We start from the raw sequence: 57671 nt of genomic DNA on the forward strand, positions 1-57671 counted from the left end.
GTTTCGCGGGAGTAGCTCAGCTGGTAGAGCACTACCTTGCCAAGGTAGATGTCGCGAGTTCGAATCTCGTCTCCCGCTCCATATATGCCCCCTCCAATCGGAGGGGGCTTTTTGATTGCTCTGATGTAGGACTGGGTCCAGATGGAACGCGTGTTTGTCTTTGCCTGGACGTCAACAGCTAAGCCAGCAGGATGCAAACTCTTGGGCAGACTGATGCGCCACAATAGAGGGATGTTCGAGTTCGAAGTTCAGCACCAGGACGGACGCGCACGGGTGGGGCGTTTTACAACTCCACACGGTACCGTCACCACGCCAATGTTCATGCCGGTGGGCACCCAGGGTACGGTCAAAGGCATCAGCCCGCAGGAACTGCTGGAGATCGGATCTCAGATGATCCTTGGTAATACCTACCACCTGATGTTGCGCCCTGGCGAGGCACTCGTGGCGGCGCATGGCGGCTTGCCGGGCTTTACCGCCTATCCTGGCCCCTTCCTGACCGACTCAGGCGGCTTTCAGGTGATGAGTCTGGGACACCTTCGCAAGATCACTGAGGAAGGCGTGGTCTTCAAGAGCCATCTGGACGGCAGCATGGTAGAGCTGACCCCTGAACGCAGCATTGAGGTTCAGCAGGCCCTAGGCGCCGACGTGATAATGGCCTTCGATGAATGTCCGCCCTTTCCGGCGGAGCGCGAGTACATCACCCAGAGCCTGGAGCGAACCGTGCGCTGGCTGGAACGCTGCCTGACCTTCAAGTCACGGGAGGATCAGGCGCTCTTCGCCATCGTGCAGGGTGGCATCCATACGGACCTGCGCCAGCGGAGCCTGGACCTGACCCTGCCTTTCAACACCCTTGGCTTTGCAATTGGCGGGCTGGCCGTAGGGGAGAGCAAGGCTGAGATGTACCCAGCAGTGGACTTCACCACCGCCCGGTTACCCCTTGACAAGCCACGGTATCTGATGGGCGTCGGTCATCCGGAAGACCTGGTCGCAGGTATCGCCCTGGGGGTAGACATGTTCGACTGTGTGTATCCAACCCGCACCGGCCGCTTCGGCTACGCGCTGACCGACGATGGAAGGTTGAACCTGAATTCCAGTGCACCACGCCGTGACATGCGGCCCATAGACGAGGAGTGCGACTGCTACGCCTGCCGCCATTACACTCGCGCTTACCTAGCCCATCTGGTCCGAGCGGAGGAACTGCTGGCGCCGCGCATGCTCTCCCTCCACAACCTGCGCTATCTGCACCGTCTGGTCGAGCGGATCAGGATGGCTATTACTGAGGGAACCTTTGAGAGCTGGGCGAGGGCATGGGGACGGCGGTATTTCGGCGGAGAACTGCCCGAGTGGTTCGCGGCTAGCTTGGACGCTTCGAGATCTGAAACGGGCGCTATCCAGGTGGAAGTGCCCCTGACGCAGTGAAGCCAGATGAGCCACATGAGTTGTTCATCTCTTCACGACTTGATCAGAAACGGCGAGTGAGGGGCAAAATATCGAATTTATCGGGTTCTCAGGGTTGACCCTTCTATCTTCATGCTTGTATCATCCGTTCTGATCTGACGCCTACACACCCATCTCGGGGGAGGCACTCAGATTGCACCACACAGTTGCGTAGGCGGGAGAGAACGACGCGGTGAACTACTCCGGGAGAGGAAACTCGGTAACTCGCCCCATCGTCACCTTCAGAAGCCGTTTTTCGTTGCTTCCGACGCGCGACAACCTTTGGGGGTTCGTATGAAGAAAAGCCTGCTCGTTCTCACCGCCGCTCTGGCATTCGGCATGGCCGCTGCCCAGACGGAGGCACCCGCCAGCGCACCTCAGGTGCCTGCGCTGACCGACGTTCCGGCCGGTCACTGGGCCAAGGACGCCATTGACCGTCTGGTTGGTCAGGGCATCATCCTGGGTTACCCCGACGGCACCTACCGTGGCACGCAGAACCTGACGCGCTACGAGGCCGCCGTGATCATCGCGCGCCTGCTCGACCAGGTCCGCACCGGTGAAGTGCCCGCCAGCACCATCGACGCTGACACCCTGACTGCGCTGCAGAATGCGATTCAGGAACTGGCTGCCGACTTGGCTGCCCTGGGCGTGCGCGTCAGCGACCTGGAAGAAAACGCGGTCAGCCGCGACGACTTCACCCGTCTGGAGAGCCGCATCGAGGAACTGGCTGCTGCCGGGACCAATACCGCACCCGCCGGCGACGCCGAGGCGATTGCCAACATCCAGGCCCAGATCGATGACCTGACGGCCCGCGCCGACGACTACGACACCCTGCGTGCCGATGTCGACGACAACGCCAGCAGCATCGCCGCTCTGAACGACCTGACCGTGCTGCTGAACCAGGACATCCTGAACCTGCAGGACCGCACCAGCGCCATCGAAGCCGCCCAGGCCGATCTGGTGCAGAAGGCCGACTTCGACACCCTGTCGGGCCGTGTGGGCGCCGTCGAGGGCCGCGTCACCAAGGTGGAGACCTCGGTGGGCGACCTGGACAACCGTGTCAAGCAGCTCGAGAAGTACGCCTTCAACTTGCGCCCCAGCCTGAGCATCACCTACAACGTGGCCCGTGGCACGCGCAATATGGACTTTGACCGCCTGATCCCCGGCACCATCTTCAGCACCGGTGACGATGGCGACGGCGCTACCGCCGATACTGCAGTCGACTGGGCCGATCTGACTGGTGGGCGCGAGCCGATTGCGGCATCCGTAGCAGTCCCTGCGGTTCCCAACCGCGGCGAAACCCAGGCCGATTTTGACCTTCGCGTTGCGGCCGCAAGGCAGGCCAATGCGACAAGCTACTACGGCTTCAGCACCGCCACCGCTGCCCCTGTCTACAGGGAGGGCAACACCACCCTGTCGTTTGGCATCAGCTTCGACAATGCTGGTAAGATCGACACCGCGACGAGCGCTACCACGGGTGCATTTACCCCAAGCGCCGGCAAGCTGAACATCAACAAGGTTGATGTGACCTTCGGTGTTCGCGCCGGTCTGCCCACTGCTGATAGCCGCTATCCCGATGTCACCCAGGACGGCGTGACGTACCGCCCCCTGTTCTTCTTCTTCAAGCAGGGCACGGCGGCCTTCACCGTGGGCAATGCCCCCGTGACGGTCACTTTCGGCAAGGCTCTGAAATTCAAGTTTGGGGACTACCTGTTCGACAACGATGCTACCGGGCGCGGCGACGGCTTCGTCGTTAACGTGGACGGCAGCACGGTTCCTGTGATCGGTGCGTACAAGCCCAACATCACCGTGGTCTACGGGAGCCGTGGCGGTGGGGACGCAGCTGTTGTTTACAACGACGTCTACAACACCGCTACCCCTCCTGTGCTGATCAGCCGTACGGCCACTGGCCTGTCTGACGGTGCTTACAAGTACTACCGCGGTGTGCGCGCAGAAATCACCCCCATTGGCACGCTGAAGGCAGGACTCAACTACGCCCAGGAAACCTTGGACGCCGCAGGGCTTCAGGCGGCTCAGAACGCCGCAGTTGTCGGCGTGCCGAACGCAAATCCGGTTGTCCTGCCCGCAGGACGATTCACGATCGCCGGCGACGTTACAGCCTTCGGTGCAGACTTGCACGGTGCGGTCGGCGGCTGGCAGATTGACAGTGAATATGCACAGAGTCGCGTGACCACCAACTCCTTCGGCGCTACGCCTGTCGCCAACTCCACTGTGACTGAGCGCGCGTTCTACGGCAAGGTCGCGGGCACCCTGGGTCCAGTCAAGGTTTACGACCTGAACTACCGCAGCATCACTGCGGGTTACAACGCGACGGCTGGCATCATGGAAGCTGATCCGACCGACGATGACAGCACGGCGCCCTATCACCTCGACCAGACCGGTTTCGGCATCAAGGTCGGCGGCGCGCTCGGCCCCGTGGCCGTGGGTGCGTACTATGACCGCGAGACCAACAACGCCAACGCGGCAGACACGCTGATCACCGATCTGGGTGTGGCGGCCAAGGCCAACCTGTTTAATCTGGTGACGGTGCGTGGCGGTTACTACCAGTTCAACAAGGCAGCCAACGCTGACACGGACTTCAGCGTGAACGCGGTGACGGGCAACGGTACCCGCTACAGCGTGCGTGCCGACGTTACCCCTGGCTTCGGTCTGGCAATCGGTGCTTATTACAACTACCTCACCATCAACAATGTCCGTGCCCAAAATGACGCTCTGCTGTTCCGCAACAGCAAGTACAACAGCTACTTCGGTCTGGCAGACAACGAGTTCCTGAATTCTGACGGTTGCGGGGTCAACCACCCCGGTATCGCCAGGTCCGACACCGACGGTGTGGGCGGCGCGCTGAGCTTCTCGCTGGCGAACTTCACCGACAAGGCCTGCTACACCGAGTACGGCGCGGAACTGACGCATAATGGCAAGGACGCCAGCGCCTTGGTCAAGGACCTCACCTTCCGTGTGGGCTACGCTTCGCGCTTCCGCACCGCCACCAACAGCTACAGCAACGGCTTCACCTACGGCGATGTGCTGTACGGCAAGAAGATTGGTATCGCGCAGGTGGACGTCAAGGCGGCCTTCGGGATTGACCGTTACGCGAACGCCGATCTCAACGCTGTTGCCGTCGGAAGCTTGGCCAACGTTGCTTACAACAGCAATGCCGCGGCTGTCGGCGTCAAAGTGGTCACCGATCCGCTGGGCGTGATCTTCAAACCCAGCTTCGAGGGTCAGGTCGGCTACTACACCCGTAGCCATACTTACGGAACCGGCACTTACGTTGCTATTCCTGGAAACACCACCGACGCCGACACTACCAACGACGCCGATGTGCTTGCGCCCAACCCTGGCAATTACACCTCCAATGCCATCAAGTACTCAGCGGGCGTGAAGCTCAACGAGTTCCTGCTGCCCAACACCAAGCTGGCCGTGTACTACGCCGGTTACCAGGGCACCAACCGCGCTTACATTCCCTTCAGCGGCAGCACGGCAGGCCGGTTCGTCGATCAGAACAACGGCGGCGCGACTGTCCGGCAGGACCTGGTGTACGTGGAAGGCAACTACTACGATCTGTCCTTCGGTTACGGCGTGGGCAACCTGCGTCTGCGTAACGGCACCGCTGCGCCCTCCGACGCTCGCGGCCAGGTATTCAAGATCAGCTACAAGGTCAACTTCTAAACCCCAACGGGTTCAAGCTGCACCTTCCCTTCCGCCCTGTTTCCTGAAAGCCCCCGCACTTGGCGGGGGCTTTTCGTATCTCTGGCCAGGATCCCTCCGTGTACGTCCGGCCCAGCCGCTAGACTGCCGCCATGCTTCCTGTGTTCGGACACCTCAACCCAGATACCGACGCCATCGCTTCTGCCCTGGTTTATGCCCGTTTGCTGTCGCGGCAGGGGATTGAGGCACGGGCGTACCGCCTTGGGACCCTCAACTTCGAGACGCCCTTCGTACTGGAGCGCGCCGAGATGGAGGCGCCACCTCTGTTGCCTGCGCTGGAGCCAGGGACCGCGGTGGCGCTGGTGGACCACAACGAACGTGCACAGTCTGCGCCTAACCTGGAGTACTTGAAGGTCACCAGGGTGGTCGATCACCACAAGCTGGGCGATCTGACCACCATGCAGCCTGCCTTCCTGCGCTTCGAGCCCGTGGGCTGCACCGCTACGCTGCTGCTGAAGCTACACCGCGAGGCCCGGCTGAGTGTGGAGAAGGCCGACGCCTGGCTGATGCTCAGCGCCGTGCTGAGCGATACCCTACATTTCCGCAGCCCCACCACCACTCCGGATGACCGCGAGGCAGTGGCGTTCCTGGCTCCAATTGCTGGCGTGCGCGACGTGACAGCCTACGCACTGGAGATGTTCGCGGCCAAAAGTGATCTGGGCGATACGCCCGCCGCCGAGCTGCTCAAGATGGATTACAAGGTCTTTCCTTTCGGAGATCCGATTCGTCCGCAGCGCTGGGGTCTGGGGGTGATCGAGACCACCAATCCTGGCTACGTATTCGGGCGTCAGGCAGAGTTGCTGGCCGCCATGCAAGATGCGCGGGCAGCGGACGGTCTGGATGGCGTTCTGCTGGGCGTGGTGGACATTCTGAACGAGACCAACCGAATGCTGGTGCCGGGCGAGGCCGAGGCGGCAGTGGTCCAGGCCGCCTTCGGTACCCCCACGGCGAACAGCGTGGCCGATCTGGGAGACCGCATCAGCCGCAAAAAGCAGATTGTGCCTGCGCTGGAAAAGCACTTCGAGACCCACTCCTGAGCTGCCCGTGATTGACGCTCCAGGAGGAGACAGGCATCTGGACTGGCTGTTCGCCCGTCAACGTTTCGGCGTGCGTCCGGGACTGGACCGGGTACGTGCCCTGCTGTCCCGTGTGGGGAACCCGCAAGACGCCTTCGAGACCGTGTTGGTGGGTGGCACCAACGGAAAGGGCAGCACCGCCGCCGTGCTGGCGTCCATATTGAACGCGGGCGGTCGGTGTACGAGCCTCTTTACCAGCCCGCATCTGACCCGCTTTGCCGAGCGCTTTCAGGTGAGTGGTCAGGAACTCCCCCCGGAAACCGTCGCTATTGCGCTCGATCGTCTGCGCCCCCACGCCGAAGAAGTTGAGGCGACGTTCTTCGAGATCGTCACCGCTCTGGGTGCGCTGATGTTCGCGGAGGCCGGGGTTCAGCTTGCGGTGATGGAGGTCGGCCTGGGCGGACGTCTGGACTCCACCAACGCGCTTGACCCTGTGCTGAGCGTGATCAGCAATGTGGCGCTGGACCACACCGAAATCCTGGGCCATACCCTGGAGGCCATTGCCATCGAGAAGGCCGGAATTCTGCGGGCGGGTCGCCCAGCCGTGACGGGCGTGGCGGCGGGCCTGCTCCCCTTGCTGCGGGCCACAGGAGCGGACCTGTGGGCAGTGGGCCGGGAAGTACAGGTGCGCGCCCATTCCCTGGGCTGGCAGGGCGCGGAGGTTGCTGTGAAGTTTCCGGACGCCTCCGTGGAGTTCCAGACCCCATTCCTGGGAGCGCATGGGGCACGGAACGCGGCACTTGCGGCGGCGGCGGCGTGGCGGCTGGGCATGGGTGAGGAGGCCATCCGTGTGGGCGCGGCCACGGCACACTGGCCAGGACGCCTGGAACTGTTGCCGTGGCGTGGCGGGCACATGCTGCTAGACGGTGCCCACAATCCCGATGGCGCGCGCGCGCTGGCCGCGACACTGCGGGAACTGGTAGTTGCGCCGTTGCCCCTGATCTTCGGGGCAGCGGCGGACAAGGACAGGAACGGTGTGGTGGAAGCTCTGCGCCCCCATGTCTCGCACGCCATCCTGACTCAGGCCACGTTCAGTCCACGCGCGGCGACGGCAGCGGATCTCGCTGTCCTCTTCCCAGGCCTGCCGGTTACCCTGACCGCCTCGCCACAGCAAGCGCTGGACGCTCTGTCTACCTTCAATGCTCCCCTGGCGCTGGCGTGCGGCAGCCTGTACCTGATTGGCGAATTGCGGCCCTTGTTGCTGGGCACGACAAGCGAGGACCGGGAGCGCTGGCAGTAGCCCGATAGCGTATATCAACCGTCGCCTTACTCGCTTCCGGTTTCCGCGCGGTAAGCCGCCTGAACCTGTGCCAAGCCAGGCGCGAGCGCCAGGGCACGCAGGGGTGCCCCGTTGAGCTTCAGCTTTCCGGCAGTGATGGCTGCAACTGGGTTCAATTTGCCGCTCCAGAAGGCGTGCGCCGTCTCGCCGCTCATGGCAAAGGTCAGATCGCTGCTGGCGTCGCGGGCGGCCTCGCCCCGGGTGAAGGTAGCGCTCTGCCCGTCGCGCCCATTCACCCGCAGGCAGGCGCGCGGCTCGTGGATGTCGAAGGTCAGCGCCAGCCGCCCCTGAACCGGGCCAGGATCGGCAGCCTTCAGGAACACCCGCATCAGGAGGTCTTCCAATTCTTCGCCAGTCTGAAAAGGGGGAGGATTCACGGGTTCAGCCCAGACCAAACGCTCGCCGACCACCGTACGATTTCCGGCAATCTTGTGTCCAGCACAGTCTTTAACCGCCTCTCAAAGGGAATGCTGGCATACACACTGCAAGGGCCAACAGGCGTTACATAGACGGGCAAGATCAATTCAAGGAGGTACGAAGCATGAACCAGCAACTTCAGCAGACCATCCAAGCCCTTTCGGGCGGCGTTCAGGGCGTGGACGCCCAGACGGCAGTCAGCAACGTGTCCAGCTGGCACAGCACGCTCGACGGCGTGCCCGGCGCGGAAAGCGTGACCAGCATGCTGGCGCAGCTCAAGAGCGCCCTGGAAAGCGGCGATCTGCAGGGCGCAGCCGGAATGTTGCCTGCCCTGGGCAGCGAAACCGGCAAGCTCGCCTCCGCCGCACCCGCCGAGGATCAGGAAGGTCTGCGTCAGCTCGCCTCCACTCTGGGAGGCTAAACCTTCTCTCCGAGTTCGTTCCCCCATCCCTGCCTGCGGGCGGGGATTTTTTTGTTTTCCCCAGGCCCTGCCCCCTATTCTGACCCTGATGCCTCTGCTCTCCTTTACCCTGGAACCGCTGTCCGCGATCCTGCCTGCCGTGCGCGCGGCACTGGCGGATGGGGGAGAGGTCACGCTCGAAGCGCCTGATCCCGACCTGGGGGTGGGCCTGTACGCCGGAGAGTTGGGCGTGGCAGGTCTGCACCGTCCCTGGAGCGTCTGGACCGACCTGGCCGATGCGCTGGGCGCGCATCTGCTGACGCCAGAGCGGGTGGGGGCGGGCCGGGTGCGCTTTGGCCTGCGCGCATTCGCCCCCACACCTGCCCCGGACGCGAGCGGATACGGCGCACGGAGTGAGTGGGCTCGGGTGGACAAGCTGGAGGATCCGGTGCTGCTGCTGACGTTGGTCGAGGCACTGCGCCGAATCGGTCTCCCTCCGGCTGGGCGCGTGCTGGCGCTGGGCGTGAACACCGGGCGCGAACTGGATGCCCTGGCGCTGGCCTTCCCTGAACGGTCCTACCCGGACCAGTCCCTCGAGATTCTGGGCGTGGATACTGACGCCTCGGCGCTCCGGCGGGCAAGGGATCGCTTTCCGGGCGCAGCATTTCTGCAACTGGACGTGACCGGATTGCCGCACCCGGACCTGGGCCGCTTTGACCTGATTATTGCTCTGAGTCTGCTCCAGAGCCCAGGGGTACGGGGCGACGTGTTGCTCAAAGGGCTGTGCCGTCACCATCTGACGGAAACGGGCGGACTGGTGCTGGGTTTTCCAAATGCCCGCTACCGCGATGGCGTCCTGAGCTACGGCGCACGCATGAGGAATTTCGAACGCCCGGACCTGAGCCTGTTGTGCGCCGATGTGACCGACACCCGCCGTAACCTGCAAAAGCGCGGTTTTCAGGTTTTTGTAACGGGTAAATACGAGGTGCTGGTGACTGCATTGCCTGTCGCGCAGCGGGTAGGGCGTGAGCTGGAACTGTAGCTGTCCATATTTAAGACACTTCTGCGTTCACTGCCTAACATCTCTCCCCTGACCCCCCCATCGGGGGCGTTTTTTTGCTTCCAGATGTTCGCCTGATTCTGACGTTGTGAAGAAACTCGTCTGGAAGGGGTTCCGCGAAAGATTTAGATACTCATTAATCTCATCATGATGATAACGCCTCCATTGCTAGCTGAGGCGTGAGATCCATGTAAGTAACGTGTAAGAGAGAGATTTTTAACCTCAATGCAGGAAAAAAGCACTGCTGAACTTCCGCCCGCAATCTTAACCTTGTATTTATTTTTAGAGGAGATTCCATGAAGCGCCCCACGCCCCCATTGCTTGTCGCTCTGCTGCTCTGCGGAGCAGTCCAGGCGGCAGCCCAGGTGGGTGAAGCCCTGAGCCTGAAGCTCAACATGTTGCTCATCAAGACCGTCAAGGTGGATGGCAAGGCCACCGAACAGCTGTTACCCAGCCCCAGTAGCGTCAACCCTGGCGACGTATTGAGCCAGGTGGTCAGCGTTCAGAACACCAGCGCCAAAACCATGCGCGATCTGCCGGTGCAACTGCCCGTGCCGAAAAATACTTTTTATCTGGCCCCTGAGAAGGGTCTGGACAGCGCCAGGACCCTGTACTCCATTGATGGTGGGAAGACCTACGCCCCCGCGCCTCTGAAAAAGACCATCACCGTGACTGAGAACGGCAAGTCCGTGCAGAAGGAGGTGGAGGTCAAGCCCAGTGAGTACACCACCGTGCGCTGGATCGTGTCTGAAGTCAGCCCAGGCGCAACGCTCAAACTTGGCTACCGCATTCAGGTCAAGTAGTTCACTGCCCCACCTGTCTCCACATTCTGATTCGAACATTCACTGGCCACTGATGGCCAAAGCAAACGAGGAGAATACCTGTGAAAGTCAACCCTAAATTCCTGACCCTGATGGTGGCCCTGGCTGCCGGAACCGCCGCTGCTGCTGGAACGCCTTCTGGTACGGTCATCACCAACACCGCGACGGCCACCTTCACCGATCCCACCACCAATGCGGCGGCTACGCCGGTCAAGTCGAATACGGTCAATACCACCGTTCTTCCCAAGCCGGATTTTGACATCGTATACGTCGCCGGGGCCGATGGAACCACGGCTACTGGCACGCTGCCTGCCGGTTACGAGGGCCAGATCCTGCCCGGCGGACTGCTCGAGACAGCGTATAGAGTGGTCAACCTCGGCAACGTCGACAACTACGTTGTTCAGTTAACCGCCAACACCAACGGCAGCCCTATGACGCCGACCAGCGTCAAGTACTACCGCGATACCAACAACGACGGCATTCTGGACTCGGCCGAGCGCGCGGCTGGGGCAGTGACGCAGGTCACTGTTCCCGTCGATAAGCTGGAAACCTCGGCCGACGAGGGCATGGTCAGCATCATTCAGGTCATAGAAGTGCCTGCGAATGCCGCCGCCGGTGGCAAATACGCGGCCAGCCCTCAAGGTACTGCTGACGTCTTTACTGCGGGCGTGATTGCTCCGAAGACTGAGGCGAGCACCGATCTCCAGTACAGCCGCGCGGTCATCTACTCGCCCAACCTCACCAACAATGTGATTGACAGTGACCCAGCGGCGCCGGGCCAGCAACTGCCCACCACCACGGTTACTCTGCCAGGGGGCACCACCACCGCTCCCGGTTACAACGATCCCACCCGACCCAACACGAATATCGTGGCCGTCAGTGCTGACAGCCAGATCGCCTACCCCAAGGCAGACAATGACGCCACCGCTGATACCGTGGTTTTTATCAACAGTCTGACCAACGGCGGAACAATGACGGATATTGTTCGCCTGTTCCCGACGGACAAGGTTGGTCCGGGTGGAGCTCCTCTGGCCACGCCCAGCGCTACCGGGGTCTTTACTCTGCCGAACGGCGTCACAGTTCGCTTCACGGACGCTGCAGGGAATACTTTGCCAGTTGACGGTACCGGCTACCCCCTATTGACGGTGACTGCTGGCCAGACCCTGGGCTACCGCACGGTGGTTACGTATCCTGATTTCGACAGTGATGCGGCCAGCACGCCTAGCCCCATTGCCATCATTGTGGGCGCGGATTCCGGTAATGACGGCGACGCACTGAGCGACGACACCTCGACCGATACGGTTTACCCCCCGCAGCTTCAGTTCGGCGACGCAACTGCTGCGTTGGGCACGGCCCCCACCCCCGCGCCTGTCCAGAGCGTCGTGCCTGGTGCAGTCACTGGCACTGCGACCGCCACAAGCACCGACAGCAGCGCCGTGTTCCCCATGGATCTGTCCAATGTGGGTACCTATAGCGATGCCTACACCCTGATCGGCACTGTCGTGGTGCCCGTTATCGCCGCAGACAGCACCGTTTCCAATCAGACGGTCAACGTCCGCTACTTCAGCGATAACGGTGGTCAGCCCGGTACGGAGTTGCCATTCACGACCAATGCGAACGGCACCCGCACCTACACCACTGGCACAGTGCTTGCCAACACAGAACTCAAGATCTTCGCAGTGGTTGATGTCCCGGCGAATGCCCAGGCCACCACGGTCAACGGCGTCACCAGTACGCTCAAGGTCAATCAGCGTGCTGAAGCGGTTTACAGCACCATCGTGCGTGAAGACAACAACGATGAAATCGCTGTGGATCAGCCTGGCAACAAGGGTGTGACGCTGACGAAGTCCGAACCCGCCGCAGCACTGCCCGGCGCAACATTGGATTACACCATTACCGCCAAGAACAATTACAACGCGGTCCTGAAGAACTTCTACGTGACCGAGTCGAACACCAATCCCAGCACCAATGTGTTCACCTGGACAACATTCAGCGCCGTTGCGGCCACCAAGACCTTCACGGCGGGCTCAGTGCTGTACCGCTTCAACGGGGGCAACTGGCAGACCAGCGCCACCCCAACGGTAGCGTTGAGCGCGGTCACCAGCGTTGACGTTGGCGTAGACACCAATGCCAACGGCACTGTGGATGCCAATGATCTGTTCCCGGCTCAGGGCGGTCTGACCATTACCTTCCAGGTCATCGTCAAGTAAGCCCTGTTCCAGCGCGCCCTGCCTTCTGTGTAGGGCGCGTTTTTTCGCAATACGGTGACAGAAGAGAACCGCTTGGCACAAGCCACAACAATAGAAATCCATTTGCTTCATCCCCAGTTTTGAATCCACGCATATTTTCGTGCGCCGTGCCCACCTTTCCCCGTCCCTCAAGGAGAACCCCCGTGACCCGCTCCCGCCTCATTTTTCCCGCGCTGCTGCTGGGCCTGCTCCTGCCTGGCGCATACGCTGGCGCGCAGAACATGACGCCCGCCGGCACGGTAATCACCAATCAGGCGCAGGCTGAGTTCCTGTCACCTGTGACCAATCAGCCCACTGTGTCAATGTCCAATGTCGTACAGACCACCGTTTCTGCCGTATGCGCGGTCAGCGTGACCCCGGACGGTACGGTGGCTCAGCCTGGGCAGAACGCAGCGTTGCTGCCCGGCGAACAGGCGACGTTCGTGTACCGGGTCGTCAATGCCGGGAACGCCACCTCCACCTTTGCCCTGGCCTCCCGTACCGAGGCGGGCGGCACGTCAAGTCCAGACTTGCGGATGGTCCGTGACCTGAACGGCAACGGGAAGGCCGATGCAAATGAGCCGGAAATCAGCAGCGTGACCCTGGACGCTGATCAGAGCACAGATGTTTTGCTGTTGGTGGATGCTATTGCCGCCGGAGACGCCTTCGTGAATCTGGTGGCCGGGTGCGCGGGCGGGCAGACCGACAGCAACAACGTCAGCGTGGTGCGCATCAGCCCGCCCCCCGAACTGGCCGTGAGCAAGAGCTTCTCGCCCGCGCTGCTGCGCCCGGGCTCGGAAACCACCGTGACCGTGAAGACCGTCAACGGCGGCAGGGGGCAGAGCCGCGAAGTGGTCCTGACAGACCTGCTGACCGATCAACTGGCACAGGGGCTCAGTTTCGTGTCAGGCAGCGCCGTCAGCACCGTCGGCACGCTGGAATACACGGCAGACGGTAACGGCTGGACCACCATGGAAGGGCCCATCGTGCGCGGCGTGCGCGTGCGCGTGCCCAGCCTGGCCCCCGGCGCGGACGTGACGCTGACCTTCCGGATGCGGGCCGACGCCAGCGCGGAAAACAGAACCATTCCAAACACCGCCACCGCCCTGACCGGCAAGGCCACGGTGAGCGACACTGCGAGGGTCGACGTGCGCTACCAGCCTGCCGTGGCGATTGGCCCGGAGGGCAACCCCGAGGCCCCCGAGGGCGGCGTTGCAGACCGCCAGAGCAGGGTGCTGGCCGTGGTGGGGCAGCCGGTGTGCTTTGACCACACTGCGAAGAACACCGGCGACGTGAAGGACGCCTTCCGCCTGAGTGTGGGTTACCCCACGGGCGGCGCGACGGCCACCTTTCTGGGTCAGGACGGACAGCCGCTCGCGCAGCCCCTGCTGCTGGACGCAGGCCAGAGCGCGTTCGTGCGGGTGTGCTACGCCGCCTCGCAGTCAGGTCCACTGGAGGCGCTGGTGACCATCAAGGGTGACCGCGGCACCAGCAACACCACGGCAGATGCGGTGGAGAGCGTCGAGGCTGGTCTGCCCGAACTGATCAAGTCCTACGTGGCCACCGCCCAGGACGGCAAGATCACCGTGACCCTGCCCGCAGGCGCGACGGTGGCGGCGGGCGACACCATTACGTACCAGCTGAGCGTCCGCAATCCTTACACCCGCCCGCTGACCGCCGTGGTGGTCACCGATGCCCTGACCACCCACCTGGACTTTGTGAGTGCTTCCGGTGGCGGCGTCAGCATGGGCGCGCCCGGCACCCAGACCGTGAAGTGGGAGCTGGGCACGCTGGCCCCCGGCGAAACCCGCGTCCTGACGGTGGTCACATCGGTCAGCACCCGCGCGGTGGACGGCGAGGCGCTCAGGAATGTCTTCCAGATGGTCAGCACCCAGACCCCCGCCCCGCTGGGCAGCAACGAGGTGATAACCCCGGTGTGGACGGCCAAGCTGGCCGTCAACAAGGACGTGAGTGCTCCCGAAGTGACCGTGGGAGACCGGTTGACCTACACCCTGACGGTCCTGAACAAGTCGGCCACCACGTCAATCCTCAACGCGCAGGTCACCGACGTGCCCGCCAGAGGCCTGAGTTACATCCCCGGCAGCAGCCGCCTGGGCGGCAGACCGATCTCTGATCCTCAGATCGTGGGCGGCGTGCTGACCTGGGCCGTGGCGGAATTGCCCGCCGGCGTACCAATCACGCTGACCTACGACACCCGGATCACCCCGGAAGCCGTGGGTGAACTGGTCAACACCGTGACCGTGAGCGGCGTTGGGGCAGGGGGTGTAGCTCGCGCCATTGCCAGCAACCAGGCGGTGGCCACCGTCAAACTCAAGCTGACGACCTTCGCGCCGCTGTCAGACATCCTGGGACTGGTGTATGTGGACCGCAACCGCGACGGGCGCTACCAGGAAGGGCTGGATACCCCGCTGCCCCGCGCCCGTGTGCTGCTCGCTGGGGGCCGCCAGACCCTGACCGACGTGGCGGGCCGCTACAGCTTTGCCAATGTTGCCAATGGCACGCAGGCGCTGCGCCTGGATCCCATGACCACCCCGTATCCGCCGCTGCCTGTGCCGCGTGACGGCGGTCTGAGCGGCACCCAGACGGTGTTCGTGAACGGACTGACCAGCGTGGACTTCCCGCTCGCCCCGCTGGGCGGCGAAATCCTGGCCTTGCGCCGCACCACGCTGACTGTGGGTCGGGGCGAGATCACCGTCACGCTGGAAAAAGCCGTCTACGCCGTGGACGGCGGCTATGTGGTCACGTTGAAGTTGAACACGCCACGCGCGCTGAGTGGCGTCGAGCTCAGCGATCCGCTGCCCGCCGGGGCAACTTTGAAAGAAGGCCGCAATACCCTGACCGCTAGCCTTCCTGCGGGTGAAACGAACCTCACCTACCGCTTTGCCTGGACCGGCGAGCCGCGTGCGGCCACCACCGATCCCACGCTGAGCTGGAGGGACTGAAAACCGTGAAGAGCCATCGCCACAATCTGCAACGCCTCGCCCTGACCCTGACGGCCCTGCTGGCCGTGGGCACGGGTGCGGACGCGCTGGAAATCGGTACCGCGATCAACACCAGCCTGCCCCTGACCAGCGTGGGCGACCGCCTGGCCTGGACCGTGGGCGACCAGAACCTGACGCTGGACGTGCCAGTGGCGGGGGTAGTGCGCCTAGAACTGTACAGCCCTAGGGTGGACCAGTCGGATTACCGCAGCAGCGCGTTTTACGGCGATGAGCAGTACGACGCCAACGCCTCGGCGGTGACCACCACCTTCAGCGTGCTGAACAGTGCCGGCCAGGTGGTGGTGAGCCGCGCGTTCACGCCGGGCACGCACGCCTGGGAAACGCTGTTCGACCAGAATCTGCCCGCCGGGAAATACACGCTGCGCGCCGCCACACAGGGCAACGGCAAGAACACCTTCGCCATTCGCCTGGCCGGGGTCAGTGCCGCCGTCAGCGCGGATCGCCTCACCGTCAACGTGCATTCCCGCAGCTGGCTTCCGGCCATCAATGTGACCACCGACGGCGGTGCGTATGTCCTGAAGATGTACGACGGCGACGGTCCGCAGGAACTGGAGGCGCGTGTGATCGACACGGCCACCGGTTACATCACGCCACTGCCGATCAGCCGCGACCTGGGCGACGTGGAATTGCCGCTGCCCGCGCGTGCTGGAAAGTACGTGATCGAACTGCGCCAGCCCGACACGGCGAAGCAGTACAGCAACGCGGTGGGGTTCAGCCTGGTGCGCGCGGGCGTGCCGACGCCGATCACGGTCAGTGTGGTGGACCAGACCGGCCTGCTGCACATAACCGCCGAGCTGGTGCTGCCCGGCAGCACCCGGCCCATCACCACCGACGTGCAGGTGGGCGAGCAGCCCCTGACGGTCAATGGCCGCTTCGAGACGCGGGTGGCCGCCGGAACCTACCCGCTGAGCGTCGGTGCGGTGGCCGGCGCGCAGGTCAGCGTGACCCCCAGTGTGACCGTGCCGCGCGGCGGTGTAGGGGAGGCGAAGGTGGAAATCAGGCCGCAGGTGGCCCTGACCCTGACCAGCGATAAGCCCGAAGTCTGCGTAGGCGACACCGTGACCCTGACTGCCCGCGCCAGTACCGCTTTTGCCGGGGAGCTGCCGCTGGAACTGCAACTGGACACAGGTGGCCTGACCGTGGATGGCCTGGGCACCCTGAGCGGCACCTTCGATTCAAGCAAGCCCGGCGAACTGCAGGTCAGGGGCACGGCCACGCGCCCCGGACCGCTCACCTTCAGCGCTACTCTGGCCCCCTGGAACCAGACTGGGCGGGTGCAGGTCAACGTTCTGCCAGACGCCACCACGCTGCAACTGTCCCGCGCGCCCCTGAACGACACCCTGATTGGTGAGGAAACCACGGTCATACTGACCCTGAAGAACACTGCAGAGTTCACGGTCCCCTACACCCTGACCGACATTGTCGGAGCGGGCCTGCAAGCGTTGGACGCCACCACCTTCAGCGGAGACTTGAAGGGCGGCGAGACGAAGATCCTGAGCTACCGTGTGCGCGTGACGAGGGCAGGGACATCCAGCCTGAACGCCACGCTGGATACCCCCGCCTGCTCCCGCCCGCAGACCGTGATGGGTCAGTTGGTGGCCGTGGAACCCGCACCCGTGCCCCTGTTGGTGCCCGCCCCGGTAGTCACGTCGCCCGCGCCTCAGTCGGTGGAACCTTCTGTGTCGCGCAGCAGCGTCGTCAGTCTGCCCTTCGACGCTCCTGCCCAGGCCCGTGAAGTGGTCATTGCGCACGTCCTCCCGGAGGGCGCGACGTTCGTCCCCGGCAGCAGTCGTCTGGACGCCCAGCCCATTCCCGATCCGCGCCGTGGTCCCAGCGGCACGCTGTACTGGACGCTGCCAGGCCACACCGACAGCACGGTCATGCGTGGGACCGTGACCTACACCCTGGCCCACACCGGGGCACTGCCCGAACTGCCCGCGCCCGCACTGCTGGCCCGCTACGGCGGCGGACGGGACGAGGTCCTTCAGGGCGGAGTGAATGCTGCGGATCTGGCCGCCACCGCCCTGAGTGTTCCCGTCCAGATCAGCGAGAACGACGGCGCCATCAGGCTGCCGCTGGCTGACAGCGATGTGCGTATCCGCGACCGCATCAGCGTCGTCGTGGAACTTCCGAACGGTACCGACAGCGATCTGACGGTCAACGGTCAGCCCGTGAGCCGTGACCGCATCGGCCAGACCACTGAGGACGGCCCGCGCGGGGTGACCCGCCTGGTCTACGTGGGCGTGCCCCTGACGCCCGGTCCCAACGTCCTGAGTTTCGCCGGACAGAGCGTCACGGTCAACCGGGTGGGACCCACGGCGAAGGTGGAAATCCTGCCCGACAACCTGGTGGCCGACGGCAGCACGCCTTTGCGGGTCAGGGTACGGGCGCTGGATGCTTTTGGCCGCCTGTCCTCGCAGTCGGCGGTGACGCTGCGCTCCAATCTGGAGCCGCGCACACCCGACGCCAACCCCACCGAAGCCGACTTCCAGTTGCGCCTGGAAGGAGGCGAGGGTGTGCTGGAGTTGCAACCTCAGGCTTCGCCTACCACGCTGAAACTGGACCTTCTGCAAGGGGCGAACGTGACCCGTCAGACCTTTGCCGTGACTCCGGGTGAAGGTCGTGTGGGCGTGGGCATGGTCAGCGCCACGCTGGGCCTGGACGGAACTTTGAACCTGAGTGAGGACCTGAAAGTGCAGGCCCGCGCCAGCTACGAGGGCCCGCTGGCCGGGGGTAAGGTCTACGTGGCCGCCGACAAGGACGGCCTGCCCACCGAGCGCGATACCCTCAGGCGTTACAGCCTGTTCGGAGACAGCAGCGTGGAGAGCGTGCCCCTGCAGGGCAGCGACCCGGTGGCGGTGGAATACGATCACCCCGCCTTCCACGCGCAGTACCGCCGCTCACCGCTGCCCATTGATGTGCTGCCGGTAGGTGAGGGGTTCACCGCTCTGAGCGCGAACACCAAAGGCAACGCGCAGGTGTCCGGTTTCGTGGCGCTGGTGCCAGAGGCCCGCGTCAAGGACGAGCGCGTGGTGCCCGAAGGCACCCGCATCCTGCGCCTAGGTCGCGGTGACATCGTTCTGGGCAGCGAGACCCTGGAAGTGGTGACGCTGGAACAGGACACCGGCAAGGAACTGGGCCGCGTGCGCCTGTTGCCCAATGTGGATTATCAACTGGACCGTCAGAGAGGCATCGTGACCCTGACCCGTGCGCTGGACCGGGTGGACGCCGGGCTGAACGAAGTGGTGGTGCTGGCCTCCTACCGACTGGAAAACGAGAACTCCCAGCGCAAGCTGGCCTACGGCGCGCAGGTGGGCTACTCCATGCAGAACTACAGCGTGGGCGTGGCCGCCATCAGTCTGGACGACCGCGTGACTTTCGGTGCGCGTGCCCGTTATGCCGACGGCACCACCCGGGTCGATGGCCTGCTCGCCTACTCCGGCGGATTGCAGTCCAGCCTGGACGCCAGCACCAAACTGGGCGGCAGCGGCCCGACCGGGGGCAACCTCGGTTTCAAGGTACGCTACCAGGATGTGGGCTACGCCGGACTGGCCGCCTTTGCACCGGGCCTGACGGTGAGCGGCAGCTACGATGCCAGGGTGACGCAGAATGTCCGTGCACTGGTGGATGGCGAGTACCACCGCACACCCACGGCCACGGACACCACCCAGGGCGGCAGCGTGTCCGCCCGCGCAGAGGTTGCCCTGTCGCCCTTCAGCGTGGGCGGCGGACTGAAAGTGGGCTTCGGCGACCGGCAGGGCCTCAGCGCCATTGCCAGCGCCGGGTATCACCACAATCCGCTGGACGTGGATGTGGTGCATACGCAGCCCTTCAGTGCTTCTCAGAAGGCAGAAACCAGTGTGGGCGTGCGCTACCGCCTGGGCAGGGTCACGCTGGGCCTGACCGATAAGGTCACCTGGGGCGTGGGTCAGACCGCTGCTCTGATGCTGGACAGCACCCTGGGCCGCACCAACTACGCGGTGGCCTACGATCTGCCTACTGCAGGGGGCCAGGGCAACCGTGCCCGTTTCGGCGTGACCACCACCCTGCCGATCAACGCCCGCACGGGTCTGGGTCTGCGCGGCAGCGCCGCCTACGACATCGCGGCCAGCAAAACCGAACTGGGCGCGGGCGCGGACCTGAATTACAAAACCGACACTGTCAGCGCCACTGCCGGAACCGATCTGGTCCTGAATGACAAGGGGTTCGGCGTAGTCATCCGCGCCGGTGTTGCAGGACAGATTACGCCTCATCTGAGCCTGACCGCCGACAGCTTGGCCGAGTTCGGTGCAGGCAAGGGTGGCCTGCGTGCCGCTGTGGGCTATGCCTACCGCAACAGCGCTTTCAACAGCCTGGGGACCGTGCGCTACGTGAGCGGATCGCTGGCTGGTAATAAACCCGAACTGAGCGGCAACCTGAGCGCCGAGTACCGCCAGCCCGCCTGGGCCGTGCGCGGCGGCGTGGACACCCGCACCCTGCTGAATGATCCTGGCAGTTTTACCGCGCAGGCGGCTTTGGGAGGCACGGCCTACCTGACGGACTGCTTCAGCGTGGGGGCGTGGGGCCGCGTGTTGACCCAGCCCAGTACCGGGACCACCCAGACGGGCTACGGCCTGGAAGCCAGCGTGCGCGCCCTGCCTGGCACCTGGCTGACGGCGGGCTACAACCTGGCAGGCTTTGACGGGATCGGGAATCAGTACACCAGGAAGGGAGCCTACGTGCGGCTGGACTTGACTGTGGATGAAACGCTGGGGGACGGGAGGAAATGACGCGAAAGTTGACGCGGTTGAAGAACTGGGCGGGTGTGATTCTGGGAACTGCCGCTTGCTTGCTGGGGACTGCGCGTGCGGAAGGTTCGGTGCAAGTCAGTCTGGGAAGCACCGATGCTGCGCAGCCCTTTAACCAATTTCTCTTCGATTACGATGAAGTTAACACATTCGTGAAGACAGCCACCAAGCCTGTGTATGTAGATATACGTACGCCAGGTGAGGTTATCAACGTCGCATTGTGCGGTTCTGTTGACGCTGACACCGTACGAATTGAAGTGTACAACCCGTCTGGTACGTTGGCGGCGACATACGTTCCAGCCAACGCAACAGCGGCAGGCAAAATCGCATGCAATTCACCCCTGAACGCACCAATTACTACTGCCTATAAATACACCACGTCGGCCAGTGGTACCTATCAGCTTCGCTTGTACAACACATCTACCAACGAGAATCATTTCAAGCGTTTTGACATCACCGTCACGCCCAATACCGCTACCGCACCTGATCCCAGGGTCAACGGCGGGCGGGTCTGGGCCTATGCCTGGGCTTTCAACGGGAACAACAGTTTCGGCACGGTAGGGGCGACGGATGCAGACTATTTTGTGCGAGTCCCTGGGGGCCGCAGTGGTACTGAGTACATCTGGAAACTCGACCTCAACCGTTTTGCTGGCCAGCGCTATGAAATCATCGCGAACTCAATCGGCCTGGATGCACCCAACTCTGGCTACAGCGCCGACGGTTCCGCTTCGGCCAAGCCCGTGCATCCCATTTATCTGAGTTATCCTACCCAGGTTTTATCACCGCCCACAGCCGTTCCTGTGATCTCAAATTTCCGTTTTGAAGGTGCCAACGGACGTAAGTTCATTTCGCCGGGAACGACGTTGGGTGTCAATGATAGTGGCAATTTTAAATTCACGAGCGATGTTGATGGCACCTACGCTATTACTATCGATACCAATAAAGATGGAATCTTTAGTTCAGGTGACCGTTTGTTGCTCGGCACTGCCTCAGCTGCTTCTGAAACGTCTGTTGTCTGGGATGGAAAGGATGTCTCAGGTAATGTTCTGGCGGTTGGAACGTATAATGCAGAGCTTAAGCTGCGTCTGGGTGAATACCACTTCGTGGCTTTCGATGTCGAGACCAGTGGTGGCGGAGTCTCCAATGGTTTGACAGTCTACCGCGCCACTTCACAGACGGGGACAGTTGGGACACAGGTTTATTGGGATGACGTCACCAAGCTGGCGGGCTTAGGCCTGGGTGGCACGACCAATTTGCCTAATGGTGGTGCGTCGGGAACGGCGGCTGGTGCCCACACCTGGGGCAACTTTGCGGCAGGCAGTCTGGGTGATACGCGCTACCTCGATACCTATGTGTATGGATTGGCCAGCAGTCTGGTTCTACCTGCTGCCATTACCAGCGGCGACGCAGAAATAAGTGGAAAAGTCTATAACGATATTAATGCCAATGGCCTGATAGAGGCGAATGAGGCAGGTGTTGCAAATGCAACACTGCAACTCTTGAACTCAAGTCAGACCGTTGTGATGACCGCACAAGCGGATTCCAGTGGAAATTATGCATTCTTGGGTGTAAATGCCGGAACATATACAGTTCGAGTGGTATCGGACAGCGCTCTTAGCGGAAAAGCACCCACTGCACCTAACCCAGCACAGCGATTGATAACAGTTGACTCCACGGCTGTAGCCAACAATAACTTTGGCTTCATATCATCCGTTGACCTCGCGGTAGACAAGAGTGGGCCTGTTGCTGTTGGTTCCGGTGGCACTGTGAGCTATACCGTGCGCGTCTGGAACAACGGTCCTGACACTGCGAGCGGAGTCGCCGTCAATGACACCATTCCTGCGGGATTTACCGTGACTGGCATTGCATGTCTGCGAACAGGCAGCGCGGTTTGCGGGACCCAGACTTTTACAAGCAGCAGCGTCAGCATCGTTACCGGGAATCTTACCCTGGACACCACTCCTACCAATGCCATTCCTGACGGCAATTTCTTGACCTACACTATTACCGGTACGGCTGCGGCCAACGGCTCTCTGAGCAACACCGCCAGTCTGAGTGTTCCCAGCGGACAGCAAGATGGCGTGGTCAGCAACAACACCAGCTTGCCAGTGGTGACACGAATTGTTGATGCCGTCAACGAATCCACGCTTAATTTGACGTGGGGAAACGGCAGCACTGTCGGTGTGCTGAACAACGATACCAACGGCGGCGCTGCGGCAACGACAGTCAACACCGTTGTGACGGTGACGAACAATGGAGGAATGGCTGGTCTGACAGTGAATGGGAGCGGTCAGCTTGTGGTGCCTTCCACGGCACCTGTGGGTACCTACACCGTGACTTACATGCTGTGTGACAGCGTGGTGGGAACGGCCTGTGATACAGCCACAGTGCAGCTCGTCATCAGCGCGCCCAGCTACGCAATCTCAGGCCAGGTCTATGAGGATTACAACTACGGCGGTGGCCTGGGCCGGGACTACAACGCAGAACAGGGCATGAGCCTGCGCCCTGGCGTACGGGTGGAACTGTACAATTCAGCAGGCGGAAACATTTTGGCCGCCGCACTGACCGATGCTAGCGGGGCATACACGTTCACGGGACAGCCTACCGGCACGTACAGGGTGCGTGTTGTCAACGGCTTCGTGACCAGCAGTCGGGCTGGCGGCTGCACCCCTAGCACGGTGGTCACGGTCCTGCCAGCCAGCTGTACTCAACTGCCCGTTCAGACCTACAGCTACAACACGAGTCAGGTGGGCGGCGCGAATCCGGCCATCATGGACCCCTCGCTCAGCACGACCACTCTTCCCACAAGTGCACAGTCGGTAGCAACCGTGACAGTGGGAAACACCAACGTACTGAACGTCAATTTCGGCTTCAATTTCAGCACAGTGGTCAATATCAGCGATGCTGGCCAGGGCAGCCTGCGGCAGTTCATCGTCAATGCCAATGCGCTGGCAAACACGGGTCTGGCCCAGAACGGCAACCGGGGCGCAGTGGTCACGGGCCTTATTGAAGCCCTGCCCGCCGCCCGCGACACCAGTATCTTCATGATTCCATCCGCTGCATTGCAAGGTGGAGTGGCGGTTATCCCGGTTAGCACTCCCGTTTTGCCCGCCCTGACGCGCAGCAACATCAGCATTGACGGCACCACCCAGAGCATCAACATTGGCAACAGCAACCTGGGAACGCTGGGGACGGGCGGAGTGGTGGGTTACCTCAACACGGCCACGCTGGACACCGTGCAAAGGCCGGAAGTGCAAATCGTGGGCATCTCGACTCTGGCCATCGGATTGGATGTGCAGGCCAACAGTACCCAGGTACGTGGCCTCTCGATCTATGGCTTCGGCAGTGCTGCAAACAACGACAACAATGCCAACGTTCGTATTGGCAACGACTTCATCACCACCATGATCGAGGCCAACATCATCGGGTCTTCGGCCAGTACCTTTTCCTGCGGCGCTGCTACCACGGTGGCCCTGAGAACGAGCAACGCTGACAATATCCGCTCGGTAGGCGGCGACAACGGGACCGTGCAGAACAATCTGATCGGCTGCGCAGCGGGCAAGGGCTTCGGTGTAGAGGGCTCTTCAGTGGGCTGGACCATCATCAACAACGAGATTCGTGGCAATGCGATTGGCAACACCAACCTTGATGGGATCGACCTGGAGAACGGCGGAAGCAAAAACCACATCGTGCGTGGAAACCTGATTGTCGAAAACGCCGGTGTAGGTGTGGACGGCTATCAGGGGGGGGGTGGCAACCTGATTGAACGCAACACGATCATGGGCAATGGCATCGGCCAGGGTGGTGCCCCGGGTGAGACAGCGGGCGTCAGGCTCTACAGTTCCAATAACACCATCAAGCACAACGTGATTGCCTTGAACTACGGTGCGGGCGTGTTGGTCACAGATACCAGCACTGGCAATCTGATCTCGCAGAACAGCATTTATGATAACGGCACGGTTCTGGCTGCAAATGGCACGGCGTCCAGCGCACAAATTGGAATTGACCTGAATGCTCCGGGTGAATCTGTCACCACAGGCGCTGCCCCTTATGTCACCCGGAATGACAACGGTGACGCTGACAGTGGCGGCAACAGCCTGCTCAATTTCCCGGTATTCGAGACGGCGCAGATCATCGGCAGCAATCTGCAATTGACCGGCTATGCCCGGGCGGGCAGCACCATCGAACTGTTCATTGCGGCGGCGGATGCCAGCGGCTTCGGAGAGGGCAAGACGTATTTGCTCACCCTGACCGAGGGCAGTGGGCAAGACACCGACACCAGTACGGGCACTTACAACACGTCCACGGTGGGCACTGACACCACCAACCGCTTTAAGTTCAGCGTTGCGCTCCCGGCGGGGGTTGGGGTGGGCACCCGACTGACTGCCACCGCCACCTGCCTCGGCATGGCCTGCACCGGCACCACCGTGACCGCCAACTCCACCAGCGAATTTAGCTACAACATTCCCGTCACGGGCCAGCCCCCCAGCCTTACCCTTTCCAAACTGGGCCGCAACATCTCGACCACTCCGACAGGCACCTTCATCGGCAGCACCGGCAGCATCGGCGTCAAGCCCGGCGAAACGGTGGAATACTGCATTGTCTACAGCAATGCGGGCGGCGCAGCCACCAACTTCGTCCTCAAGGATTACGTCCCGGTGGGCATGGTTATCGTGCCCAACGCCTACAGCGCTGGCAATGGGGTGCGTTACGCCAGCGGCTCCACGGTGGTGGTGGGCGCCTCGGCAGCGCCAGCAGGACTGGACCTGACCAATGCCAACGACACCGATGAGGGCACGCTCGACAGCACCCCGGTCACCAATCCCACTGATCCGGCGGGCAGCCCACAGCGCCCTGGCCTGATGACCTTAAGTTTGGCAAATGTGCCCGCAAGCAGCACCGGCACAGTCTGTTTCCAGGCGAAAGTTCCTTAACGTACAGACTCACAGAAATTTGATGTGTGGTGGCCTCTCCGAAAAGGAGGCCGCCTTTTTTCTTGCTCCTGACCTACAATTCCTGGCGTGTCTCCCCGGCTGCGCGGCGCGCTTCTCTTGATTCTGGTGACTGCCGTGTGGGGGAGTACCTTCGCGGTGGTCAAGACCCTGGGCGAGCTGCTGCCTCCAGCCCAGCTGATCGCGTGGCGCTTCCTGATTGGCTTTGTGGCACTGCTGCCCGCCCTGCTGATCCGAGGCTGGGGCCTGCGGCGAAGGCGGGCTGATCAACCAGCGCCCGCCGTCCCGCCGCATTTTTCCTGGAAGGGTGGACTCTGGCGCGACGGTCTGTTGCTGGGCGTATGGTTGATCGCGGGCTACGGCACCCAGACGGTCGCCCTGCAAACCACCACTGCCAACCGGGCCGCCTTTTTCACGGCCCTGAGCGTGGTGTTGGTGCCGCTGTGGTTGGTCATCGCGCAGCGGCGCAGGGTGCCCCTCCCGTTGCTGGCCGCGTTGCCCCTGGCCGTCCTGGGGCTGGGGCTGCTGTCCTGGGAAGGCGGCGCGTGGGTGATCGGCGACGCCTGGGCGCTGGCCTGCGCCGTGACCTATGCGGGCTTCATTATCACGCTGGAACGGCTGTCGAACCAGCACGCGGCGCTGCCGTTCACGCTGGCGCAACTGGCGGCAGTGACGCTGCTGGCGTGGCTGTGGGCGGGTCTGTCCGGTGGGATAACCTGGCCCCCACCCGCCGCCTGGGGGCCGCTGCTGTACCTGGGCGTGGCGGCCACCGCCCTGACCACCCTGCTACAAACCGTGGGACAGCGCACCGTCAGCGCTGCCGAGGCCAGCCTGATCTACGCGCTGGAGCCGGTGACGGCCACCCTGTTCAGCTTCTTATTGATCGGCGAGCGGGTAGGCCTGCGCGGCGCTCTGGGAGGCCTGCTGGTGGTGGGCAGCACGGTCCTCAGCCAGCGCAGAGGGGGCGAGGCCCGGCCGGAAACGCCCACGCCCCTGGCTGAGTAGAAACGGAACGGCTCAGGGATCGCCGAACCTCAGCCAGTCTCAGTTCGCCCGATTGCCCTGCGTCTGTTGAACTGTGTGTTCGGCAGCCTTCAATACCTCGGCGGCCTGGCCGTTCGCCAGGGTGTCGAGCAGCTCGCGGTAGCGGGCCTCGATATCAGCGCGGTCCGCCGAGTTTTCAATATTGGCCAGGGCGTCCTCGCGGACCAGTTCGGCGTGCCAGCGAATCACGGCGCGGCGCTCGGCGTCTTTCAGACACGAGGCGGTGATGCTGAACACCTCCAGCATCCGGACCATCACGCTGGGGCTGCCCTTGCCGTACTGGCGGATCATCGAAAACATGCTCTTCGCCAGGCCGACAAAATCGGTGACGGGGACCACCAAGCGCACCACATGGTCTACGTGGTACACCCCATCGGGCCAGCGGCGGTCTTGCAAGCTGCACAGCGCGTCGCCGAAGCGGTCGATGATGTCGATGGCCGTCACCGGATCGTTGACGCCGGGGCTGAGCGCGCGGGCAGCGACCTCTGAGAGCTGGCGCACGCTGTATTCGAGGTCCTGCCCCACGGTGCGGCGATCTCCCAGGGTGAGCGCGTCTATCACGTCCGCCGGGAGCCTGGGCACCCCCACCGCAATCACCGAGTTGGGAAACACGTAGTCGCCCGGCCGGACATGCAGCAGCAGGGCCACGTCTGCCTCCTCGGCCCGCCTGAGCAGCAGGTCGTTGTCGGTCAGTTGCAGGTACCCGCTCCTGGGCGCGTGCAGGACCTCGCCGCCTGCCCAGAACTCGGGTGGGGGGGCCACCGCCAGATCCTGGCCCGGCTCTTCCTTCAAGGTGGCCCGCATCAGGGCGTCACGCATGTCGTCGCGCAGCAGATTGGCGACGTGGGTCATGTTGATCGAGCCGGTAACGTGCGCCAGGTAGTACACCAGCATGGCGACGCTGACGATCGCCAGCACCAGCGCGAAGGTCACGTTGTAGTGGGGGACGAAAGGCTGGTCCTCGCTGCCTGTCACAGTGCGCAGGGTATACAGCGCGAAGGCGAAGGTGGCGATAAACGTGCCCAGCGTGAGCTGGTTGCCCCGGTCCCGCGTGAAGTTGTCCAGCAAGCGTGGTCCCATTGACCCAGCGGCATACGACAGCGCGGCGATGGTGATGGAAAAGACCGTGCCAGCCACGCCGATGCTGCTGCCCGCAATGGCCGACAGCAGGCTGCGCGAACCAGTTTCACCGCCCCCGTACACGAAAGTCAGGCCGTCCGGGACACCGTAAGTCTCCTCAGCGCTGATGCCGGCCTCGGCCAGCACCAGGGCCAGCAGGGTCATCACGGCGGGAATGAACCAGAAGCCCTGGCTGATCTGGCGCAGACGCAGCCAGGTCCGTTTCATTGCGGCGCTGCGTCCGGTTGAGGCCGGGCCTGCCCGGCTTCACGCTGGAGCTGCTGTCTGCTCTGTGGATTGTCCTGGCGAGCGGGCCAGCCTTCGCGCTGCTTCGTGCGGTCGCCATCCGTGGCCTCGGTCTGATCGTGGAAGAGAAGCTGCTGGGTGGGAAAGGGCAGATCAAATCCGGCCGCGGGCAGGGCGTTGCGGATCGCTTCCAGCACGGTGTCCTGGGCTTCCACGGCCTCCTTGCGGACGGGCGGATCAATCCAGAACCGAACGTCCAGGTTCACCGAGAAGTCGCCCAGTTCCCTGACGAGCACGCTGGGGGCAGGGTCTTGCAGCAGTCCGTCCAGCCCGCCCAGCGTCTCCAGGATCAGCTTGCGGGCCGCCGCGATGTCGTCGCCGTAACCGATGCCCACCGTGACAGACAGCCGGCGGTGGTCGTAAGCCGTGTTCACGGTGACGCGGTTGGTGTACAGCTCGGAATTGGGAATGACCACCCGGCGGTTGTCGTAGGTGCGCAGCAGCGTGGCGCGCACCTGAATATCCTCCACGACGCCCTCGTGATCGCCGGAGACGATCTGGTCACCGATCCGGAAGGGGCGCGTGACCAGAATCAGGATGCCCGCCAGCAGGTTCTGGAAGATGTCCTTAAAAGCAAAGCCGATGGCCACGCCGCTCACGCCAAGGGCCCCGAACAGCGAGGCGGCGGTCAGCGTCGGGAAAATCACGGTCAGGGCCACCAGCACCCCTACTGCCAGGACCAGCCACGACACGATGCGCGAGAACACCAGCGCAATGCCCCTGGGCTGCCCCGCGCGCTGGGCCACGCTGGTCACGGCGTTGCTCACTGCCCGGGCAATTCCCATGAAGACCAGGAACACCAGCAGACCGATCAGGATGTTGGGAATGGTCACGAGAAAGCTCTGGAGCAGGTTCTGCATTCGCGTCCAGACGGCGCTCAATTCGAGATTCATGCAGTCCTCAGCTTACTGTGCGGACCATCGGCCGCAGATCCAGAGCATATTCATGTCGCTTTGACTGTTGGCCGGATCGCGCGGCTGATGCTGCCCTCCTCGGGCTCCTGCAAAACGCTGATGCGCCCGCCGGATTCCAGCACCGCGAAGGCCACGCCGTCCACGCTGTTCACGCCTGCCTGCCTCAGTTCCTCATACAGGATCGCCTCCGAAACGCGGGCGTGGCGCATGGCCTCCTTGCGAATCTGCCCACGTTCCACCAGGACCACGGGTCCGTTGTCAAAGGTACGCTGGGCACGCTGCGAGCGGGCGCTGAGGGCCGAGACCATCCACTGCAACCCCACCAGCACCAGCAGGCTCAGGCTGCTCTCCACGATGCTCTTGCCCAGAATCGCGCTGGCGACCAGCGATCCGGCCGCCACGTTGGTCAGAAAGTCGTAGGAGGTGAAGGTGGCGAATGTCCGCGCGCCGAAACTCCGGGCCAGGATGACGATGTACCCGAACAGCAGCGCCGTGCTGAGGACGATCCGCACCACCAGCTCCAGTGACCAGCCGTTCTCCGGGGTCAGCAAGTCTTTCAGGACGGTCCAGAACAATTCCATACGGCAGTGTGCCGCCTGAGTCCGGCAGGTCCGTGTGCTGAGAGTAGAGGCTGACTTCATCACGAACGGGGAGGCACGGTCACCCACGGCCCGCTCCTGCGTTCCTCACGCGGGTATGCTGGCAGGATGACTGCGCCCGACACCCATCCGCCCGAGCCCGCCGCGGCGCGGGTGGCCCCCAATTTCATCACTGAGATCATCGAACGTGACCTCCAGAGCGGCAAGTACACGGGCATCGTGACCCGCTTTCCGCCCGAACCCAACGGCTACCTGCACCTGGGGCATACCTTCGCGTCGTTCCTGGATTTCCAGACCGCCGTCCAGTTCGCGGGCCGCTACCACCTGCGGCTGGACGACACCAATCCGGAGGGCGAGTCCCAGGAATTCGCCGAGGGCATCATGGCGGATCTGCGCTGGCTGGGCTGGGACTGGGGCGAGAACCTGTTCTACGCCTCCGACAACTTCGAGCGCTACTACGAGTACGCCGAGCAGTTGATCCGGCAGGGCGACGCCTACGTGGACAGCGTGAGCGGCGAGGAGATGGCCCGCCTGCGCGGCGACGCCCACACCCCCGGCACGCCCAGTGAATACCGGGACCGCAGCGTGGAGGAGAACCTCGATCTGTTCCGCCGCATGCGGGCGGGAGAATTTCCTGACGGGGCACACGTCCTGCGCGGCAAGATCGATCTGGCCAGCGCCAATATGAAACTGCGCGATCCGGTGCTGTACCGCATCAAGCGCGCGTGGCATTACCGCGCCGGGGACGCGTGGTGCATCTATCCCATGTACGACTTCCAGCATCCCCTTCAGGACGCCATCGAGGGAGTCACCCACAGCATGTGCAGCCTGGAGTTCGTGGACAACCGCGCCATCTACGACTGGCTGATGGAGCGTCTGGACTTTGCCCCGAGGCCCCACCAGTACGAGTTTGGGCGGCGCAGCCTGGAGTACACCATTGTCAGCAAGCGCAAGCTGCGGCAACTGGTCAGGGACGGCCACGTGAGCGGCTGGGACGATCCCCGCATGCCCACGCTGCGTGCCCAGCAGCGGCTGGGGGTCACGCCGGAAGCGGTTCGCGCCTTCGCCAGCCAGATTGGGGTGAGCCGCACCAATCGTACCGTGGACATCGCCGTCTACGAGAACGCCGTGCGCGATGACCTGAATCACCGCGCCCCCAGGGTGATGGCGGTCCTGGAGCCCCTTCGCGTGACGCTGCAGAACCTGGCGGAGACGCGCACCCTGCAGCTCCCGTACTGGCCGCACGACGTGATCGAGGCGTCCGTCGATGGTCTGGTGGCGCTGCCTGGTGGCGAGCGGGTGGCCCCTGGACAGGCTGTGCGCGACGTGCCCCTGAGCCGTGAACTGTTCATCGAGCGCGAGGACTTCAGCGCCACGCCCCCAAAAGGGTACAAGCGCCTGACCCCCGGCGGCACGGTGCGCCTGCGTGGGGCGGGCATCATCCGTGCCGACCGCTTCGACACGGACGAAAGCGGCAATGTGACCCACATCCACGCCACGCTGCTGGGCGAGGAGGCGAAGGCGGGCGGGGTGATCCACTGGGTTAGTGCCGAGCACGCCATCGCCGCCGAGTTCCGCCTGTATGACCGCCTGTTCCGTGTCGCCAATCCGGAGGGTGACAATCCCGACGACATCGCCCCCGACTTCGATCCCGAACAGACCAGCCACGACAGTGGGCCACTGGACACCGGCTTCCTGCGCTACCTGAATCCCGGCAGCCTGCGGATCACGCGCGGCTACGTGGAGGCCAGCGTCGCCAACGATCCGGCAGACACCCGTTACCAGTTCGAGCGTCAGGGCTATTTCTGGCGCGATCCGGTGGATAGCCGGGAGGACGCTCCGGTGTTCGGGCGCATCATCACCCTCAAGGATGCCTGGGCGCAGGCGCAGAAAACGGAAAGTGGCAAGTCGAGGGTGGAAGGGAAGAAACCCAAGGCCGAGGTCGCCCCCTCTGCCGCGGGCGGGGGGCAGCTTGCCTTGACGCCCGAACAGGAGGCCGAGGTCACACGTCTAACGGGTTTGGGCGCTGCCCAGGGCGACGCGCGGACGATTGCGCGGGACGGGGCGTTGCTGGGCTTCCTGGCCGGTGCCGTGCCGGACGAGGGATTCGCCCAGGTGGCGTCGTGGACGGTCAACGATCTGGCGACGCCTTTGCGGGCCGGAACGGTCAGGTTAGGGGCCGCCGAACTCTCGCCGCTGGCCGGGTTGCTGGCCTCCGGCAAGATCACCTCGCGGGTGGCCAGAGACGCTCTGGCCCGCGCCGCCGAATCCGGCGAGGCTCCTGTCGCCATCATCGAGCGCGAGGGCCTGAGCGCCGGACTGAGTGAGGCCGAACTGGAGCGTATCGTGGCCGGGGTGCTGGCGGAACATCCCACCGAAACCGAAGCTTACCGGGGCGGCAAGACCGCGCTGCTGGGCTTTTTCACCGGACAGATCATGAGGCTCAGCAAGGGCAAGGCAGAGCCGGGACGGGTGGCGCGGGTCTTGAAAGCGGCGTTAGACGGCAGCTGAGCGCAGGAAAATGCTGGCGGGCCAGGGCAACATCTCCCTGACCCGCTGTTGTCCTAGTTCAGCATCCGTCCGTCCTGCTGGCCCATCAGGGTCTGCGCCCGCGCCAGCAGATCTTGCAGGGTGCTGTGCCAGTCGTCACTTTCAGCCGTGTGTTCCAGCGCCTGCTGGGCGTGGGCAATGGCAGCGGCGGGATTGGGAAAACCTTGCTGGGCCATCACGTCAGCGGCCATCTGGTGGCCGATGATCCAGTCGCGGCTGTCGGGGGCGGCCTCGCGCACCACACGCTCGTAGTGTTCCAGCGCCTCGTCCAGCTGGAAGTAGTCCAGGGCCACGCTGCCCAGCACCAGGCTGGCGGGGATCACCGCGCCCTGTGCCAGGGCCTGTTCGGCGGCCAATTGCGCCTCCGGCATGCGCCCCAGGCGGTAGTCGCACTCGGCGATGTCGGCCAGGACCTCCGGCTGGTAGGGGTAATTGGGCTCGTTCAGGGCAATTTCCAGCCGGTCACGGGCCTCCACCGGGCGGTCCATGTCCAGCAGGGCCACGCCCAGCTCGTGGTTGGCGTAGGGACGGTCCACCTCCTCGGCCAGCTCCAGGGCGGCCTCGAACGCCTCGATGGCCTTTTCCTGCTGGCCCAGGTGACTCAGGATCTGACCGCGCAGCAGCGTCACCACGTAGCCCGGCGTGCCGTGCTGGCGCTCCAGCCGGTCGGCCTCACGGATCATCTCCAGGGCGGCTTCCGGCTGATCCATCTGCAGCAGGGCCTGGGCGCGCAGGTAGTGCCAGGTGGCCAGATTCAGCCCCTCATCCTCGGCCTGCGCGGGATTGGACCGCGCCGTCTGCTTGGTGCCGTAGAGCAGCCGTGCGCCATCGAGAACGCTCTTGGCCACGTCGGGCTGACCGTCCTGAATCAGCAGCGCGGCCTGTTCCTGCAGCATGACGGCGCGGTCCAGACCGCCCGCCAGGTGCGCGGCCTCTGCGTACAGGTTGATGGCGTCTGCGGTGTTCCCCAGTTGTTCCTGGCTGTCGGCCTGCCACGAGCGCAGGCGCCAGCGCAGGTGCGGGGGCAGTTCGCCCGTTGCCAAGGGAAGGTCCAGCGCTGCCTGCGGTTGCTCGGCCAGCGCCAGGGCGCACAGCGCATGGAACCGGGCCACCGGATCGGCCGTCTCCCGGATCTTCTCGTCGGGCAGCGCTGCGTGCGGGCCGCGCGTGCGGGCATCCAGTTCAGCGCTCAGGGCCAGGTACAGTGGGTCACCCGCCACCCCCGCGTTCAGCCTGCGGGCCTCCGACAGCGCCGTGCCGAGCTGCTCGGTGGCCGCGTCGCCGTACAGCGCGTGCAGGCTGCCCAGATACAGGCACAGGCGCGCCGCCGTGGCCAGCCCAGTCTGGCTGGCGCCCGATCTGCCCGCTCCCGCTCTTGTGGGCATGGCCTCGTCCAGCGCCGAGTCCAGCACCCCGAAGGCCATCTCGTAGTCGCCTCCAGCGAGTGCCGTGCAAGCCTGTTGCCAGGTGGTGTCCGCGTCAATCATTCCCTGTCAGGATAGTCCATCCACTGCTCGGCCGAGCGTGCCCGGGCGGTAGCCCCTCTGCCAGGACGCTGTCGCCTATCTTTTCGGCGCGTGACGCAACCTTTCGGAACGCTAAAGGTGACCCTGAATCACAGTTGTAATGCGGGACAATTTCATACACCTTGAGTCTGGTACACTCAAGTCTAGAAGGGGCGAAGTGCGCCCCATTTCCCCCCTTTCCCCCTGGAGGAACGTTCTTGAGGCGGCTCAATCCCTGGCTGATCGTATTATTCGTCCTGGCACTGTTTTTAATGTTTTCGCAGACGCCCAACGGACGGGTCAATGTCAACTACAACGAATTCAAGACCCTGCTGGATCAGGGCAATGTCTCTCAGGTCGTAGTGCGTGAGAACAACGCCAATGTGGTCCTCAAGGCACCCACCGAGGTCAAGCTGGCCACCAACCCCGGTCAGCAGCCCCGCACCACCAGTACCACCAACTTCTCGGTGCGTCTGCCCAGCAGCCTCGCCGTCCCCGACAGCAGCCTGATCACCGAGCTGGAAACCCAGAACGTTGATTACCGCTTCGAGGCCCCCAGCCAGTGGCTCGGCATTCTGCTGAATTTCCTGCCCATTATCCTGCTGATCGGCCTGATGTACTTCTTCTTCATGCGCGCCCAGGGCGGCCAGAACGGCGTCATGCAGTTCGGTCAGAGCAAGGCCAAGAAGTACGGCAAGGAAAACCGTGTGCAGACCAAGTTCACCGACGTGGCCGGTCACGAGGAAGCCAAGCGCGAACTGATCGAGGTCGTCGACTTCCTGAAAAACCCCGGCAAGTACCACCAGATCGGGGCGGAAATCCCCAAGGGCGTGTTGCTCGTCGGCCCTCCCGGCACCGGGAAAACATTGCTGGCCCGCGCGATTGCGGGTGAGGCGGATGTTCCCTTCTTTAGCGTCAGCGCTTCTGAGTTTATGGAAATGTTCGTAGGTGTCGGTGCCAGTCGTGTGCGGACGCTGTTCGAGGACGCCCGCAAGAGTGCCCCCGCGATCATGTTCATCGATGAGATCGACTCGATTGGCCGCAAGCGTGGTGCGGGCATCGGCGGCGGTCACGACGAGCGTGAGCAGACGCTCAACCAGATCCTCTCCGAGATGGACGGCTTCGACAAGTCCAGCAACGTGATCGTGCTGGGGGCCACCAACCGCCCTGACGTGCTGGACCCGGCGCTGCTGCGTCCCGGGCGTTTCGACCGTCAGGTCACCATTGACCTGCCCACCATGAAGGAGCGCGAGGCTATCCTCAAGGTCCACCTGCGCAACAAGCCTCTAGCCGAGGGCGTGGACGTGAACGAGGTGGCACGCAGCACGCCGTACTTCAGCGGCGCGGACCTGAAGAACATCACCAACGAGGCCGCGCTGGAAGCCGCCCGCCTGAGCAAGACCCAGATCGACATGAGCGACTTCTACCGCGCGCTAGACAAGATCACGCTGGGCCTGGAGAACTCCTCGTTGAGCGTCACCCCTGAGGAAAAGAGGGCCATCGCTTACCACGAGGCCGGGCATGCCGTCACCGCCGCCGTGATTCCAGGCAGCGACAGACTCCAGAAGGTCAGCATCATTCCGCGTGGGCGGGCGCTGGGTGCCGCGTTCTATCTGCCCGAGGAACAGGTCCTGATGAGCAAGGAACGGCTGGAAAATCAGTTGGTGGTGGCCCTGGGGGGCCGCGCCGCCGAAGAGGTCTTTATCGGTAGCGTGACCAGCGGCGCCGCCGACGACTTCCGCAAGGCCAGCAATATCGCCCGCAAGATGGTGCTGGAGTGGGGCATGGGCGAGAACTTCAAGAACATGGCCCTGAGCAGCGATTCAGGCCCGGTCTTCTTGGGTGAAGACATGGCCCGGCCCAAGGCCTTCAGCGAACACACCAGTCAGCTGGTGGACGAGGACGTCAAGCGCATTCTGAACCATGCCTTTGAGCGTGCCCGCGATCTTGTGACCGAGTACAAGGCCGCCATGCACGAGGTTGCTGAGGCCCTGCTGACCCAGGAACTGATCACTGGCGACGTGGTGCGTGACGCGGTGGCAAAGATTTCCAACCCGCAGATGCCGATGCCGCAGACGACTGCTTAAGCTTCCTCTGCAACTGAAATCCCCCGCCGAGTCGCGGGGGTTTTTCTGTGGGCCTTGCCTATGGCCTAGGCTTTAAGGTTCGGCAGGTAGAACAGTAAATCCAGCGACGGCGGTTTAATTCCCTGCGTCCGCAGCAGCGCGGCGATCTGAGCGGTATGCCTGACCTCGTGCAGCATGACGTGCCACAGCAGGCCATCCAGCTTGAAGTGTTCCTCGGGACTGTCCTCTACCACGCGCTCCAGATCGGTGTCGGTCAGGGTCGCCAGGTAATCCAGCGTGCTCTGCTCCACCGCCCGCCAGTAGTCCAGCAGATCTGAAAGGAGAAATCGGGCGAAGACCGGGCCATTACCCGCGTTTTTGATGGCAGGAAAGGCGTCCTCGACAGGCGTGTCCTGCAAAATCGTGTAGTGCAGCCAGCCGTCTTCCACGCCTGCGGTGTGGGCGACCAGATCCTTGATGCAGTGAAAGCGCTCGCCGTCCAGCAGCGGACGCGAAAGGACCTCATCAGGCACGCTTTCCAGCGTGGCCCATAAATCGCGGCGAGCGCGCATCAGGTAGTCGTAGGTTTCGGGAATATTCATTGTGGCTCCTTGTTCATCCAGACGCCCCAGGTAAGAGGCCCGGCGTCTCTGTCGGCGATGGGATGTCCGGCCAGTTTCAGGGCCAGTTTGATCTGGCCGTGGTGGTAGCCCTCGTGCCAGATCAGGTGCTGAAGCATCAGGAGTGGGTGACCGTAGTGGGACTGCATGGCCTCGCCTGTCGCCATCTGCCCCTGTACAGCGTCGTGGACGGCCACTGCGCTGGTCCTCAGCATTTGTGCGATCCGGGCGGAGTGGCGTTCGTCGGCCCATTCCTCCTCGGGGCGCAAGTCGGGCACAAGCCTGGGAACAAATTCCGGGGCGTTCTCCTCGACAAGAGACAGCCGAACAGCGTGCAGGTGGGTCAGCTGTTGCGCGATGGTGGGTCCGTCATCCAGGGGCCGGACGCCCAGCCCACCCTCCGGCATGAGCCGCAGCAGGTTCAACAAAATCAGGTTGTTGCGGTTCCAGGCGTTCAGTACCGTGGGCAGCAGGTTGGCCGTTTCCCTCATTCGCGCCAGATGGCCCAATGATTGTCCAGCGCGTCCATTTCCTCGGGGGTGCGACCGCCGGCCCGCAGAAGCGTCATGATCTGGCCCCGGTGGTGGCTGTCGTGGACGATGGTGTGCTGCAGGAAATGGGCCGGATTGGACCCGTACGCGCCCTCCTGCCAGGGATCATCGAAGGCGCGGCCCTCGTCCAGTGCGGATTGCACGGCTTTCAGGGCCGCCTCGTCTCCGGCTTTGAAGGCGGCGGCCAGCTCGCCCGGCGGGCAATCATGCCAGCGCCACAGTGGATCACCGTCCTCGTCCTTCTGGGTCGGGTCGAGCAGCGGCTCGGCGTGAACGCGGGACAGATTCCACAGCCAGCCGACGCGGAAGCCTGCCATGTGCCGCAGATGTCTACCCACGGTCCAGCCACCACGCCCGTCGGACAGGCCGAAGTCGGCGTCACTCAGCGCCGCCAGCAGAAACTCGTTCACTCGCCCATTGCGGCGGAAGGATTCGTGAAGCAGGGTCAGATCGGTCATCTTCTCTCCTTTGCGGGGCACTCAGCCCACGTCCAGCTGTACAGTCACCTCGTCACCTTCCGCGATGTTCTCGGCCTTGCGGATGATCAACTTGATCGGCAGGATGTACAGTCCATCCTTGGGAAACAGGGAGGTCTTCCACCCTGTTTCCCCCACCCTGGCCCTGACCGGGACCATGCCCCAGCCGTAGGTCACGAAGCGGGCGGCGGCCTTGATTTCCTGGGCCTGCTCGGCGGGGACAGTCACAAAATAGTGTGGCGCCGGGCCTTTCCAGAACCACACTGGACCGCTGAACTCAAGAGTGAGGGGCATCGTTCACCGCAGATTGTCCTATGGAAGTTGCAGGCGCAGGGGCCAGGTCTGCGGCCCGTCGCTCAGGCTGGCTGACGTCTTCGGGCTGTTCGGCACATCGCATCTCAGAGGCTGGGGGCAACCCCGAAGGTTCACCCTCCCTTCGTCGGGCGTGCTACGCGGCGCACACGCTGGCGAGGTTCGCTGCAGGGGTAGGGTCCAGTCATTCTTTACCGCTCCCAGAACTCTGGCGGCGTGATCCCCAGCAAACGCAGGTACACAATGCCCTGCCCCCGGTGGTGAATCTCGTTGTCCACTGCGCCGATCACCGCCGTGAACACCAGCATGTCGCCCCAGGCCAGCCTTTTGATCTCGCCGTACCGGGCGGCAGGAAAGGCGGGCAATTCGCGTTCAAGCTGCGCGGTCTGGGCCTCCCACTCGGCCAGCAGGTCAGTCTTGTCGGCGGACGGCACCCGCTCCCAGACGGGTTCACCCCAGCCACCCCCCAGCAGTCCATTCAGGTTGTACGCCGTCTGCCCGTGAACCTCCCAGACCATCTCGCCGAAAGGGCGCATGGGCGGCGCGGGTGCGAAGGTAAACAGCTGCTCGTCGGGAAACGCCTCTATCACCCGCCGCGTCAGGCGGCGGTGACCGAGCCAGTGTTCCAGCAGGTCGCTTGGGCGCAGAAGATGCGAATCGGTCATCGAGACCTCTCAGGCTTCGGGCAGGGTGTAGTCGAGGGTGTAGCGGTGGGCGCCGTCCACGATGTCCAGCGTCAGCTCGCCGCTCAGGCCGGCCAGTTCTCCGGCGCCTGAGTCGGGCACCACGCGGTAAGTCAGGCTCTGGCGGCCACGTTCGCTGACGCCCGCGTGGAAAAAGGCGAAACGGCCCTGCCTGCCCTCCAGCGTGGCCTGCACCGCTTCAATAGCGACATACACCGCCGAACCCTCCACAGGCGTCATGCAGGTCAGCATCTCCACCACGCTCTGGCCGCAGAGGTCGCCGCTCCATTGTTTGTCCAGCAGCATGTGCCCGATCTCCGGAACGGCCTGTACGGGGGCGTCGGCGCGCGGCCGGACGGTGAAGGTCCCTGTGGCGGTGTTGCTCATGGGGCCATGTACGCCGGAAACATGGGTGGCTCGATGCCTAGCGCCCGCAGGTACACGTAGCCCTGTCCCCGGTGATGGATCTCGTTGTCGATGTTGTAGATCGCAGCCGCCCAGCCGCTCATCTCACCCCAGGGCAGGGCGTGCAGCCGCGAGTAGTGCGTCACATCGACCTCCGGCAATTCAGCTTCGATGCGGGCGGTCAAGGCATCCCAGGCGTTCAGGAGTTCGGCACGGTCAGAAGACGTCCCGTCGCGCCAGTTCGGCATGGGCCATTCGCCCGTCCGCAGACCGCTCAGGGTCAGTTCGCTCACCTGATGAATTTCCCAGGCCAGGACGCCGAATGGGCGCATGCCTCCCACACTGAAGCTGAACAACTCGTCTTCGGGGAAGGCCTCGATCATCCGGCGGGTCAATCGGCGATTGCCCTGCCAATAATTCAAGAACTGGGCCGGGGAGACGATCACCGGCTGGGCTGTGGCCTGATCAGATTCTTCTACTGCGGGCATATTCGTCATCTTAACCTCCGTCCACAGCGTAACCTGGATTCCCGTCAGAACCTGTCGTCTTTGTGTGGCAGGATACATGAATGTATGACCCCTCCATGCGGGTGCTGACCGTGCTGGAACTGCTTCAGGCCCGCGAGAGCGTAACCGGTGCGGAGCTGGCCGCCCTGCTGGAAGTCAGCCCACGCACCGTTCAGCGCTACGTTGCCCGCTTACAGGATCTAGGCATTCCGGTGGAGGGGCGGCGCGGCGTGGGAGGCTCGTACTGCCTGAAACCGGGTTTCCGGCTGCCGCCGCTGATGTTCACGGGCGAGGAGGCCCTGAGTCTGGCGCTGGGACTGCGGGCGCTGCATCTGCTGGGGCTGGGGGCGCTGGCCCCGGCAGCCCACGCGGCGAGTGCCAAGCTGGCCCGCACACTGCCCCACGCCCTGCGCGAGACGGTGGAGGCGCTCTCGGGCGCGGTGCAGTTCGACTCCTCGCCGTGGGTGGTCTCCACCGACGCGGCGTTACTCTCTGAACTGCTGGGGGCCGTTCACGCCGCCCAGACGGTGGAGTTCTCCTATGCCTCACCGCAGTCCTTCCGTCAGACCCGCCGGGTGGACGTGTACCGCGCGCTGCATCTGGACGGACGCTGGTACGCGGTGGGGCGCTGCCACCTCAAAGGCGCCCTGCGCTCCTTCCGGCTGGACCGCATGACGGAGCTTCGTGTGCTGGAGACCACTTTCACGGCCCCCACCCGATTTGACGCGCTGGCCTACCTGCGCTCGACCCTGCCGACGCAGGCGCCTGCCGCGCCGATCAGCGTGTGGCTGGACGCCCCGCCCGAGGACCTGCGGGGCCGCGTCTCGGTGTGGTTCACCGACATCAGCGCCGAGGCCGGGGGCACCCGCCTGCGGGCCGGGCGCAGCGATCTGGGCGGTTTCGCTGCCTTCCTGCTGGGCCTGGACTGTGGTTTCCGGGTGGACGGCCCGCCGGAACTCCTGGCCGTGTTCGCGCGGCTGGGGGCGCGCTGCGCGGGTGTGGCACAGGGTCCATCCGTGACCGCAGCCGCTGGCGGAATCGATGCTCTGGGGAGCGGCCTCTGACGCCTGTGCCCCGTGTCTCCTGTAGCGCCAGGAGGGGCGTAAACTGACCCATGACCCAGTTGCCCCCCACCGCTGAAGACCTGGCCCAGGGCAGGGCGTACGTCGCCCCCGGCGTGACCGTTTACTACGATGCCCGCCGCTGCGTGCATGTCGCGAACTGCGTTCGCGGACTGCCGGAGGTCTTCGATACCGCCCAGCGTCCGTGGATTCAGCCGTGGCAGGCTCCTGCCGAGCGCGTGGTGGCGGTGGTTCGCACCTGTCCCACCGGGGCCCTGCACTACGCGCTGGAAGCCAGTGAACCTGAGAGGCCAGCCGATCCCACCACCGTCCGCCCCATCCCGGATGGCCCGCTGGTGGTGTCCGGCAACCTGAGCCTTCAAACGCCAGGGGGCGAGGTGAGGGAGGTGCGCGCCGCACTGTGCCGCTGTGGTGCGAGCGGCAATAAACCCTTCTGCGACGGCACGCACCTCAAGATCGGCTGGAAGAGTGGTGAGGCCCCGACCGTCAGTGGGGAAACGGGCAGGTAAACTGCCGCATGACCTCCTCCTCTGCCTTCAATGTTCCCGATCTCATCCGCAAGAAACGCGACGGTGAAGAGCATTCCCGTGCCGAACTTGAAGCCCTGGTGCTGGGCTACACGCGCGGCGAGGTGCCCGACTACCAGATCAGCGCGTGGCTGATGGCCGTGTACCTCAGGGGCATGGTCGCGCAGGAGACGGCGGACCTGACGGCGGTGATGGCCGCCAGCGGTGACCAGATGGATCTGGGTGGCCTGCCGCGCACCGTGGACAAGCACAGCACGGGGGGTGTGGGCGACAAGACCAGCCTGATCCTGACGCCCATGCTGGCGGCGCTGGGCCTGACGGTGGCCAAGATGAGCGGGCGCGGCCTGGCCCATACGGGCGGCACCATCGACAAGCTCGAAAGTTTTCCTGGCTGGACCTCCGAACTGTCCGAGGACCGCTTTATCGCGCAGGCGCACGACATCGGTCTCGCGCTGGTGGGGCAGAGCCGGGACCTGGCCCCCGCCGACGGCAAACTGTACGCCCTGCGCGACGTGACGGCCACGGTGGACTGTCTGCCGCTGATCGCTTCCTCGATCATGAGCAAGAAACTGGCCTCTGGCGCGCACACCGTGGTGCTGGACGTGAAGGTGGGGGCGGGGGCGTTCATGAAAACCCTCGACGACGGGCGGGCGCTGGCCCGCGCGATGGTGGACATCGGCACCCGCGCTGGACGGCAGGTGCGCGCCGTGCTGACTGATATGGACACCCCGCTGGGTCATCTGGCCGGCAACAGCCTGGAAGTGCACGAAGCCTTGGCTACCCTGCGCGGCGAGGGGCCGCAGGACCTGACCGAGCTGTGTGTGGCCCTGGCCGTGGAGGCGCTGGCGGCCTACGGTGAGGACGAGGCGGTGGCAGAGACCCGTGCCCGCGCCACGCTCCACGACGGCTCGGCACTGGCGAAGTTCCGCGCTTTCGTGACGGCGCAGGGCGGCGATGGGACGCTGGTGGACGATCCGTCCCTGCTGGATGTGGCTCCCGGACGCGCCGAGATCACCGCGTCCTCGGCTGGATTTGTGGACCGCATTGACGCCCTAAGCGTGGGCCGCGCGGTGCTGGCCCTGGGCGGTGGACGCGAGCGCAAGGGCGAGACCATCGATCACGGCGTCGGCGTGGAACTGGTCAGGAAACCGGGTGAGGCAGTGGCGTCAGGGGAAACGGTGCTGCGCCTGTATCACCGTGACGGGCGGGGGCTGGAGACCGCCCAGCGCCTGTTGACCGAGGGCCTGAGTATTGCGGAGACGGCGCCAGTGTCAGAAAAACTGATTCTGGACCGGGTGTTCTAGCCCCTGGAGCCCTCGGGGCAGCAACAGACCCCGAACGGCAACGTGGCCCGGTTACGGCAGCCGCAGCGTCTTGCAGTTCTCGCCGGGGCTCTCGGGCGCGTCCGGGCTGACGACGACGCGCTCGTCCTGGCCTACGAAGCCCTGGCAACGGGCGAGTTCACGCAGGTAGCCGGGGGTGTTGGCGTTGGCCTCGGCGTCCTGCAACACCTGCACGTCTCGCTCCAGACCCTTGACGCGGCGCTGAGCTTCCTCGGTCTGAAGGGTCCAGGTGACGCTGCGGTACCCGGCATTGATCAGCTGAAAGCTGAGCTGAACGATCCCCAGGCCGGCCAGCAGGCTGGTGAGCATCATGGTCAGGGGCAGACGGGCCAGGCGCCGCAGGCTGACGCGTCTGCGAGATGGAGAAGGGGGTGGGGGTGGGGCGGGCGCGTCGGTCATGCGGGTTGCAGCATAGCGCCCGGTCATGTGGGCCAGAGTGAGGCAGGCCAGGACGTTGAGGGCGTGGCCGGGCCGCTGACCTGGGGCGGGATGTTCAGCGACCGCAGCGCACATGGGCGTCAGGCCGGGGACCGCTACACTACGGGGCATGACCGCTCAGCCTTCCGCTGCTCCCGCTGGCGGGCGCATTCCCGCCCTGAACTGGAACGACGCCCACCGCACCATCATCCAGCTGCGTTTCGCCGACGTGGACGCCATGGGACACGTGAACAACGCCCGCTACGCCGAGTTTCTGGAGGTGGCGCGCATGGACATGTCGGCGGCGCTGGGCATCCAGGGCGACGATGACCGTTCCATGCTGGCTCGGCTGGAACTGGACTACGTGCGCGAGATCCGGCTGGGCCAGACGGTGTTTATCGAGTCGCTGGTAGAGCGCGTGGGCCGCAGCAGCTGGACGGTGGCGGCGCGTTTCGTGGCAGATAACGTGCCGTGCGCTTTTGCCCGTTCGGTCCAGGTGCGTGTGAATGCCGCCCACCTGCCCGAGGCGCTGCCCGAACGTTTCCGCAAGCTGGTGGGACCGTTGCTGGCCCACGGTCTCCAGGACTCATGAGCGGGCCGTCGCGAGACAGCCAGTACGATGACCGCGTGCTCTACCAGGGAGACCCCTGGGTGCGGCTGGACACCCTGCCGCGCCTGCTGGCAGAGGGCTGGCGGCGCACCCTCTGGGACGGCGGTGTGGTCAGCGTGGTCCGCACGCCCTTTCAGTGGGCGATGGGCTCCCCGGTGATTGAAATTGAGACAGGGGGCTACATGGGCGATGTGGGGCTGTACGTGCCGCAGGTGCAACTGGCTGAGGCCCTGGAACTCCTGGGCTTTGATCCAGAGGAAGCGGGCGGCGAGATACAGTGAGCCGTTGACCGCCCTGCCCTCTCAGCTCTCGCTTCCTGATCAGGAGTCTCTATGACCCATCTTTCTCTGTCCGAACAGCTCAGCATCGGTGTCGATGTCGGCGGCACCAAGATCGCCACCGGTGTGCTGCGCGGCGACGAATTGCAGGACCGTCACGTCCAACCCACCCCCGAGACCGGCTGGGAGGCGGTGCTGGACGTCGTTGCGGCCCAGATCCGTGATCTTCAGGCCAAACACCCGGCCGCCCGGTTGATCGGCGTGGGGATTCCGGGGCCACTGAACAGTGACCGCACCCGCGTCAAGTTCGCCCCCAACATCTACGGCTTCACAGACGTGCCGATGGTGGACGGCCTGCTGGAGCGGCTCTCGCAGCGCATCGTGCTGGAAAACGACGCCAAGGCCGCTGCCCTGGCCGAGGCCCACCTGGGCGCGGCACGGGGCACCGAGAGCAGCATCTACGTGACCGTCAGCACTGGCATCGGCGCAGGCATCGTGCTCAACGGGCGCATCTGGCGCGGGCGGCATGGCGTGGCCGGGGAACTGGGGCACATCACGGTGATGCCCGGCGGCCCAGTCAGCGGTGCGGGACTGGACGGCGCGCTGGAGGCTGTCGCCAGCGGCACCGCAATTGCCCGTGACGCCAGCTACGCCCTGAACCGCGACGTGACCACGGCCGAGGCCTTTAACCTGGCCCAGCAGGGCCATCCCGGTGTACGGCGCGTCATCGCGCAGGCCATGAAGCACATTGGCGTGGCGCTCGCGGACCTGCAGAAAGTGATAGACCCCGAGGTGTTTGTGATCGGCGGCGGCGTTGCAAGTGTGGGCGATTACTTCTTCCACGGCGTGCAGGCGGCCGCCGACGAGTATGCCAAGGGCTTTGCGCCCGTGACCATCCGCCGCGCCCAGCTTGGCCCCGATGCCGGAGTGATCGGAGCGGCCCTGGCGGCGCGGTATGGGTGAACAGGAAGGCTGAAACCGCCCTGTTACGGGCGGCGGAGGCCTTTTGCCTCCCGGCGTACTCGGCGGCGGGGCGTTTTTACCATAACGCTGAGCACGTCCGTAGCGTGATGACCGCCCTGGACTCACGCGGCGTCCTGACTCCGGCGTTGGCGCTGGCTGCCTGGGGTCACGATCTGGTCTACGACGCCACGGCAGGCGACAATGAGGACCGCAGCGCGGAAGTGTTTGACGGCTGGCTGGCCTCACGGCAGGCGTCCACCGAGCTTCGGCAGGAGGTCCGGGAGCTGATTCTGGCGACGAAACACGTCGCACCCCCAGCCAGCCGCGCCGAAGCCCTGATGGTGGATGCCGATCTGGCTATTCTGGGCGCATCTGCCGCTGAATTTGATGCCTACGACACCGCTATCCGGCAGGAATACGCGCACGTTCCCTCTTCGATCTACCGGACAGGCCGTCAAAAAGTCCTGCGCGGTTTTCTGAATCGGGAGCGCATTTATACGACGCCAGAGTTCGTGGAGCTGGAATGGCAGGCTCGGGTGAATCTGGTGAGGGTGGTGGGTCTACAGTAACGGGCCAGGTGGTCTGGTGATCCCTGCTTAAGCTTTGTGATTTCTGGAGGCCCAAAAGCTGGGGCGCGGCTGAGTGACATGACATCATCGGCTGGCCCTGCAGGGTCAGCCGATGGTTCTGGAGGCCGGAAGATGCCGAAAGCTAAAGCTTCGGTCGGGACAACCCTGGCAGGTTATCTGACTTTTTGCAGGAATGCCTGAGCGTTCACCACGCCATTACCCATAACATCGCTGGCGCCATTGCTCAGAGCGAGGTTGGCACTTTTGATGTCGGTTGCCGTGGCATTCAACTGAAGTGCGAGCTGACCCCTGAAGGCCTTTTGATAAGACTCACCCAGGGCCAGGGCCAACGTACCGCTCAGGACCGGTGTAGCGAACGAGGTGCCACTGACCAGGGCATAGTTCCCCCCAGGAACGGCGGTGGCGAGAGCCACTCCCGGCGCAGTGAGTTCCAGGGCACTTCCGTAATTGGACCAGCTGGCCAGGCTCCGGTCGCTGTTCACTGCCCCAGCATTGACAGCGTACTGACCGAGCACGTTCTTCATGGTGGAGTTGCGCGCCGGGTACGCGATTCGCTGGACGCCCTCATTGCCCACCGCGAGGGTCACATAGATGCCCTGAGCGGCGGCGCGGGCCAGCGCCAGACTGAGATCACTATCAACACTGGAGACAGCAGAGACGTTGATGACCTGCGCGCCCTGTTGAATAGCCCAGTCGACGCCAGCAGCGAGGTCTGCCACGGTTCCCTCGCCATCTGCATTCAGGGCGCGGATGGGCAGGATTCTCGCTCCCGGAGCAACCTGCAAGATCAGACTGGCAACCGCCGTTCCGTGCCCGTACATGGCGCTGGTGGCCGTGCGAACGTCCGTGGGATTGGTGTCCCGTCCAACGAAGTCGTACCAGGTGCCAGGAGCCGTCAAACGATTGGAAAAGACAGGATGGGACAGATCAAGGCCGGTGTCGACCACGGCCACGATAACGTCCTTGCCCAGTTGCGGCGCCAGAGCCTGGGCTTCACTCAGGTGAATGAGATTCCAGGCGGCAATGTTTTCACTGAACGTATTCAGGGCACCACCGGGGACGGTACTGGCATCCCGACTCGTGGCCCAGGCCCCAATCCTCCCTGTGGCCCAGGCACCAATCCGGCCAGTGGCAGCGGCCAGCTTCATCACCGGTGGAGTTTCGGTGGCCTGAGCCTGCAGGGTGCTTCCATGCTCTGACGGGTTGGCTGTGCTGAGTGGCGTGGTTCCACACGCAGCCAGCAAGGCACCAGTCAACAAGGGAAGGAAATAACGTATGTGCTTCATATCTTCAGGCTCCTAGCGGTAAATCTTGAGGAAGGAGTAGGCATTCACAGTGCCGTAACCCAGGCCCCAGGCAAAGTTGGAATCTTTGGCTGGCGTGGCAGTCCTATTAAGATTCGTTAATATAACTGAAATCTGGCTGGCGGTGGTAGGGGTCAGCCCGGTAGACAGGGCGAGGGTCACGATGCCCGAGACTACCGGTGCGGAAAACGAGGTGCCGCTCACACTGGCCAGCTGCGAACCTGGGAAAGCAGTGACGATGTTCTCACCGGGCGCCGTTATCTCCAGATTCGGGCCATACGTACTGAAGCTGGACTTCAGGAAATTTAAGCCCACGCTGCCTACGCCCACTGAACCCGTACCCTGGGTGGTGGTGGTGTCGGCGGTCAGGGCCGGATAGAGGACCCTGGTATCGCCGGTGTTACCGGACGCACAGATCACGGCCACGCCCTTGTAAACGGCATTCTTAATGGCGGTATTCAGGGTGTACGATGAGCTGGTGCTGCCCAGGCTGAGGTTGATGACTCTGGCGCCCCGCTCAACGGCATAGTCAATCGCGCTGGCGATTGTACTGGTGTCACCGTCGCCGTTGGCATCCAGCACCCGGATGGGCAGGAGGGTGGCTTTGGGAGCGACCTGCAGAAGAATGTTGGCGGTGGCAGTGCCGTGCCCGTAACCGTTGGACAACCCGCTACTGCTACCGTTCACTTCCTGAGGAAGATTGTCGCCATCGAGATAATCCCTGGCATTGAGGGTGTCTATTTTGCCGCGGAAAGCCGGGTGGTTCAGGTCAAGCCCGGTGTCGAGCACAGCCACCTTCACGCCCTGACCCAGTTCTGGGACCAGTGCATGCGCCTCGCTGAGCTGGATTAGATTCCAGGCTGAAATATTTTCTGTGAACGTCGTGGCAATGGGCGTTCCGCCGGTAGCCCAGCTGCTGTAGCCCGTTGCCCAGGTGCTGAAGCCAGTGGCCCAGGTGCCGAAGCCGGAGGCCCAGGTGCCGTACCCCTGTTCGCTGATCGTGTAGGCCTTGGTACTGAGCTCAACCGGGGCGCTGTCGTAACCGCCTTTGGTGGCATGGTTGTTGGCAACAATGGCGCTGCCCAGTTCAGGTCGATAGGCGACGATGTACCCACCATACATTTTGACCAGGCTGGCCTTGGATACACCCGTTGAGATGCTCAGGGTATGCAGGTATTTATAGTCCTTGGGCAGGCCCATGGTGTTGGTGACCGCCTGAGGCGTCAGCGTTGCCTGACTGTTTTGTGGCTGCAATGGCTGACTGCCACAGGACGTCAGCAGGGCCACAGTCAGCGTGGCTGCGGTAAGACAGAAATAGAACTGCTTTCGGGCTTGATTGACCATAGGAGCTCCTGGCATGAATAACGGCAGGTTGTTACTAGATCCACAACAGCGAGCAAGACGTCAGCAAAAAGCGCGCTGTGAACTAATTAACAGCTTGCCCAGAAACTCTTACAGCCCTCTTTTCTAATTGTTTAATGAAGATCAATACGGCGTCGCATCAGCCTGACTGGTTAAGGCGGGGCCAATGAGGGTCTTAGGTGCGCACCACGGGCTCCTGCCCACCTGGAGCAGGCTCAGGACACGACGCAATTGCGCTGCCTTTTGGCCTCGTAGAGTTTTTCGTCTGCCTCTGACACCAGGCGCTCGAAGTTCGGCAGACCTTCATTGGTGGCCACCCCCAGTGAGAGGGTGACCGAGAGACCTGGGACAATCGCGGCCCAGTCCGTCTCCTCAATAGCGGCTCGCAGACGCTGTGCTATAGCGGCGGCCTCGGAGAGGGGAGTATCCGGCAGCACCAGCACAAATTCCTCGCCGCCATAGCGCCCTGGGACATCCGAATCACGGCAGATGTCCCGCAGCAGGGCCCCCAGCTGTCGCAGCACCTCGTCCCCAACGGGATGGGAGAAACGGTCGTTGACCCGTTTGAAGTGGTCCACATCAAGCATGATGAGTGACAGGACACGACCTGCCGCATGGTGTTGCTCGAATTCACGCGCCAGAATCTCCTCGATGTGGCTGCGATTAAAGACTCCGCTCAGGCTGTCCTCGCGCAACTGTCGTTCCATCAGGAGGGATTGCTCTTGCAAGACTGCCACCAGTGCGCTCTTCTCCCTGTTGGCCTGCTCCAGCGCCACATTGGCACTCGCCAGTTCGACAGAACGTAATTTGTAAAGCCTCGCCTCAGACTCGGCCCGGTCTACCTCGTACTGCACCATCAGAGCGCGGTTTTTCAGGGCCAGCTCTTCCTCCAGTACTTGACGCTGAATTTCCCGCTCTCGTTCCAGGTGGGTCATGGCACGTTCCAGATCGCCGCGGCGTTTGTGAAGGAGCGTGAGTTTGTGGTGGGTCAGAACGGCAAGTTCTTGCCAGTCAAACTGTTCACACTGGGTCAGCACCTGTTCGTACAGGCCCCACGCCTCCTGAATGGCCCCACCGGTTTCCAGATTCGACGCGGAATACAGCTGAATCCACGCCAGGGGCTCTGGCATATTCAGTTGCGGTGTCTGTAAAAGCGCCAGCGCCTGGTGGTGCAGCGCGGCGGCCCGCACCGACTGTGCCTGTCCATCAAGTGCTCGGGCGACCACCGAGATGGACAGCGCCTGATGAAGAATGTCGCCCATCCTCGCACTGAGCTGAGCAGCCCGTTCTCCCCAGGTCTGGGCCTCTGCAAACTGCTCCAACTCCTGATAAACGTCGGCCATACTGTACAGACAGGCCACCTGCGCCGATTCATTGCCTGCCTTCTCAAAGATTTCGTGGGCCTGCTGATAGTACGAGAGGGCCTTGTCAAAGTCTTTCATGCGCGAGGAAACCACCACGCCCAGATTCATCAGGGCGCTGGCCTCACCGGCCAGGTCATCCAGCCGTCTGGAGAGTTCCATAGCCTCGAGGAGGCATTCGATGGCCCGTTGCGTGTTGTAGATGACGCGGTAAACATTCCCCAGCAGATTTTTGCAATCGCGTTCTAGGGTCAGGTCTTCGCAGGCCTGCGCGATATTTACAGCCTGATCCAGCTTGTTCAGCGCAGCCTTGAATTCGGACTGCAGAATGTCGTGAAAACCCAAGGTGCGCAGGGCGTAAGCCAACCCCAGAGGATGATCATGTTGCTCGGAGATCTGGTGCGCCTCGCGCGCGTCCCTGAGGCTCTCGCCCGGCTCGGCCCGTCGCTTCTGCCAGGCCGCCGCATTCAGAGCGTCCACGTGCTGGATGACATGCGCAGGCAGGGTGGGCCTGACGTCCAGCGGAGCGTCGGAAGGGGGGAGCAGCTCTGAGGGTTCCAGGTTCTGTACGCCCCCATTGGACGGGGCCTGGGCATCGGTGTGAAAAGAGCCAGCAATTGTACCGAGAAACACTTCAACCAGGTAAGGGTCGAAGTGTTTGCCCGACTGCTGGGCGATTTCCCGCCAGGCGTCTTCCCTGGACCAGGCTTTCTTGTAAGGCCGTTCGGTGGTCAGGGCATCCCAGACATCGACGATGGCCACGATCCTGCCTGTCAGCGGAATGTTGTCACCTTGCAGACCCTGGGGATAGCCGCTGCCGTCCCAGCGCTCATGGTGCGTCAAGGCAATTTCCTCGGCCATTCTCATCAGGTCCGATTGACCGCCTTCAAGCACACGCGCCCCGATAGTCGTGTGATGCTTCATGATCGTGAATTCTTCGGCGGTCAGTCTCTCGGACTTGAGTAAGACAACATCGGGCACGCCGATCTTCCCGATGTCGTGCAACCGTGAGGCAAGCCGAATCAAGTCCACCTCGGCGGCGGGCAGCCCGATGGCCTGCGCCAGCGAAGCCGCAAGTTGAGAGACCCGTTGTGTGTGGCTGCCCGTCTTGTCGTCTCGGTATTCGCCGACCAGACCCAGGCGCGTGATGATCTCGCGCTGGGCCTGTTCCAGATCGGCTGTCCGCTTTTGAACCTCCTGCTCGGCTTCATTCCGGGCTTGCTGCGAGGTCAGATTCATCAGGCGATAGGTTTCCGCCTGGTGCTTGGCCCGTTCCACTTCCAGCTGGGTGGTCAGGCTTAGAAAGGTGTCCTGCCGGTCCTGGGCGTGCAGGGCCCGTTCAAGGCTGAGTGCTTGTCTGAAGTGCAGAGTGGCCTGATCGAAGCGCCCCAGACGCTGCAAGACCTCCCCAAGGTGTTCGTGAATCTCTAGCGCGGCGCGTTCACTGCCGCTTTGCTGCGCACATGCGAGGGCCAGCTCAAAGTGAGCCGCCGCCTGCTCAAGCTGGCCACCCTCTGTCTGCAGGCGTGCCAGATGGACCAGGGCATTCTGCTCACTGGGCAGCGCCCCCAGAATCCTGGACAGGTTCAGCGCCTGCTCGAACGTTTCAAGGGCCAGTGCCGGCTGGCCCAGACCGACATAGACCTGCCCCAGGTTGTCCAGGATTTCGGCCTCGTTGTATCGGCGCCCATTTGCCTGGGCCAGCCGGAGGGCCTGGAGCAGCAGCCGCAGCGCCTCCCTGTCGTGTCCACGGTCTCGGGCGACCAGGCCCATCCCGGTTAGCCCAGCGATTTCATTGGCGGTGTCCCCTGACAGCTGCGCGGCGGCCATGCCCTGCTCGAAGGCCTCGGTGGCCCGGTCAAATTCTTGCCGGATCTGGTGAATGTTGCCGATATTGATCAGACAGGCACTTTCCAGGCTATGCAGTGGCTCCGGACAGCGGGTGATGTACTCAAAACAGCGGGCCAGATGTTCCAGGGCCCGGTGCAGGTCTCCCAGTTCGATATGGATCAGCCCAAGATTGTTCAGGCACTTGGCGTATCCCTCGTGGTCCTGGAGTTCCTCACGAACCACGGACTCTTCCAGAATACTGGCGCTGGCCTCACGGTACTTGCCCTGCAGGAAAAGAGCCATGCCCTCCAGCTTGAAGGTCTGAGCGAGTTCCGCCGTGCGCTGATCGGGGAGCAGTCGTCTGACCTCATGGGCCAGTTCGGACACCCGGTCGTAATGCTCACACAGCACTTCAGCCTCTGTCTGGTGAAGGAGGGCGGCCACCCGTCCCGGCGTGTCACCAGCCTCAGCCAACAGCGCGGCGGCATTTTGCGCGTGCTGAACCGCTGACTCACCGTCCTCGAGTTCCAGTAAGCCCTGCGCCCACAGGAGCTCTGCCTCACCCTGCAATGGCAGAGGCCAGGACGCGAGCCCGCAGGAAGAAGTCTCCAGGATCTGCACGGCAGCTCTGGTATCAGTTCCTAGAAGCGCTCGCGTCCTGTCCAGCACCGCCTGACAGGTGTCAAAATTCGAATTCAACGAGGCAGGGTTCAAGAAATGCCTTTCGGGATGGAAGAGAGCGGGGAGCAGAAGTGCGGAAAGGGAAATCAGAGCCTGAGGCTCCTCGCCTCATTATTAAGACTCGATCTTACACAAGTCACACGACCACACCTGTCAACGGGTGACAGAATTTTTCACCTGTCCCCTGGACCACTCTGGAAGTGGCGTGTCCCTGCTAATGGAGGCAAAATTAAAGAAGTCGGAGCACAATGCTCCGACTTCTTTACGGCCCTGCTGTGGTGGGTTGAGTAGCGGAGGTTCCCCGGTACCTAAGGCCCCAATGGAGGGCTGATGACCTATGTTTAGAAGTCCATCCCGCCCATGTCGCCGCCACCCATGCCGCCGGCAGGCTGGGGCTGCTGCTTCTCGGGCTTGTCGGAGACGATGGCTTCGGTGGTCAGGATCAGCGCGCCGATGCTGGCGGCATTCTGCAGTGCGGTGCGTGTGACCTTGGCGGGATCGACGATCCCGGCAGCCACCATGTCGTCCACGTACTCGCCCGTTGCGGCATTGAAGCCGTAGCGGGGCTTATCGCTGTTGACCACGGCGTTCACGATGACGCTGCCTTCCTCGCCCGCGTTCACGGCGATCTGGCGGGCGGGTTCTTCTAGGGCGCGGATCAGGATGCGCGCGCCGGTGGCCTCGTCGCCGGTCAGGCTCTCGGCGGCCTTGCGGACGGCGGGAATAATCCGCAGCAGCGTGGTGCCGCCGCCAGACACGATGCCTTCCTCAACCGCCGAGCGGGCGGTGGACAGGGCGTCTTCGTAGCGGTGCTTCTTTTCCTTCAGTTCGGTTTCGGTGGCGGCGCCGACGCGGATCACGGCCACGCCACCCGCCAGCTTGGCCAGACGTTCCTGGAGCTTTTCCTTGGCATAGTCGCTGTCGGTGCTGTCCAGTTCGCCCTTGATGGCGTTGACGCGGGCGTCGATCTCGGCCTGCTCACCCTTGCCGTCCACGATGGTGGTCTCGTCCTTGGTGATGCGGATGCGCGCGGCGCTACCCAGCATGTCCAGACCGGTGTTTTCCAGCTTGTGCCCCAGGTCCTCGCTGATGACCTGACCGCCAGTGACGGCGGCGATGTCACGCAGCATTTCCTTGCGGCGATCCCCGAAGCCGGGGGCCTTAACGGCAGCGATGTTCAGCGTGCCGCGCAGCTTGTTGACCACCAGCGTGGCGAGGGCTTCGCCTTCCACGTCTTCCGCGATGATCAGCAGCGGGCGTCCGGTCTGCGCCGCTTTTTCCAGCACGGGCAGCAGATCCTTCAGGTTACTGATCTTCTTCTCGACGATCAGGATGTAAGCGTCTTCCAGCACGGCTTCCATCTTCTCGGGGTTGGTCACGAAGTAGGGGTTGATGAAGCCCTTGTCGAACTGCATCCCTTCCACCACGTCGACTTCGGTGTCAAAGCCCTTCGATTCCTCGATGGTGATGACGCCTTCTTTGCCCACCTTGTCCATGGCAGAGGCAATTTCCTCGCCCACCTGATCGTCGTTGGCGCTGATGCCCGCGACTTTCTTGATGGCCTCGCTGTCCTCAACCGGCACGGCCAGCTTCTGGATTTCCTCGACGGCGACCATGACGGCCTTGTCGATGCCGCGCTTCAGGGCCAGCGGGTTTGCGCCAGCGGCCACGTTGCGCAGACCTTCCTTGACGATGGCCTGTCCCAGCACGGTGGCGGTGGTGGTGCCGTCACCCGTGATGTCGTTGGTCTTGCTGGCGACTTCCTTGAGCAGCTGCGCGCCGATGTTTTCCAGCTTGTCTTCCAGCTCGATTTCCTTGGCGACGGTGACGCCGTCCTTGGTGATCGTGGGGCTGCCGAACTTCTTCTCGATGACCACGTTGCGGCCACGGGGCCCCAGGGTCACTTTGACGGCATTGGCGACGGCGTTCACACCACGTTCCAGGCTGCGGCGAGCGGATTCATCAAATACAAGTTGTTTAGCCATTGCGGGACTCCTTCGGAGTGGATCTAAAAATTCGAGGGTTTAAAAGGCGGAGAGACCGTCTTACTCGACGATGGCGAGAATGTCGCGCTCGGCCAGGATGGAGTAGTTCTTGCCTTCCAGGCTGACTTCAGTGCCGCCGTATTTGGCGAAGTACACGGTGTTGCCAACCTCAACGTCCAGGGCGACGCGGGTGCCGTTGTCCAGCATCTTGCCGCTGCCCACGGCGATCACTTTGCCGCGCTGGCTCTTTTCCTTGGCCGAATCGGGGACATACAGGCCGCCTGCAGTCTTCTGCTCGGTGTCCTCGACGATTTCCACCAGTACACGATCACCTAAAGGTTTAAGCATGGATATTCCTCCTGCGAATGAAGTTGGGGCCGTAACCATGCCTGTTCTGCTCGGCAGGTTTTCGCCGTTCCGCACGCGAGAATAGTCGTCTTAAGCTAAAAATGTCAAGCGCGACAGTCTGAGAAGTTGAGTCCCATGCGCTCAAGATGCGCCAGCACGTCTAAACAGCATATACCCCTTTTACCTCATCTGTGTGACATATATATGTAAGGCAAATATATATAAGCTCGATAACAGGAGGAATCCCTATGGCCCGTCCGGATATTCTGTCCCGCACTCCTTTTGAAGAGGCTTTCGCCCGCCTTGGCCCTGCCCCACTCACGCTGGCGGTGCTCGATCTGGATCACTTCAAAACGCTGAACGACACCCTGGGCCACACTGAGGGCGACCGCGTGCTGCGCGTCGTGGAACGACTGTTGTCGGGCAGCTTGCCATCTGGCAGCATCATCGGACGGATTGGGGGCGACGAGTATGCCGTCCTGCTGCCCGAGAGTGCCGCTGAGACCGCGCTGATCCTGTTCGATGAGGTCATCCGGCACTTTCATATTCACCGCGATCCGCACTGGCCGCGCAGCCTGGGCCTGAGCGTGGGGCTGGCGGCCCGCCCCGCCCATGCCAGTGAGTATGCCGAGCTGTACCGCGCCGCCGATGAGGCCCTGCTGCGGGCCAAGCGCGAGGGCCGGGGGCGCGCGTGCATCTTCGTGGAATCCAAGATGGTCCTTAAATCCAACTACTACCCCAAAAGCCAGCTCGAACGCCTGAGCAAGCTGAGCGGCGCGCTGGGCCGCACGGAAGCCAGCCTGCTGCGTGAGGCGTTGGATGATCTGGTCGAGCGGTACCGGGCAGAACTGTGACGGTGGAAGGCGCTGTGGCCCATATGTCTCTGGGCTGGCACACGGCCCTTTCTGAAGCCTGGGAGGCTTACCTGCGCGGCTCGTATCCCATCGGGGCCTGTGTGGTGAACGCAGAGGGTGCGGTCATTGCACGGGGGCGCAATCGGCTGGGTGAGCCTCGCAGTGTCGAGGGCGGCTCGATCGCTGGGCATGATCTGGCGCACGCTGAGATCAATGCGTTGCTGAATCTGGCAGCCACACCGCGCCCAGAGTGCCGCACCTGGACAGTCCTGACCACCGTGGAACCCTGTCCGCAGTGTGCCGGGGCCATCGCCATGAGCGGCTTGCGGGCGGTGGAGTACGCCGCCCCCGATCCCTGGGGCGGTTGCACACGTCTGCTGACGAACGATCCGTACGTGTCAGGCAAGCGGATTCGCGTGGGCCGCGCGCCGGAGGACGTCCAGCGGGTGGCATTGCGGCTCAAAGCACATGCGCTGTGGGAAGAGGAGCGGGCTGCCGGAGAACGACACGTACTGAACAGTTTCGCCGCTCACTCCCCTGAAGACGTGGCTTTTGCCGGGGAACTTTACCGCTCTGGCACCCTGACTGCCCTGCGTGGGCGCGGCGCAGGTCTGGTAGAGGCGCTGGCAGCGCTGGCATGACCGAGTTGCATCTGACCCTGCTGCGCCACGGACGCAGCCGCGCCGACGATGAGGACGTTCACGAAGGCCGCTACGACTCACCGCTGACGGCAGTGGGCTGTGCCCAGGCGCAGGCACTGGCCACTTATTGGGCGGCCCATCCGCCCGATTTTGACCGCGCGTATCGCTCCACCCTCGCCCGCGCGCTTGAGACTGCCCGCACTATGACAGACGCGCTGAACCTGCCGCTCACACCGTCCGACTTGTTGCGCGAATGGAACAACGGCCCGCTGGCCGGGCTGGGACGCGAGGGAGGAGGCCAGGCGGCGCTATCCCATCCCCACCTTCCGGCACGAGCTGGACGCCTTCACGGCGGAGGGCGGCGAGTCCCAGGCGGCGATCCGGGCGCGTGCCCTGCTGGCGCTGGAACACATCTGGCAGGGCGGGGGAGAGCGGGTGCTCGTCGTCTCGCACGGTGGCTTTCTCAATTCCATGCTGCGTGAGCTGCTGCAAACGCCACGCGCCTGGTTCAAGTTCGGCGACACCTCGTTCGCCACCGTGGGCTTGAATCGCCGCAACCATACGGCAGTGGTTACGGGCGTGAACCTCTGCCCGCATCTGCCTGCAGGACAGACCGGATGATGCCGCCCACGCCACAACCTGTCGTCGGGCGCCTGACATTACCCGGTGGGGGCGTGGAGCCGGGCGAGACGCCCAAAGAGGCCGCCGGGCGTGAGATCCGACCTAAACTGCTCCATGCACCATGCCATCACCCTGACCGACGGTGAGTTGACCCTGCGCCCGCTGACGGAAGCAGATTTTTCCGGCCTGTGCGCGCTGGCGGCAGACTGCGAGGCCGAGCTGATCTGGATGGGCCTTTCGCCCTCCGACGTGGCCTACTACCGCAGCGCTCTGGAGGCGCCCGATCAGCAGGCCTTCGCCATCGTGGTGGACGGCGAACTGGCGGGGAGCACGCGCTACGGTGACATCCGGACGGCGCACGCGGGGCTGGAAATCGGCTGGACGTGGCTGCACCCGCGTTACATGGGGACCGGCATCAACCGCCGTATGAAGTTGCTGCTGCTCTCGTATGGCTTCGAGAGCATGGGCATGCAGCGCGTACAGCTCAAGACCGACAACCGGAACACCCGTTCCCAGCGCGCCATCGAGAAACTCGGCGCGGTGCGCGAGGGCGTGTTGCGCCGCCACCAGCGCCGTCAGGACGGCAGCCTGCGCGATACAGTGATGTACTCGATCACGGCGGAGGAATGGCCGGCAGTCAGGGCGCTGCTCGGTTCTTCTCAAGGAGCGGATAGGGATTGATCGCCCCGCCGCCCGTGTAAATCCCATAATGCAGATGCGGGGGCGTGCCTCTGGCATTGCCGCTGTCCCCCACGTAGCCGACGACAGTCCCCGCTTCGATCCACTGGCCACGCTTCAGCTCCGGATACCTTTCCAGGTGCGCGTAATAGTGTCGCTGGCCGCCGGGGCCGAGGATCATCACAGTGCGTCCTCCCAGCCCATTGGGGCCGACATTCAGCACGATGCCGCGCGTGGTGGCGCGAATGGCTGTATTTCTTCTGGCGAAGATATCGATGCCCTCATGCCTGCGTCCCTGGCTGCGGGCCGCGCCCCAGGTGTCGGTCAGGGCCTGGCCGGGCAGCGGGTTGGGCAGGCTGTTCGCTGTCGGCGTCGGTGCAGACATCAGCGCTGCGTACCGCTGGGCATTCCTGATCTGCGGCCACAGCAGGTACAGCGCCCCAGCGAGCAGCGCGAGAAAAAAGACCAGTCCCAGAAAACGCCTCACGACTCCAGCATGCCGTGAGCGGAGCGGGAAAGAATCGGTGGAAAGTTGCACAACCTCCCGTTTCCCGCCGCTGTACCCCCCGGCGAATCCCCCCACAGCCCACATCGCGCGGCCCACAACCCTCTACAATCCCCGGATGCCTGCTGCTCCCCAAGCTCTCCCCGCCTGTGAACTGTGGACCCTCGCTGGCGGTCTGCACGTGGCTTTCGAGCGCCGGGCCGGGCCGGGCTTCGCCTTTGATCTGCGCCTTCCGGTCGGCAGCGCCCACGATCCGGTGGGTCTGGAAGGGGCTTCGGGCGTGCTGGAGGAGTGGCTGTTCAAGGGCGCGGCGGGCCGTGACGCCCGCGCCCTGCAGGACGCCTTCGATGATCTGGGCGTGCGCCGGGGCGGTGGCGTGGGGCCGGAGGCGACCAGGATCGGCGTGTCCGGGCTGCGGGATGACCTGAGCGCCTCGCTGGCCCTGGTGGCCGACGTGCTGCTGCGCCCCGATCTGCCGGAGGCCGAACTGCCGGTGCTGACCGATCTGGCCCGGCAGGATCTGGACGCCGTGCAGGACAGCCCGCCCGATCTGCTGGCGATGGAAGCTCGGCGGGTGACCTTTCCGCGGCCTGCCGGTTCCACCCTGGCCGGTTTTGCCCACCCGCCGAGCGGCACCCTGGGGGGACTGGAGGCGCTGACGGCGGATCATCTGCGGGCGCATCTGGAGGCTTACGGGCAGCGCGGCGCGGTGCTCGGTCTGGTGGCCGATCTGGAGCCGGCGGTGGCCCTGGCCCTGGTCTCCAGCGCCCTGGGAGGCCTGCGCCCGGGCCGTCAGCCCCGCGCCCAGGCGGACTTTCAGGCTGGG

At 63.6% G+C, this 57671-nt stretch carries 46 protein-coding genes, 1 tRNA gene and 1 pseudogene (1 of these 48 running past the window's edge); 29 read left to right on the forward strand and 19 right to left on the reverse strand.

What is annotated here, in order from left to right:
- The first annotated feature begins 5 nt into the window (after positions 1-5).
- From HNQ08_RS19575 to HNQ08_RS19595, 5 genes are all read left to right on the forward strand, one after another.
- A tRNA-Gly gene (locus HNQ08_RS19575) sits at positions 6-81 on the forward strand.
- A 150-nt stretch (positions 82-231) separates the two neighbouring features.
- On the forward strand, positions 232-1419 hold the full coding sequence (gene tgt, locus HNQ08_RS19580; protein ID WP_184135973.1) for a tRNA guanosine(34) transglycosylase Tgt: 1188 nt from the start codon (positions 232-234) through the stop codon (positions 1417-1419).
- Positions 1420-1731: 312 nt separating this feature from the next.
- Entirely contained in the window at positions 1732-5127 is a 3396-nt protein-coding gene (locus HNQ08_RS19585; protein ID WP_184135975.1) for an S-layer homology domain-containing protein, read from the forward strand.
- Between the two features lie 131 nt (positions 5128-5258).
- Positions 5259-6203 (forward strand): manganese-dependent inorganic pyrophosphatase, encoded by a 945-nt coding sequence (locus HNQ08_RS19590; protein WP_184135977.1) that lies wholly within the window; start codon positions 5259-5261, stop codon positions 6201-6203.
- Positions 6204-6210: 7 nt separating this feature from the next.
- Positions 6211-7482 carry a bifunctional folylpolyglutamate synthase/dihydrofolate synthase gene (locus HNQ08_RS19595; protein WP_229790139.1) on the forward strand — a complete coding sequence of 424 codons (1272 nt, stop codon included), beginning with the start codon at positions 6211-6213 and terminating at the stop codon, positions 7480-7482.
- Between the two features lie 26 nt (positions 7483-7508).
- Here the strand turns inward: HNQ08_RS19595 and HNQ08_RS19600 are convergent, their stop codons facing one another.
- Complete coding sequence (locus tag HNQ08_RS19600; RefSeq protein WP_184135979.1) at positions 7509-7898, reverse strand: SCP2 sterol-binding domain-containing protein; 390 nt, start codon at positions 7896-7898, stop codon at positions 7509-7511.
- A gap of 164 nt (positions 7899-8062) precedes the next feature.
- Here HNQ08_RS19600 and HNQ08_RS19605 point away from each other — a divergent pair, with 164 nt between their 5' ends.
- From HNQ08_RS19605 to HNQ08_RS19640, 8 genes are all read left to right on the forward strand, one after another.
- Positions 8063-8359, forward strand: coding sequence for a hypothetical protein (locus tag HNQ08_RS19605; protein ID WP_184135981.1), 297 nt, complete (start codon positions 8063-8065; stop codon positions 8357-8359).
- 88 nt (positions 8360-8447) lie between these two features.
- The gene (locus tag HNQ08_RS19610) at positions 8448-9380 is read left to right on the forward strand and encodes a methyltransferase (protein ID WP_184135983.1); all 933 of its coding nucleotides are present in this window, start codon (positions 8448-8450) and stop codon (positions 9378-9380) included.
- A gap of 314 nt (positions 9381-9694) precedes the next feature.
- Entirely contained in the window at positions 9695-10201 is a 507-nt protein-coding gene (locus HNQ08_RS19615; RefSeq protein ID WP_184135985.1) for a hypothetical protein, read from the forward strand.
- Positions 10202-10281: 80 nt separating this feature from the next.
- Complete coding sequence (locus tag HNQ08_RS19620; protein ID WP_184135987.1) at positions 10282-12429, forward strand: hypothetical protein; 2148 nt, start codon at positions 10282-10284, stop codon at positions 12427-12429.
- Positions 12430-12611: 182 nt separating this feature from the next.
- On the forward strand, positions 12612-15410 hold the full coding sequence (locus HNQ08_RS19625) for a DUF11 domain-containing protein (protein ID WP_342355713.1): 2799 nt from the start codon (positions 12612-12614) through the stop codon (positions 15408-15410).
- A 5-nt stretch (positions 15411-15415) separates the two neighbouring features.
- Positions 15416-20239, forward strand: a complete 4824-nt coding sequence (locus HNQ08_RS19630; RefSeq protein WP_229790138.1) for an alpha-2-macroglobulin family protein — start codon at positions 15416-15418, stop codon at positions 20237-20239.
- The gene (locus HNQ08_RS19635; protein ID WP_184135988.1) at positions 20236-25191 is read left to right on the forward strand and encodes a beta strand repeat-containing protein; all 4956 of its coding nucleotides are present in this window, start codon (positions 20236-20238) and stop codon (positions 25189-25191) included. The genes HNQ08_RS19630 and HNQ08_RS19635 overlap by 4 nt, the downstream gene beginning before the upstream one ends.
- Positions 25192-25278: 87 nt before the next feature.
- A complete protein-coding gene (locus tag HNQ08_RS19640; RefSeq protein WP_184135990.1) occupies positions 25279-26214 on the forward strand; it encodes a DMT family transporter in 936 nt (311 codons plus the stop codon).
- A gap of 39 nt (positions 26215-26253) precedes the next feature.
- Here HNQ08_RS19640 and HNQ08_RS19645 read toward each other — a convergent pair whose 3' ends face one another.
- The 3 genes from HNQ08_RS19645 to HNQ08_RS19655 are packed head-to-tail and all read right to left on the reverse strand — an operon-like array spanning position 26254 to position 29173.
- Positions 26254-27600, reverse strand: coding sequence for a DUF2254 domain-containing protein (locus HNQ08_RS19645; RefSeq protein ID WP_184135992.1), 1347 nt, complete (start codon positions 27598-27600; stop codon positions 26254-26256).
- Complete coding sequence (locus tag HNQ08_RS19650; protein ID WP_184135994.1) at positions 27597-28571, reverse strand: mechanosensitive ion channel family protein; 975 nt, start codon at positions 28569-28571, stop codon at positions 27597-27599. The genes HNQ08_RS19645 and HNQ08_RS19650 overlap by 4 nt, the downstream gene beginning before the upstream one ends.
- Before the next feature lie 50 nt (positions 28572-28621).
- The gene (locus HNQ08_RS19655) at positions 28622-29173 is read right to left on the reverse strand and encodes a DUF421 domain-containing protein (RefSeq protein ID WP_184135996.1); all 552 of its coding nucleotides are present in this window, start codon (positions 29171-29173) and stop codon (positions 28622-28624) included.
- 126 nt (positions 29174-29299) lie between these two features.
- On the opposite strand from HNQ08_RS19655, the gene HNQ08_RS19660 reads away from it, so the two are divergent.
- On the forward strand, positions 29300-31702 hold the full coding sequence (locus HNQ08_RS19660) for a glutamine--tRNA ligase/YqeY domain fusion protein (RefSeq protein ID WP_184135998.1): 2403 nt from the start codon (positions 29300-29302) through the stop codon (positions 31700-31702).
- Positions 31703-31755: 53 nt separating this feature from the next.
- Here HNQ08_RS19660 and HNQ08_RS19665 read toward each other — a convergent pair whose 3' ends face one another.
- Positions 31756-33228 carry a tetratricopeptide repeat protein gene (locus HNQ08_RS19665; RefSeq protein ID WP_184136000.1) on the reverse strand — a complete coding sequence of 491 codons (1473 nt, stop codon included), beginning with the start codon at positions 33226-33228 and terminating at the stop codon, positions 31756-31758.
- 236 nt (positions 33229-33464) lie between these two features.
- On the opposite strand from HNQ08_RS19665, the gene ftsH reads away from it, so the two are divergent.
- A complete protein-coding gene (ftsH, locus tag HNQ08_RS19670) occupies positions 33465-35333 on the forward strand; it encodes an ATP-dependent zinc metalloprotease FtsH (protein WP_184136002.1) in 1869 nt (622 codons plus the stop codon).
- 65 nt (positions 35334-35398) lie between these two features.
- Here ftsH and HNQ08_RS19675 read toward each other — a convergent pair whose 3' ends face one another.
- The 7 genes from HNQ08_RS19675 to HNQ08_RS19705 all read right to left on the reverse strand — a co-directional run bounded on the left by HNQ08_RS19675 (position 35399) and on the right by HNQ08_RS19705 (position 38856).
- The gene (locus HNQ08_RS19675) at positions 35399-35914 is read right to left on the reverse strand and encodes a DinB family protein (protein WP_184136005.1); all 516 of its coding nucleotides are present in this window, start codon (positions 35912-35914) and stop codon (positions 35399-35401) included.
- Positions 35911-36423 (reverse strand): DinB family protein, encoded by a 513-nt coding sequence (locus HNQ08_RS19680; protein ID WP_184136007.1) that lies wholly within the window; start codon positions 36421-36423, stop codon positions 35911-35913. The genes HNQ08_RS19675 and HNQ08_RS19680 overlap by 4 nt, the downstream gene beginning before the upstream one ends.
- Entirely contained in the window at positions 36420-36941 is a 522-nt protein-coding gene (locus HNQ08_RS19685; protein ID WP_184136009.1) for a DinB family protein, read from the reverse strand. The genes HNQ08_RS19680 and HNQ08_RS19685 overlap by 4 nt, the downstream gene beginning before the upstream one ends.
- Positions 36942-36962: 21 nt before the next feature.
- Complete coding sequence (locus HNQ08_RS19690) at positions 36963-37253, reverse strand: DUF1905 domain-containing protein (protein WP_184136011.1); 291 nt, start codon at positions 37251-37253, stop codon at positions 36963-36965.
- A 209-nt stretch (positions 37254-37462) separates the two neighbouring features.
- Positions 37463-37936 (reverse strand): DinB family protein, encoded by a 474-nt coding sequence (locus HNQ08_RS19695; protein ID WP_184136013.1) that lies wholly within the window; start codon positions 37934-37936, stop codon positions 37463-37465.
- 9 nt (positions 37937-37945) lie between these two features.
- Positions 37946-38341: a DUF3224 domain-containing protein gene (locus HNQ08_RS19700; RefSeq protein WP_184136015.1), complete on the reverse strand. Its 396-nt coding sequence runs from the start codon at positions 38339-38341 to the stop codon at positions 37946-37948.
- Positions 38338-38856: a DinB family protein gene (locus tag HNQ08_RS19705; RefSeq protein ID WP_342355714.1), complete on the reverse strand. Its 519-nt coding sequence runs from the start codon at positions 38854-38856 to the stop codon at positions 38338-38340. Before HNQ08_RS19705 ends, HNQ08_RS19700 begins: the two co-directional genes overlap by 4 nt.
- Positions 38857-38927: 71 nt before the next feature.
- Here HNQ08_RS19705 and HNQ08_RS19710 point away from each other — a divergent pair, with 71 nt between their 5' ends.
- Genes HNQ08_RS19710 through HNQ08_RS19720 form a run of 3 tightly spaced genes read left to right on the forward strand, consistent with a single transcriptional unit; the run spans position 38928 to position 41778 of the window.
- Positions 38928-39929, forward strand: a complete 1002-nt coding sequence (locus tag HNQ08_RS19710; protein WP_184136017.1) for a helix-turn-helix transcriptional regulator — start codon at positions 38928-38930, stop codon at positions 39927-39929.
- A 50-nt stretch (positions 39930-39979) separates the two neighbouring features.
- Positions 39980-40456, forward strand: coding sequence for a (4Fe-4S)-binding protein (locus HNQ08_RS19715; RefSeq protein WP_184136019.1), 477 nt, complete (start codon positions 39980-39982; stop codon positions 40454-40456).
- An 8-nt stretch (positions 40457-40464) separates the two neighbouring features.
- Positions 40465-41778: a thymidine phosphorylase gene (locus tag HNQ08_RS19720; protein ID WP_184136021.1), complete on the forward strand. Its 1314-nt coding sequence runs from the start codon at positions 40465-40467 to the stop codon at positions 41776-41778.
- A 51-nt stretch (positions 41779-41829) separates the two neighbouring features.
- Here the strand turns inward: HNQ08_RS19720 and HNQ08_RS27545 are convergent, their stop codons facing one another.
- Positions 41830-42366 (reverse strand): hypothetical protein, encoded by a 537-nt coding sequence (locus HNQ08_RS27545; RefSeq protein ID WP_229790136.1) that lies wholly within the window; start codon positions 42364-42366, stop codon positions 41830-41832.
- On the opposite strand from HNQ08_RS27545, the gene HNQ08_RS19730 reads away from it, so the two are divergent.
- Genes HNQ08_RS19730 through HNQ08_RS19745 form a run of 4 tightly spaced genes read left to right on the forward strand, consistent with a single transcriptional unit; the run spans position 42365 to position 44654 of the window.
- A complete protein-coding gene (locus HNQ08_RS19730; RefSeq protein ID WP_184136023.1) occupies positions 42365-42826 on the forward strand; it encodes an acyl-CoA thioesterase in 462 nt (153 codons plus the stop codon). The genes HNQ08_RS27545 and HNQ08_RS19730 overlap by 2 nt on opposite strands.
- A complete protein-coding gene (locus HNQ08_RS19735) occupies positions 42823-43125 on the forward strand; it encodes a hypothetical protein (RefSeq protein ID WP_184136025.1) in 303 nt (100 codons plus the stop codon). Before HNQ08_RS19730 ends, HNQ08_RS19735 begins: the two co-directional genes overlap by 4 nt.
- 51 nt (positions 43126-43176) lie before the next feature.
- Positions 43177-44085: an ROK family protein gene (locus HNQ08_RS19740; protein WP_184136027.1), complete on the forward strand. Its 909-nt coding sequence runs from the start codon at positions 43177-43179 to the stop codon at positions 44083-44085.
- Positions 44082-44654: an HD domain-containing protein gene (locus tag HNQ08_RS19745; RefSeq protein WP_229790135.1), complete on the forward strand. Its 573-nt coding sequence runs from the start codon at positions 44082-44084 to the stop codon at positions 44652-44654. The genes HNQ08_RS19740 and HNQ08_RS19745 overlap by 4 nt, the downstream gene beginning before the upstream one ends.
- Positions 44655-44827: 173 nt before the next feature.
- Here the strand turns inward: HNQ08_RS19745 and HNQ08_RS19750 are convergent, their stop codons facing one another.
- From HNQ08_RS19750 to groES, 5 genes are all read right to left on the reverse strand, one after another.
- Entirely contained in the window at positions 44828-45961 is a 1134-nt protein-coding gene (locus tag HNQ08_RS19750; RefSeq protein ID WP_184136029.1) for a S8 family serine peptidase, read from the reverse strand.
- 12 nt (positions 45962-45973) lie between these two features.
- Positions 45974-47323 (reverse strand): S8 family serine peptidase, encoded by a 1350-nt coding sequence (locus HNQ08_RS19755; protein WP_184136031.1) that lies wholly within the window; start codon positions 47321-47323, stop codon positions 45974-45976.
- Positions 47324-47556: 233 nt separating this feature from the next.
- Positions 47557-51102 (reverse strand): tetratricopeptide repeat protein, encoded by a 3546-nt coding sequence (locus HNQ08_RS19760; RefSeq protein ID WP_184136033.1) that lies wholly within the window; start codon positions 51100-51102, stop codon positions 47557-47559.
- A gap of 452 nt (positions 51103-51554) precedes the next feature.
- On the reverse strand, positions 51555-53198 hold the full coding sequence (gene groL, locus HNQ08_RS19765) for a chaperonin GroEL (RefSeq protein ID WP_184136036.1): 1644 nt from the start codon (positions 53196-53198) through the stop codon (positions 51555-51557).
- Positions 53199-53258: 60 nt separating this feature from the next.
- Positions 53259-53546, reverse strand: coding sequence for a co-chaperone GroES (gene groES, locus HNQ08_RS19770; protein WP_184136038.1), 288 nt, complete (start codon positions 53544-53546; stop codon positions 53259-53261).
- Between the two features lie 248 nt (positions 53547-53794).
- Here groES and HNQ08_RS19775 point away from each other — a divergent pair, with 248 nt between their 5' ends.
- From HNQ08_RS19775 to HNQ08_RS19795, 6 genes and pseudogenes are all read left to right on the forward strand, one after another.
- The gene (locus tag HNQ08_RS19775; RefSeq protein ID WP_184136040.1) at positions 53795-54400 is read left to right on the forward strand and encodes a GGDEF domain-containing protein; all 606 of its coding nucleotides are present in this window, start codon (positions 53795-53797) and stop codon (positions 54398-54400) included.
- Positions 54401-54423: 23 nt separating this feature from the next.
- Positions 54424-55041 (forward strand): nucleoside deaminase, encoded by a 618-nt coding sequence (locus tag HNQ08_RS19780; protein WP_184136219.1) that lies wholly within the window; start codon positions 54424-54426, stop codon positions 55039-55041.
- Positions 55038-55250 (forward strand): annotated as a pseudogene (locus HNQ08_RS27990) (phosphoglycerate mutase family protein); the annotation flags it as partial. The gene HNQ08_RS19780 and the pseudogene HNQ08_RS27990, both read left to right, overlap by 4 nt.
- Before the next feature lie 106 nt (positions 55251-55356).
- Positions 55357-55662: a histidine phosphatase family protein gene (locus tag HNQ08_RS27995; protein ID WP_229790141.1), complete on the forward strand. Its 306-nt coding sequence runs from the start codon at positions 55357-55359 to the stop codon at positions 55660-55662.
- The gene (locus HNQ08_RS28300; protein ID WP_425321362.1) at positions 55662-55808 is read left to right on the forward strand and encodes an NUDIX hydrolase; all 147 of its coding nucleotides are present in this window, start codon (positions 55662-55664) and stop codon (positions 55806-55808) included. Before HNQ08_RS27995 ends, HNQ08_RS28300 begins: the two co-directional genes overlap by 1 nt.
- A complete protein-coding gene (locus HNQ08_RS19795; protein ID WP_184136044.1) occupies positions 55777-56343 on the forward strand; it encodes a GNAT family N-acetyltransferase in 567 nt (188 codons plus the stop codon). The genes HNQ08_RS28300 and HNQ08_RS19795 overlap by 32 nt, the downstream gene beginning before the upstream one ends.
- Here the strand turns inward: HNQ08_RS19795 and HNQ08_RS19800 are convergent.
- The gene (locus HNQ08_RS19800) at positions 56300-56827 is read right to left on the reverse strand and encodes a peptidoglycan DD-metalloendopeptidase family protein (RefSeq protein WP_184136046.1); all 528 of its coding nucleotides are present in this window, start codon (positions 56825-56827) and stop codon (positions 56300-56302) included. The genes HNQ08_RS19795 and HNQ08_RS19800 overlap by 44 nt on opposite strands.
- A 136-nt stretch (positions 56828-56963) precedes the next feature.
- Between HNQ08_RS19800 and HNQ08_RS19805 the strand changes: the two genes are divergently transcribed.
- Positions 56964-57671, forward strand: the 5' portion of a protein-coding gene (locus HNQ08_RS19805) for a M16 family metallopeptidase (RefSeq protein WP_184136048.1). 555 nt of this gene lie beyond the right edge of the window; only the first 708 of its 1263 coding nucleotides appear in the window; its start codon is at positions 56964-56966; its stop codon lies off the right edge, out of view.

This window comes from Deinococcus humi (assembly GCF_014201875.1).
Taxonomy (GTDB): domain Bacteria; phylum Deinococcota; class Deinococci; order Deinococcales; family Deinococcaceae; genus Deinococcus; species Deinococcus humi.

Excerpts from the sequence above, each read along its gene's own strand:
- HNQ08_RS19685 (WP_184136009.1), bottom strand. The coding sequence starts at position 36,941 with ATGACCGATCTGACCCTGCTTCACGAATCCTTCCGCCGCAATGGGCGA.
- HNQ08_RS19795 (WP_184136044.1), top strand. The coding sequence starts at position 55,777 with ATGCACCATGCCATCACCCTGACCGACGGTGAGTTGACCCTGCGCCCG.
- groES (WP_184136038.1), bottom strand. The coding sequence starts at position 53,546 with ATGCTTAAACCTTTAGGTGATCGTGTACTGGTGGAAATCGTCGAGGAC.
- HNQ08_RS19710 (WP_184136017.1), top strand. The coding sequence starts at position 38,928 with ATGTATGACCCCTCCATGCGGGTGCTGACCGTGCTGGAACTGCTTCAG.
- HNQ08_RS19750 (WP_184136029.1), bottom strand. The coding sequence starts at position 45,961 with ATGAAGCACATACGTTATTTCCTTCCCTTGTTGACTGGTGCCTTGCTG.
- HNQ08_RS19655 (WP_184135996.1), bottom strand. The coding sequence starts at position 29,173 with ATGGAATTGTTCTGGACCGTCCTGAAAGACTTGCTGACCCCGGAGAAC.
- HNQ08_RS19645 (WP_184135992.1), bottom strand. The coding sequence starts at position 27,600 with ATGAAACGGACCTGGCTGCGTCTGCGCCAGATCAGCCAGGGCTTCTGG.
- HNQ08_RS19735 (WP_184136025.1), top strand. The coding sequence starts at position 42,823 with ATGAGCGGGCCGTCGCGAGACAGCCAGTACGATGACCGCGTGCTCTAC.
- HNQ08_RS19590 (WP_184135977.1), top strand. The coding sequence starts at position 5,259 with ATGCTTCCTGTGTTCGGACACCTCAACCCAGATACCGACGCCATCGCT.
- groL (WP_184136036.1), bottom strand. The coding sequence starts at position 53,198 with ATGGCTAAACAACTTGTATTTGATGAATCCGCTCGCCGCAGCCTGGAA.
- tgt (WP_184135973.1), top strand. The coding sequence starts at position 232 with ATGTTCGAGTTCGAAGTTCAGCACCAGGACGGACGCGCACGGGTGGGG.
- HNQ08_RS19615 (WP_184135985.1), top strand. The coding sequence starts at position 9,695 with ATGAAGCGCCCCACGCCCCCATTGCTTGTCGCTCTGCTGCTCTGCGGA.
- HNQ08_RS27545 (WP_229790136.1), bottom strand. The coding sequence starts at position 42,366 with ATGCCCCGTAGTGTAGCGGTCCCCGGCCTGACGCCCATGTGCGCTGCG.
- HNQ08_RS19605 (WP_184135981.1), top strand. The coding sequence starts at position 8,063 with ATGAACCAGCAACTTCAGCAGACCATCCAAGCCCTTTCGGGCGGCGTT.
- HNQ08_RS19775 (WP_184136040.1), top strand. The coding sequence starts at position 53,795 with ATGGCCCGTCCGGATATTCTGTCCCGCACTCCTTTTGAAGAGGCTTTC.
- HNQ08_RS19650 (WP_184135994.1), bottom strand. The coding sequence starts at position 28,571 with ATGAATCTCGAATTGAGCGCCGTCTGGACGCGAATGCAGAACCTGCTC.
- HNQ08_RS19695 (WP_184136013.1), bottom strand. The coding sequence starts at position 37,936 with ATGACCGATTCGCATCTTCTGCGCCCAAGCGACCTGCTGGAACACTGG.
- HNQ08_RS19665 (WP_184136000.1), bottom strand. The coding sequence starts at position 33,228 with ATGATTGACGCGGACACCACCTGGCAACAGGCTTGCACGGCACTCGCT.
- HNQ08_RS19705 (WP_342355714.1), bottom strand. The coding sequence starts at position 38,856 with ATGACGAATATGCCCGCAGTAGAAGAATCTGATCAGGCCACAGCCCAG.
- HNQ08_RS19720 (WP_184136021.1), top strand. The coding sequence starts at position 40,465 with ATGACCTCCTCCTCTGCCTTCAATGTTCCCGATCTCATCCGCAAGAAA.
- HNQ08_RS19585 (WP_184135975.1), top strand. The coding sequence starts at position 1,732 with ATGAAGAAAAGCCTGCTCGTTCTCACCGCCGCTCTGGCATTCGGCATG.
- HNQ08_RS19635 (WP_184135988.1), top strand. The coding sequence starts at position 20,236 with ATGACGCGAAAGTTGACGCGGTTGAAGAACTGGGCGGGTGTGATTCTG.
- HNQ08_RS19675 (WP_184136005.1), bottom strand. The coding sequence starts at position 35,914 with ATGAATATTCCCGAAACCTACGACTACCTGATGCGCGCTCGCCGCGAT.
- HNQ08_RS19660 (WP_184135998.1), top strand. The coding sequence starts at position 29,300 with ATGACTGCGCCCGACACCCATCCGCCCGAGCCCGCCGCGGCGCGGGTG.
- HNQ08_RS19680 (WP_184136007.1), bottom strand. The coding sequence starts at position 36,423 with ATGAGGGAAACGGCCAACCTGCTGCCCACGGTACTGAACGCCTGGAAC.
- HNQ08_RS19690 (WP_184136011.1), bottom strand. The coding sequence starts at position 37,253 with ATGCCCCTCACTCTTGAGTTCAGCGGTCCAGTGTGGTTCTGGAAAGGC.
- HNQ08_RS19700 (WP_184136015.1), bottom strand. The coding sequence starts at position 38,341 with ATGAGCAACACCGCCACAGGGACCTTCACCGTCCGGCCGCGCGCCGAC.
- HNQ08_RS19610 (WP_184135983.1), top strand. The coding sequence starts at position 8,448 with ATGCCTCTGCTCTCCTTTACCCTGGAACCGCTGTCCGCGATCCTGCCT.
- HNQ08_RS19730 (WP_184136023.1), top strand. The coding sequence starts at position 42,365 with ATGACCGCTCAGCCTTCCGCTGCTCCCGCTGGCGGGCGCATTCCCGCC.
- HNQ08_RS28300 (WP_425321362.1), top strand. The coding sequence starts at position 55,662 with ATGCCGCCCACGCCACAACCTGTCGTCGGGCGCCTGACATTACCCGGT.
- HNQ08_RS19755 (WP_184136031.1), bottom strand. The coding sequence starts at position 47,323 with ATGGTCAATCAAGCCCGAAAGCAGTTCTATTTCTGTCTTACCGCAGCC.
- HNQ08_RS19715 (WP_184136019.1), top strand. The coding sequence starts at position 39,980 with ATGACCCAGTTGCCCCCCACCGCTGAAGACCTGGCCCAGGGCAGGGCG.
- HNQ08_RS19780 (WP_184136219.1), top strand. The coding sequence starts at position 54,424 with ATGTCTCTGGGCTGGCACACGGCCCTTTCTGAAGCCTGGGAGGCTTAC.
- HNQ08_RS19740 (WP_184136027.1), top strand. The coding sequence starts at position 43,177 with ATGACCCATCTTTCTCTGTCCGAACAGCTCAGCATCGGTGTCGATGTC.